Raw genomic sequence first — 55,049 nt, 5'->3', positions numbered from 1 at the left:
CGGAAGCGCGTGCGCCCCTTGTCGTCCATCGGAAATTCGCGCGCCGGCAGCAGGCGCACTTCCGGCACCGGGTAGATGGTGCGCTGGGTATCGACATCGAAGGTCTTGATGCTCTCGATCTCGTCGTCGAACAGGTCGAGCCGGTAAGGCACGGCCGAACCCATCGGGAAGAGGTCGATCAGGCCGCCGCGAATCGAATATTCGCCGGGCGAAACGACCTGCGTGACGTTGGCGTAGCCGGCCAGCGTGACCTGGCTGCGGAATTTCTCGGCATCGATGCGCTCGCCCTTCTTGAAGGCGAAGGTGTAGGCCGCCATGAACTCCGGCGGGGCCAGTCGGTAGACGGCGGTAGAGGCCGGCACCAGCAGGATGTCCAGCTCGCCCTGCATGGCCGCCCACAGCGTCGCCAGACGCTCGGAAACCAAGTCCTGGTGCGGCGAGAAGGTGTCGTAGGGCAGGGTTTCCCAGTCCGGCAACAGACGTACGCGCAGGTTCGCGCCGAACCAGGGGATTTCCTCGAGCAGGCGCTGGGCGTCGGCCGCATTGGCGGTAACGACGGCGAGCAGCTTGCCGCTGTGGCGAGCGGCGATTTCAGCGAGCGCCAGGGCGTCGGAAGAGCCCGCCAGTGACGGCAGGTCGATGCGGGCGCCGGGCTTGGGCAGGGCGGAAAAGGGGAGCAGGGGGGACGATGCGGACACTGCGAGGCGGATGGCGTTGCGGGGCTGGGATTATAGCCGCTTCGACCATGCCGGCCCGAGGGTGTTCCGGACTGGCCGTATCGGCCAGCATCGCGCGCAGCTCTCCGCCGGGAGTGCGCGCGAAGGGGGCGCTCAGCGGGCCGGAGTGCTCCAGACCTCCTTGCAGGTGGCGATCTCCTCGTCGCTCATCACCGGTTTGATCTGGCAACGCGCCTCCCAGGCCGCCTGGCGCTGCTGGCGTTCGAGCATGGCGAGTTCGCGGTTCTTCAGTGTTGCCGCGGCATCCTTACGCTTTTGCTCTTCCTCGGCGCGGAGGGCGGCCTGTTCGAGCAGTTGGCGCCGCTTTTCCTCGTCGGAGGCGATTTGCGCATTGCGGGCAGCAGCGTTTTCGGCATCCGCCTTGGCGCGGGCGGCTGCGCGTTCCTGGCGAATGCGTCGCTGGTTGGCGTCGTCTTCGGCACCAACCGGGGTGCCAGTAGCGCCATTGGCCGATGCGCTGCCCGATGGACTGTCGTCTGAGCGGTTGCGGGAGATCGAACTCCTGACCGCACCGCCGACATGGCTTTCGGCAGCGTGGCTATCATTGCCGTGAGGGTGTGACCCTGATGACGCGTGGGAGTGCGAAGAATGGGATCGCCCCTTGGCATCGGCGTCAAACGGAAGTGTGAGTGCAACGGTAACGATGGCCGGCAAAAGCCCCAGTTTTTTCATGTGGTTCCCCTTGTGTCGTGCTTTTTTGAGTTGGCGCATTTTATGCGAGAGCGGGAGACCGGTTGCGGGCATATTTCACATCTGGATATGGCTCGAAAGACTGGCCTGTGTGGCAAATTCGCTGTTCGACGGTTTGTGCAGGTGGAATAATGTTCCTCAAAATATTCATCAAGTACCTTGCTATAGGGAGGAATCATGTCCGCATTGCAGAGCAAGCTGTCGACTTCGCCGGAGGGCGAGTCGTTTTCCCTGCCAGAGCCGTCCGATTACACCGCCGAGTACGCGCGCGTCCAGGCGCTCGCTGAAGCTGCGCGGGCGGCCGGCCAGGAGGTCGTCGTCGTTATGGGCGTAGGCTTCGTCGGTGCCGTGATGGCGGCCATCGTGGCCGACTGCGAGGGGGCAGACGGCAAGCCGAGCAAGTTCGTGATCGGCTGCCAGCGTCCGTCGACGCGCTCATACTGGAAAATTCCGCTGCTCAATCGCGGCGTTTCGCCAGTCAAGGCCGAGGATCCGCAGGTCGATGTCCTGATTGGCCGTTGCGTGCGCGACAAAAAGACGCTGACGGCGACCTACAACAGCCAGGTGCTCGATCTTGCCGACTGCGTGGTGATCGATGTGCAGTGCGACTTCCTGAAGCAAGAGCTGGGCAACATGAAAACCGGCGAATGCGACATGGCTGCGCTGGAGGCGACCTTGAAAACGGTCGGCCAGCATATCCGGCCGGATTGCCTGGTGCTGATCGAGACGACCGTGGCGCCGGGAACGACGGAATTCGTTGCCTGGCCCATCCTGAAGAAGGCCTTTGCCAACCGTGGCATCGCGTCGGTTCCGTTGATGGCGCACTCGTACGAGCGGGTGATGCCGGGCCGGGACTACGTGGCGAGCATTCGCGATTTCTGGCGTGTCTGTGCGGGGTGCGACACGGCAGCCAGGACTCGGGTGGAGAAGTTCCTGCACGAGGTGCTCAATACCGAGAAGTTCCCGCTGACCGTGATGGATCGGCCGATCGAGTCGGAAACCGCCAAGATCGTCGAGAACAGCTACCGGGCGACCATCCTGGCCTACCTTCACGAGTGGTCCTTGTTCGCCGAGCGCAACGGGGTCGATCTGATCAAGGTGGTCGATGCGATCAAGATGCGACCGACGCACAGCAACATGATCTTCCCCGGCCCCGGTGTCGGCGGTTACTGCCTGCCGAAGGATGGCGGGCTGGGCTATTGGGCGTACAAGCATATCCTTGGTTTCGAGGACGGCGACAAGGTGTTCCGCATTACGCCGACGGCGGTCGATATCAACGACACGCGCGCGCTGCATGTCGCCGAACTGACTCGCGATGCATTGCGCAACATGGACCGCTACATTGCCGCCTCGCAGGTGCTGATCGCCGGCGCATCGTATCGCCAGGATGTCGGCGATACCCGTTACAGCGGTTCCGAACTGGTTGTCCGCAAGCTCACCGAAATGGGCGCCGAGATGCGGGCCCATGACCCTTATGTCGATCAATGGTGGGAATTTGCGGAGCAGGATGCTTACCCATCCTCAGGGTTGTCGTGGAAGCGCTTCTTCCGCAACCAGGACGAACTCTCGTCACTTACCGTCGAGCGCGACCTGGCGCAGGCGCTGAAGGGTGTCGATGCGCTGATACTGGCCGTGCCGCACGATGCCTACCGCCAGCTGACGCCCGAGCAGGTGGTGGCGTGGGCTGGCAAGCCGATTGCCGTGGTCGACTGTTTCGGCATGCTCGACGACGCGACGATTGCCCGTTACTTCGAGCTGGGCTGCGAGGTGAAGGGCCTGGGGCGCGGCCATATCCAGCGGATCAAGCAGGCTTGCCGCAGAGGCTGAGGGCCGGTCAAACGCAAAGATAAAGCCCCCGGAGACGGGGGCTTGTTGTCTGGCGGCAAGAAAAGCCGTTTCTGGCGACTACAGAATGCCCAGCACGTTTTCCGGCGGTCGGCCAATGGCGGCTTTCTCGCCATTGATCACGATGGGCCGCTCGATCAGGCGGGGATGGGCTGCCATCGCGGCAATCAGGGCATCCTGGTCCAGCGCCGGGTCGTCGAGGCCCAGTTCCGCGTATTCGGCCTCGTTCTTGCGCATCAGTTTGCGGGCGTCGTCAAACCCCAGGCGGGCGAGCAGGGTTTTCAGTTCCGCTGGCGAAGGGATTTGCTCAAGATAGGCGACCACGGTCGGCGCAATGCCTTTTTCCTGTAGCAACGACAAGGTCGCGCGGCTTTTCGAGCAGCGCGGATTGTGAAAGATGGTGACGGTCATGGATGGCCTCACATGCCGAGCGAATTGAGCAGGTCGTCGTGATCGTTGGAAGCGGGAACCGTCGTGGCCGCTTGCGGCTGGCCGTTGACCTGGGCGAGCAGTTCATCCGGATCGGGCGCCTCGCCGGCTTCGAAATCGTTCATCTTGATGAACTCGGTGCGGTCCATCGCCAGTTCGAGATAGAAAATATTGTTGCTGCCGGTATAGAAGGTCACGCGCCGCGATTCTGGTTTGTCCAGGTTGGTGTCGACGCTGAGCATGACCTGTTTGTTCAGGGCGAGCATCTTGGGCTGATTCTGGGTGATGTGCGTTTGCAGTTCGCGGGCGACCTTGCCGGTAAAGTCGCCGACGATCTGGTTCATCAGTTCTCCCATGACATTGCCGACTTCGTCCGAGGTGTGGGTGGTTGCCAGGCCTTCCTTGGCCATTCCCATATGCAGCATGTAGCTCGAGTACAACTCCATGGCCGCCGCCGCTGAAAAATTGATGACCACCAGGCCGGAAAAGCCGCCGTCGAAGAGCACGAAGCATCCGATGTCCGGCTTCAGGCAAGTCTTGGTAATGCGCTGAACCATGCCGGAGTAATGAATCTGGCTTTGCGTGGCGATCGAAAGAACCTTGGTGACCGAATTGCACAGGCTTCTGAGGATATCTTCGGTGCCGTAGACGATGGCGGTGTCGGGTGAGTTCATGGTTACGGATCAAGCCGGTAATTGGATAAATGGCATATATAGCACAGTTATCAGTCGTGATCGCGCGCGCTCATCGGAAAACTTCGGCGATCGCGGCCTGATTGGCATGCCATTGGACTTCAATGCCCGTGCCTTCTCCCGATTGTCGGGGAAGTGAATCGTCGATATTTGAAAGTGCTAGAATCGCCAGCGTCCCGCGATAAGCAATTTCTGCTCATCGGACTTGACCCCGTTGAGTGTTGGAAAAGGTAGAAAAATGGATACGAAATTGAACCAGGAGCGGCGCCAGAAGGCGCAGCGGCGCCTCTCGGATTTCGGGCCGCCAGAAGGCCTGACGGAGCGCCGGATCAATATCGAGCGACGTCTCTTCAATCTGGGTATCGGTAGCGCAGGCAACTGGGGTGTCGCATCGAACTCGGGTGGTTCGCGCGGCAACCCTGCCACCTGCTGATCGTTATCCGATCAGCGTTTTGCGACGCAGGCCTGCACGGCATCGGCTGCAGCCTCATCGCTGAGTCCGCTTTGTTCGGCAAAGTAGCCGCATAGCGGGCATTTGAAGCCGGGTGGGCAGTCATGCTCACGGGCACATTCGGTTTGCGTTACGTCGGTCAGCACCAGTTCGCGAACCGCCTCGCAGCGGGCGAGGGGTGAGTCGAAGTAGGACATATGGGTTTCCTCCCGTGTTGTATCTTGCTTATTCCAGCATAGTCGTCCGGTGGCGAATGTCCATTTCCGCCCGGACCGTGGCTAAGCGACGAGATACTCCGCGAACCACCTGCTGACTTCGGCCAGTGGACGATCGCCCGTTGCGAGTATGTGCAATTGGTGCGTACCACCCAGATGCGAAGCCGCACGCTGGTAGGCAGCCGATACTGGCGTGTCGTTGTGCTCGACAAGCATCAGCAAGGGGGCCGTCAGCAGTTCGAGTGCCTGCAGCCCGGCCCGGTCGATCATCCCCCCGTGGCAAACCAGCGCCCTGACCTGAATGTCGCGTTGCGCGGCGCAGCGAATGGCTGCCGGCGCCGTATCGCCGCGGGCGTGGATCCCCAGCGCCAGATCCTGCATGTCGCCGTCGTTACGTATCAGGTCGAGTACGTCGAGCAGTCGCTGGGCCAAACGTGGAACATTCTGTGTGGCATCGGCGAACTGCAATTCATGGGCGGTCAGCAAATCCATGCCCAATATGGCGAATCCACGAGCCGCCAGGCAGGCAAGCAGTGCGTCGTCTTCGGGAACGCGGTGCGAACGGGCGACCAGGATGAGACCCTTGGGGCTTTCCGGGAGATCGAGTTGGCCGTGGAGCGAGCCGTGCGGCGTGTGCAGGACGATATGGCGGATCATGGGGAGAGGCGGACGGGAATACGCCGAGGGCCGAAAGCATGGCCGTCGCGCCCAAGTGTTTGGGCAAAATGGCCGGCGATGGCGGTCTGGCAGTGTGGGCAATGGCCTTCGGCCGTCAGGTCGTAGCGGTGGATGGTGTACCAGTCGCGGACAATCAGGGCGGCTCGACAGTTTGGGCAAAATGTCGTGCCACCCTCGGGATCATGGACGTTGCCGGTGAACACGTAGTGCAGGCCGGCATCGAGGGCGATGCGCCGGGCCTGCGTCAGCGTCGAGGATGGCGTGGGCGGCAGGTCGTTCATCTTCCAGTCGGGGTGGAAGGCCGAAAAGTGCAGCGGTACGTCCGGTCCCAGTTCCCTGGCCACCCAGGCGGCCAGTTCGCCGATTTCGGCGGGGCTGTCGTTATGCCCGGGAATGAGCAAGGTGGTGATCTCCAGCCAGCAGTCGGTTTCATGGCGGATATAGGTCAGGGTGTCGAGGACAGGCTGCAGGTGGCCGACGCACAGCTTGTGGTAGAAGGCTTCCGTGAAGGCTTTGAGATCGACGTTGGCGGCATCCATCACGGCAAAGAATTCCCGCGCCGGTTGGCGATGGATGTAGCCGGCGGTGACGGCGACATTGCGGATGCCCTGTTCGCGGCAAGCCTGTGCCGTGTCGATGGCGTACTCGGCGAAGATGACCGGATCGTTGTAGGTGTAGGCGACAGCGTCGGCGCCATGGCGTTTGGCAGCGGCGGCAATGGTCTGCGGGCTGGCGCTGTCCATCAGGCGATCCATGTCTTTCGAACGGGAGATGTCCCAATTCTGGCAGAACCGGCAGGCGAGGTTGCAGCCGGCGGTGCCGAAAGAAAGAATAGCGCTACCCGGGTAAAAGTGATTCAGCGGTTTCTTTTCGATGGGGTCGATGCAGAACCCGGAGGATCGCCCGTAGGTGGTTAACTGCATTCGCCCATCGACCATCTGGCGGACGAAGCAGGCGCCGCGCTGGCCTTCGTGCAACTGGCAGTCGCGCAGACACAGGTCGCACTGGATTCGACCGTCGGGCAGGGCGTGCCACCAGCGCCCGGGGTGCAGCGTGGGGACTGCGTTCATGGTGGCGCCTCCTTCCATTTCGTCACGCCGTAGCGTTCGAGCCGGACGTCGGGGCCCCAGTAAGCGGCGGGCAAACCGGCCTTCTGCTTGAGGTGGGCCATGAACAGGGCCGGGGCGGGGAGTTGCTCCCAGACTTGGGGCAGGAAGGTCGCCCGGCGGCTGCCGCAAGAGAAAATGATGCCGTCCTCGCCCGGACGTAGTTGGGCCAGGGCGTCGGCTTCGTCGGTGAAGGGCAGCGCGATGGCAGGCGTCAGCAGCGAGACCTCGACGCGGGTAAGAGGCAATTCGGCAGCCACCAATGGCGGGAAACGGGGATCGCGAAAGGCAGCGGCCAGCGCGTTCTCCCGGACATCGACGCCAAGAGGGCGCCACGCTTCCAGGCTGCCGATACAGCCGCGCAATTGGCCTCGCTGGGTCAGGGTGACGAAGGTGGCTCCCGGTTCGTGCAAGGCAGGCAGATCGTCCGTCGGTCGCACGGCTTGGCCTAATTGGGAGGCAATCGCGTTGCGGGCCAGGATCAGCAGCGCGTGTCCGAGGTCAGGCATGGAAGTCGCCCTCCGCGAACGAGAATGCCGCGTAGCCGACCACGCGGTTGCGGTCCCCGGCGGTGTCGCCGGAATTGCACAGCGCGAGCAGGGTCGGTTTCAAACCGCGGCGGGCGGCGGCCAGTAGCAGGCCGTTGACCGGGTAGGCACCGCAGGCCTGTTCCGGGCGAATGCCGGTATCGAGTTGCAGGATGTGCTTGCAGGTGTTGCCGTCGACCTGGCGGGCCGTGGCGTAGGGCAGGAAGTGGGAGAGATCGGAGCTGACGACGATCAGGGTTTCCGGCCCTCCCCACAGGATATCCAGCACCTCAGCTACCGCCTCCGGGGCGGCATGCCCGACCGCCAGCGGGACCAGCGAGAAGTGCGGCAGGACGCGCTGCAGGAAGGGAAGATGCACTTCGAGCGAATGTTCGAGGGCATGCGCCTGTTCGCTGAACACGATCTGCGGCAGTTCGGCGATGTCGGCGATGGCCTGAAGGTCGAGCCGAATATTGCCCAGCGGTGTGGAAAAGGCCTCCGTTTCCGGGAGAGCAATACCCTGGACGGCAACCCGATGGGTCGGGCCGAGCAGGATCACGCGCCGGATATCCCCGGCCCATGGGGCCAGGGTGGTGTAGGCTTCGGCCGCCGTTGCCCCGGAATAGATGTAGCCGGCGTGCGGGGCGATCAGTGCCTTGGGGCGAATGGAGGCATCGTGGCTGGCCGCGGCGAGCAGCCGGTCCACGGCAAGCGTGAGCGTTGCCGGATCGCCGGGGTAAAAAGTGCCGGCAACGGCGGCGGGGCGTGTTTCGATCATGGCGTACTCCTCAGACGAGCAGCAATCCGGCGGCCATGCCACCCCCGATGGCGAGCAGGCCGGGCAAGGCGTGGCGGGCCAGCTTGCCGCCCCCGATGCTGACGACCAGGCCGATCTTGAAAACCAGGTTGGCCAGCAGTGCCAGCGCGACGGCGATCACGGCCTCGGCGCTGGCGATCTTTTCGAGGTTGAACATGCGCAGGGTGGATAGCACGCTGGCGTCGGCATCGGTTAGGCCGGAAACCAGGGCGACGATGTAAAGACCGCTGTTGCCGGCCCTGTCCTGTAACCAGGCGGAAGCCAGAAGAACAAGGGCGTAGAGCAGGCCGAAGGAAATGGCGGTTTTCAGTTCGGTCGGATTCTTCACTTCCGGCATCGGCAGGTTGTCTGCCGCGCTGAGAATCTTCCAGCCGTACAGTGCCATCGCCACGCCCGGCACGATGCCGCAGGCAAAGACCACGGCAATCGGCCCGGCCAGATGAGGGGCGACAACGCCGGCCACCAGCCAGAGACGGATCATGACCATGACGTTGGCGATCAGGATGACGATGGACGACATGCGGACGAGATCGTCGTGTTCGCGGGCATGGCGCGAGAACATCATGGTCGTTGCCGTGGACGACGCCAGGCCACCGAAGATGCCGAGCACGGCGGCGCCATGGCGGGCGCCGATGATGCGCAGCGCGAGGTAGCCGGCCAGCGCGAGGCCGGAAATCAGTACCACCATCCACCATATCTGGCGAGGGTTGATGGCGTTGTAGGGGCCGAAATCCTCGCTCGGCAGGATGGGCAGGATGACGAACGACAAGACAGCGAACTGGAGGATGGAATTGATGTCCTTCGGCGTCGTGCGCTGGCTGAGCTGTTTCAGCTCGGCCTTGAAGTAGAGCAGGATGGTGGTGGTGATGGCGAGCATGACCGCCAGTGCGGCGTAGCCCAGCCAGACGGCGGCGCCGAGGCCGTAGGTGATGACGATCGCTGCTTCGGACGTGAAGCCGCGATACTGCTCTTCCTGCTGCGACGAAAAATTGGAGGCGATCATCGCGCCGGCCACTACCAGCAGCCCGAACGCGAGCAGCCAGTGGCTGCCGGAGCGCTCGTCGAGCAAGGCGAACAGGCAACCGAGCATGGCCACCAGCGAAAAGGTGCGCAGGCCGGCCGCCGAGTCGGGGCGGCGCTCGCGTTCCATGCCGATGAGCAGGCCGATGCCTAGTGCGGTGGCGAAGGCCTTGACTGGCTCGACCAGTTCGGGGACGACGAAACTCATGCCATTCCTCTTTTTCGGGTGTTCTTCAGTAAAATTAAGCCATGCCACGCCATTACGCAATCGTTCCCGCTGCCGGCAGCGGTTCCCGCTTTGGTGCCGAGAAGCCCAAGCAATACCTCGACCTTCTCGGCCGCCCGCTTATCTTCCACACCCTGTCGGCCCTGGTGGCCTGCCCGGATATCGAGCGGGTGTGGGTCGTCCTCGCGCCGGATGACCCCTGGTGGCCGCGCTACGACTGGTCCGAACTGGGGGCCAAGCTGGAAACGGTGCGCTGCGGCGGGGCGACGCGTGCCGAAAGCGTGGCCAACGGGCTGCAGGCGGCGGCCATGGTCGCCGCCGACGACGACTGGGTTCTGGTGCATGATGCAGCGCGCCCCTGTCTGTCGGCATCCATGCTCGATACCTTGTTTGCCGACCTGGCCAGCGATCCTGTGGGCGGCATCCTCGCCGTGCCGGTCGCCGATACCGTGAAACGTGCGGATGCGGAGCAGCGCGTGGCGGCGACCGAGCCGCGGGATGGCTTGTGGCAAGCGCAGACGCCGCAGATGTTCCGCTACGGCTTGCTGGGCGAGGCGCTGGCGAAGTGCCGCGCGGTGACCGACGAGGCAGGCGCCATCGAAGCATTGGGTCTCAAGCCGAAACTGGTGCGCGGCGACACCACCAACCTGAAAGTCACCTATCCGGCCGATCTTGCCTTGGCCGCCATGATTCTGAGGGCACGTAAATGAATTTCCGCATCGGGCAGGGCTACGATGTCCATCAACTGGTTGCCGGCCGCAAGCTGATTCTCGGCGGCGTCGAGATTCCGCATGTCACCGGGCTGCTCGGTCATTCCGATGCCGATGCGCTGCTGCACGCCATTACCGATGCCTTGCTCGGCGCGGTGGCGCTGGGCGACATCGGACGTCACTTCCCCGACACCGATCCGCGCTACAAGGGGGCCGACAGCCGCGTGCTGCTGCGCGGCGCGGTGGCTTTGCTGGCCGCTAAAGGATGGCGGCCGGTGAACGTCGATGCGACGATCATCGCCCAACAACCCAAGCTGGCGCCGCACGCTCCGGCCATGGTGGCCAATGTCGCCGCCGACCTGGGCATTCCGCCCGATGCGGTGAATATCAAGGGCAAGACCAACGAACGCCTGGGTTATCTCGGGCGGGAGGAAGCGATCGAAGCCCAGGCGGTCGTCCTGGTCGAGCGTGTCGGCTGAACCACCCGGGAAAAACCAGGAGCGGCCGGTAACGGCCAGGGTCTTTTTCGCGTTGCACCCACCCGAGACCGTTGCAACGGCGCTTGCCGAAGTGGCACGGCGCACTGCGGAGCGACAAGGGGGGCGTCCCACGCGCGGCGACACGATACACCTGACATTGGCTTTTCTGGGCGACATTCCAGTCGCTGAGCTGCCCAGGCTCCAAGCCGTGGGCGACAGGGTTCGTGGTGCCCTTTTTTCGTTGCGGATCGACCGCTTGGACTACTGGCGGCACAAGCGCTTGCTATGGGCCGGACCTTCCGAGGTGCCACGGTGCTTGCGGGATTTGCACAAGCAACTGCTGGCGGCGCTTGCCGAATCGGGGTTTCGGGGCGACTTGAAGGGAGGCGAATTTACCCCGCATATCACGCTGGTGCGTCACGTGTCGTTGGAAAATCCTGATTTGACGGGGCTTGGCGGCGATCCGACGTGGCCGCTCGATTGGCCTTGTTCGAGCTTTGCCTTGCTTAGGTCGGAGTTGAGTTCGGCCGGGCCGAATTACACGCTTCTTCGAACGTTCACCCTGGCTTGAAAGGGGGGCGCCAGGCTTCCTCCGAAAAACTCGACACGAACCCTGCCGAAAGGCTAAAGTTTCTCCGCCGAATGTCGGTAATAGGCTGGTAGGCTGGTAGGCTGGCTGACAATAAATGCTATGTGCGGGTTCGGAGTCGTCGAGGATTCCGACCAAACAAGGGGGAGCTTTTTGGGGGTTGTCGGGCGTTCGGAAACCGTGGCTGCGTTGCGTGTCCTGATTGTCGAATCGGCAAGCAGGGACGGACAGCGTTTGCTGGATGCAATCCAGGGTGGCACGACGGTCATCGAAGGATGTCTCGTTGCCGATCCGGAAATCCTTGCTTCCAGGTTGCAAGCCGAGCAGTGGGATGCTTTCGTGTTGTCGTGCACCCTGCCGGAGTTGCCGGCGCTCGATGCCATGGCGCTGTTTCGTAAACAGGCGCCGGCGGTGCCCGTCATTCTTAGCATCGAGCGCGGCGCCATGGATTTTCCCTTCGAGTTGCTGGAGAACGGCGCGTGCGACTTCGTTTTCAAGAGCAATCCGTCGCGGCTGTTGGCGGTGATCGAACGCGAATGCGCAAAGAGCAGTCTGTCGCGGGCCGGGCAGGAGGATGTGGCCGGGACGATCGATTCCCTCCCTGCAAGCGAGGGAATTGCCCGCTTCCAGCAACTTTCCAGCAATCTTCCCGAGTGCTATTGGCTGGCGGATGCCGAGACCCGGGCGATCACCTTCATCAGTGCCGGCTACGAACACATCTGGGGCCAGCATGTCGACGCGCTATACGCAGATTACCGGGACTGCTTGACCTATGTCCACGAGGCGGATCGCGAGCGCGTTGCCGATGCCATGCAGGCCCATCGCGAGGGTGGGCTGGATATCCGGTTCCGTGTGCTGCGGCCGGGTGACGGGCTGCGCTGGCTGCATGCCCGCAATTTTCCGGTGCGCAGCGAGGGAGGGAAAGTACTGAGCGTCGGCGGGGTGGCGACGGATATTACCGGCCAACTTGCTTCCAAACTGAACTTATCCTATTACACGCATTTCGATGCACTAACCGCGCTACCCAACCAGTGGATGTTCTACGACCAGGTGCAGCGCATGATCGCCTTGTCCCGGCGTAGCGGCTTGCCGCTGAGCGTGATGGTGGTGGATGTTGACCGCTTTCACGAAGTGAACCAGGCCCTGGGGTATGCCGCCGGCAACGAGCTGCTGCGGCAGATGGCGGGGCGGCTGTCGGGCTCGCTGCGCGAATCGGATTACCTGTGCCGCCTGGGGGGCGACGTGTTCGGGATTCTGCTGCCCGAACTGGCCGATAGTCAGCAGGCCGGCATTGTCGCCCGGCGCATTATCGAAACGCTGATCATGCCGGTCCGGGTTGCCGGGCAGGACGTGTTCGCGACGGCGAGCATCGGCATCGGCTTCTACCCGCAGGATGGCCAAGAGGTTCATGAATTGCTGAGCAATGCCCAACTGGCCGGAGCGCAGGCGAAACAGCAGGGGCGCAACAGCTACCAGACGTATTCCTCGGGCATGCAGGATCACATGCGCGAACGCATGTTCCTCGAAATCGACCTGCGCAACGCCACGCTATGCGAAGAGTTCGTCCTCTATTTCCAGCCGAAGGTGAGCTGTGCCGATGGGCGCATGACGGGGGTCGAGGCCTTGTTGCGCTGGAAGCATCCACGTCGCGGTATCGTGTCGCCGGACCAGTTCATTCCCTTGCTCGAAGAGACCGGACTCATCGTTCAGGTCGGCCGCTGGGTACTGGAAGAAGCCTGCCGGCATGCCGTCGAATGGCAGCGGGCAGGGCTGAACATGCCCAGCGTTTCGGTGAATCTCTCGGCTCGCCAGTTGCAGTCGGAAACGCTGCTGGCCGACGTGGCGACGACGCTGGAGGAGACAGGGCTGCCGCCGTCCTGCCTCGATCTGGAAATCACCGAGAGCATGCTGATGCACAATGCCGAAACAGCCATTCGCACGCTGTCGGCATTGAAGAAGATGGGCGTCACCATTTCGCTGGACGATTTCGGTACTGGCTATTCCAGTCTTGCCTACCTGAAGCGTTTTCCGCTCGATGCGGTCAAGGTGGATCGCTCTTTCGTCCAGGATATCGCCGCCGATTCGGACGACGCTTCGATCACCCGGGCGGTGATCACCATGGCCCACCACCTCAAGCTCAAGGTGGTCGCGGAGGGGGTGGAAACACCCGAACAACTGGCCTTGCTGATATCGCACCAGTGCGACGTGATCCAGGGCTACTTTTTCTCCCGCCCCTTGCCGGCCGATCAAATGACCAGCGTGTTGCTGGCCGACCAGCGGTTGCCGAGCAATCACCTCAACACCGGTAGCCGCAAGCCGATGGCGCTATTCGTCGCGGTTACCGGGTTCGATGAAGTCATTTCATGGCTGGGTAGCGAAGGGCACCGCGTCTGCGCCGTCCCGGACGTAGCCGGTGCGACGCAGTGGTTGTCCGGAAATCTGGTCGATGTGCTGGTGTGCGGTGCGCCCCGCAAGGGTTTCGATTCGGCGGCACTGATTCGTCTGGCCGGCGAATTGCAGCCGCGCTGCGAGCGGATACTGCTCGCCGACAGCCGGCAATGGAGCCGCAAGTCGGTTGCCGAACTGAGCGGCTCCGGTTTGGTACACCGCCTCATCCATCTGCCAGTCGAGCCGGATGCTTTTCAGCGGATCGTTGATGAAGCACTGACCCGCCGGCATATTTCGGAGGAATATAGCCGCCTGTCGCACGAGGTCGAAGTGGTGGAGCGCCAATTGGTACAGGCCGAAGAGGATCGCCGCCGACTGTCCGACGAAAACATGGCACTCCAGGCACAGGAGCGACAGGGATATCGGGTATTGCAGGAGGTGCTGACAGCACTGCCGACTCCGGTGATCGGGGTCGATGTCGATGGTTGGGTGGCATTGCTCAACGAGGCAGCAATTCACCGTTTTGCTGAGCGCGGCATAGCTCCGGGCGTTGCGTTGTCAGGCGTTCTTCCTGAATTGAGCGAGGATCTCGCGGGGGGGCGTGTGTCGATTGACGGCATCGATTATTGTTGTACTTCCCAGCGCATTGGGATGGCATCTCAGGCAGAGGGCCGCCTCTTTCTGTTGACCGAGATCGGAAACAGAACATGAAGAGCAGGATTTCCACAGAAACCGCGCTTCCCGGCATGTCACTGAGCGAAGCGGTGCTGGACGATGCAGGGCGGGTGCTGGTGCCGGATGGTGCGGTATTGACCGAGTCCCTGATTCACAGCCTTTTGCGTCGGGGTGTCGCGGCATTGTGCGTGGACCAGGCAGTCGAGGAGGATCCGGCCGAGCGCGAAATCAGGCATGCCCGGATTGCCCGGTCGGTCGCGGTTTTCTTCCGCCAGGCGGGCGACGGGGCTGGGACAGTGGCGTTGCGGGAGGCGATATGTGCCTTTCGGATGGAGCGCGGAGCGTGAACCTGCTCACCCACGATGAAATTGTCTTGCAGCTCCGGCAATTGCCGGCGCTGCCCGCGGTGATCAATGAAGTCTTGGCATCATTCGGCAACGACGAGGCGGATATCGGCCGGATATGCCTGTTGGTTGCCCGCGACCAATCGCTGACGGCACGTTTGCTGCGAGTAGCCAATTCATCCTTCTATGGGCTGCAATGTCGCGTTGCGACGATCAACGAAGCCGTCGTCGTTCTTGGCTTCCGGGCCGTGCGCAGCATGTTGCTGACGCTGAGTGTGAACGGTGTTTTCGATAAACAGGATTGTCCCGGTTTCGAGCCCCGTGCCTATACGCGGCACTGCGTCGGGGTCGGGCTGGCGGCACGGGCTATCGCCGAAACGACCGGCCGCAATCCCGATCAGGCCTTCGCCGGCGGAGTCTTGCACGACATCGGGCAATTGGTTCTGGCCAGTATTTTCGGGGCGGCTTACGCCCTGGTGCTGGCCTATCGCAGGGAGCACGATTGCCCCCTCGCCGTGGCCGAGCGCGACATTCTCGGCACGGATCACGCCATTGTTGGCGGATTGTTGGCCGATGCCTGGAATTTCCCCGCCTCCTTGCGTTCGGCCATTGTCGAACATCATGCACCGTCCGCGGCCTCGGCAGATTCACTGGCCGATCTGATTCATGTTGCGGATGCCGTCGCACACGGCCTGGGGCTGGCGGGAGACGACTGCGACCTGGTGATGCCGGTCGATCCTACGGCGTGGCAAAGGCTCGGCCTGGACCGGGTCAAGCTGGCCAGTATCCTGCCGCGTGTGGTTGATGGCCTGGAAGAGGCCAGCCAGGCTTTCAGCGCCTGATCGGCAGCGACAGGCGGGCGAGCAGGCCGCCGCCCGGGTTGGGCAGGAGTGCCAGGTGTCCATCGTGCAGTCGGGCAACGCGCTCGACGATGGCAAGGCCGAGCCCGGTGCCGGTTGCGTTGCTGCGCGCTGCTTCCAGTCGGGTGAAGGGGCGTTTCAGGCGGTCGACTTCGCTGGCCGGCACGCCGGGGCCGTGGTCGGCGACTTCGATATGAATGTCTTGCGTATCGGCTGATAGATGGAGGCTGATCTCGCCGCCGGCATATTTGGCCGCGTTGTCGAGCAGGTTGGTGACAGCGCGGGCGACTGCCTTGGGGCGCAGCTTGACTTCCTCCAGCACCGGCAGGTCGGTACGAATATCCCGGCCGACATGACTCTGGCGGGCGGCAACGGACGCCAGTAGCGCCGGCAGGTCGGTGAGTGCCGGGGGCTCCCCGGATTCGGCGCGGGCGTAATCCATGAACTGGGAAATCACGCCTTCCATCTGCTCGATGTCCGATACCACGCCCTGGCGGGCATTTTCGTCCGATACGCTGAGCTCGGCCTCGAGCCGCAGGCGGGTCAGCGGGGTGCGCAAGTCGTGCGAGATGCCGGCGAGCACTTCGGAGCGCTCGCGCTCATTGCGCTGTAGATCGGCGGCCATGGTATTGAAGGCGGCGGCGAGGCGCTTCAGTTCATCGGCGCCATCTTCGGGCAGCGGTTCAGGTATTTGGCCTCGGCCGACCGTTTCGGCAGATCTGGCCATCGCCTTGAGCGGCCTGCTGATACGGGATGCGATGAGCCAGGCGACGCCGAGCGCAAGGGCTACGGCGAGCAGCCCCCAGGTCAGCCAATGCTGCGCGAATCTGCGGGCTGCCCGCTCGCGTGGCAGGACCAGCCAATACTCTTCTTCGTCGGCATCGTCCAGCCGGAAGCTGACCCAGAAGCCTGGAACGCCATCGACGCTGGCTGCGATCCGGGTGTGGTCGCCCAGACGGCGATGGATCTCTTTTTGCAGCAGGGTGAAAAAGCGTGAATCGGGCATGGCCTCAATCTGATCGCTGGGTTCGGCTGGCAGGAGGCGGATGCCTTCGCGGCTGGAAAACTCGGCAAACAGGCCAAAGCGGCGCTCGGGGGCGGCGGCGAATAGTGATGCCCGGATCAGGTTGACAGCGGAAGCCGCCAACTGGGCGGTTTCGCGGGCACGTGGCTCGGCATCCATGTAGCGGAACAGGCTGAGCCAGGCTGCCGTCGTGAGCAGGACCAGGATGGCGAGCAACAGAAAGGTACGCGCCAGCAGCGTACGGGGCATCGACTCAATCCCGAGGGGTGCCGTCCGGCACGAAGACGTAGCCGAAGCCCCAGACGGTCTGCAGGTAGCGCGGTTGCGCTGGATCGGTTTCGATCAGTTTGCGCAGGCGGGAAACCTGGACGTCGATGGCACGGTCGAAGGGCCCTTGTTCGCGGCCACGGGCCAGCGTCATCAGCTTGTCGCGCGACAGCGGCTGGCGCGGGTGCTGGAGCAGCACCTTGAGTACCGCGAATTCGCCCGTGGTCAGCGGCTGCAATTCATCGCCGCGCTTGAAGGTACGTGCGGCGAGATCAACCTCGATGTTGCTGAAGCGTATGGTTTCCGCCTCGCCTTCGGGGGCGCCGGGAGGCCTGTTGCCCTGGCGCCGCATGACGGCATGGATGCGGGCGAGCAGTTCGCGCGGGTTGAAGGGTTTGGGCAGGTAGTCATCGGCACCCATTTCGAGCCCGACGATGCGGTCGACCTCGTCGCCCTTGGCGGTCAGCATGATGATCGGCGTCTGGTCGCCCTGGCCGCGCAGGCGACGGCAGATCGACAGCCCATCCTCGCTTGGCATCATCAGATCAAGCACGATGAGGTGGAAATGTTCCCTGGCACGCAGTTTGTCCATCTGCTGCCCGTCGGCGGCAGCCTTGACCTCGAAACCCTGTTCGCCCAGGTAGCGCGTCAAGAGATCGCGCAGCCGGACATCGTCATCGACGACGAGAATGTGGTGGTGTTGTTCGCTCATGCTGGCAAGGATAAGGGCTGACGATGAATGAAGCGCATCAAATGGTAACAAGCTTTTGCAGCGCTTGGCCGGGAAACATATTCTTACATCTGGGCCGACTTGCCGTGCGTCTGCGGAGGGACAATGGTGCCGTCCCGTCATCCGGCCGCTACAATTCCTGTCATGAAACGTCTTCTCGCCTGTTCCGTACTCCTTCTGGGTCTGCTCGGCCCGGTTGGCGGCGCGTGGGCGCAGCAGGGGTATTGGCGCGATCTGCCGCCGGATGAAAGACGGCAGATGCGCCAGCAGATGCGCGAGCACTGGCAGCAGGAACGGGAGGTTCGCCGCGACGAACCATCGCCGCGCTGGCGCGACATCCCGCCGGAGGACCGGCGGCGTCTACGCGACGATATGCGCGAGCAACGTGGCCTTCAGGAACCTCATGACTTCCGTGGCGGTGGTGGTGGGCGGGGCTGGCGGCGCGACTGAATCGCTGAAGCGGCGAGGCTCCGGTAAAATGCCGATCCATGTTGATCCTTGCCCTTGAAACTTCCACCGAACTCGGTTCCTGCGCGCTGTGGCGCGATGGTGCGATTACCGAACGCCGTTGTCCGGAAAAGCGGCCGCATTCCGAAACCTTGTTGCCGCTCGTCCGCGATTTGCTGGCGGAGTCCGGTGTCCGGATCGGTGATCTCAATGCGATTGCTTTCGGCGTCGGTCCGGGGGCTTTCACCGGCTTGCGCGTGGCTTGCGGCGCCGCACAGGGGCTGGCGGTCGTCGCCGGCTTGTCGCTGATTCCGGTAACCAGCCTCGAGACGCTGGCGGCTAGCGCCGGTGCCGACCGTGTCCTGGCGCTGCTTGATGCGCGCATGGGCGAGGTGTATTCCGCTTGCTACGAGCGAGAGGAGGCGGGCCACGCCCTGCGTGGGGAGATTCGTGTTTCGGCTCCCGCCGACATCGTGCTGCCAGCCGATTCCGGCTGGCTGGCCTGCGGTAATGGACTGATGGCCTATCCGGAGCTGCTCGATCGCGTCCGCAAGGCCGGCCTTGCCATCGAGCCGGGCAGCTTGCCGACGGCGGCTACGGTGGCTGCCATTGCCGCCGGAAAGGCCGCGCGCGGCGAGGGGATTGATGCTGCCGAAGCGGCTCCGCTGTACGTTCGCGACAAGGTGGCGAAAACGGTGGCCGAGCGCATGCGGGAAGGCGGAAAGGCGTGAACGGCCTGGGGATTTTGGCGGAATTCTTTCCGATGAACGAACGCGACCTGGCTGCGGTGGCGGCACTGGAGGCCACGCTGCAGGTTTTTCCCTGGTCGCACGGCAATTTCGCCGATTCCCTGGCTAGCGGTTACAGCGTCTGGGTGCTGCGATTGGGTGGCGACCTGATCGGCTTTTCGGTTGTCATGTCGGTGATCGATGAAGCACATCTGCTCAATATAGGCGTTTGCAAGCGCTATCACGGTCAGGGCTACGGGGCGCGGCTGCTGCGCCATGCCATGGAGTGTGCACGCCTGGGCGGGGCGAGCAAGCTCTTTCTCGAGGTCAGGCCTTCCAACGATCGGGCCGTCGCGTTGTACCGGCATTTCGGATTTCGCCAGATCGGCACGCGCAAGGGCTATTATCCGGCCATAGTTGGTCGCGAGGATGCGCTGATTTTTGACAAGGAACTGGCGGCATGAGCTTGAACCGGGAACAGATGCTAGTCGAGATGGGGATTTCGCCGATCTGGGTATTGCGCGATGCGCCGGCAGTCGAATTTGACGTGGCGCATCAGATCCAGGAGGCAGCGCAACCTGTGCCATCGGCGGCAGCGGTTGCCGAAGCGGCTCCGCTCCCCGTTCAGCATGTCTATCAAAAGAGCGAACCGTCCTCGCCGGCCACGCTGGATGTTGGCGCGCTCGACTGGCCGGCGCTTGCCCGACAGGTTGCTGGGTGCCGTGCCTGTTCGTTGTGTGAACAGCGCAAGCAGGCCGTGCTCGGTGTTGGGGATACCAGTCCGGACTACCTGTTCATCGGTGAAGGGCCAGGTGCCGACGAGGACGCCAAGGGCGAACCGTTTGTCGGACAGGCCGGAAAGCTACTGGATAGTATGTTGGCAGCGCTCGACATCGCCCGGGGCAATCGTGTTTACATCGCCAACGCTGTCAAATGCCGCCCGCCCGGCAACCGGACGCCGGAGCCGGCCGAAATGGCAGCTTGCTGGCCTTATCTGGAGCGCCAGATTGCGCTGCTCAAGCCAAAAATCATCGTTTTGCTGGGCAAGGCGGCCGTGCATGCCGTTCTGCACGATGACAAATCGCTGGCTAGCTTGCGCGGCAGGCGTTTCGATCATGCCGGCATTCCGGTGGTGGTGACTTACCACCCCGCCTACCTGCTGCGCAATCTTCCCGACAAGGCCAAGGCCTGGGAGGATCTGCTCTTCGCGCGCCGTACCTTGCGCGAGCAGACGACACCGGAACTACCTTTTTAGTAAGCCAGCCGCACGCCCTGGCATGCGACAGGGCTGGTTAGTGGTGCGTCGTGTCGTCCAGGTGCCGGACGTCGTCCTGGATCGCCTGGTTGGCGATGTGGCGTTGGCGGATCATGTACATCAGGCCGCTGACGCAAAGCCCGAACAGGGTAACGACCCAGTAGATCGACACATCCATCTTGATCATCAGGTAATACAGTCCGGTCATGACCAGGATGGAAATGTTTTCATTGAAGTTCTGCACGGCGATCGAGTGTCCTGCACCCATCAGGATGTGTCCGCGATGCTGGAGCAGGGCATTCATCGGCACCACGAAGAATCCCGACAGGCCGCCGATGAGGATGAGCAAGGGTACGGCCAGCCAGATGCTGTCGACGAAATTCATGATCAGTACGATCAGGCCCATGGCGATACCGAGAGGAATGACACGGACCGACTTGCGCAAGGTGATGTACTTGGCGGCGATGATCGCGCCGGCCGCGACGCCGACAGCTACTACACCTTGCAGCATCGATGCCTTGGACAGCCCCAGATTGAGCGCGACCTCGGCCCATTTGATCACGATGAACTGTAGCGTGGCGCCGGCTCCCCAGAACAAGGTGGTAACCGCCAGGGAGATTTGACCGAGCTTGTCGCGCCAGAGCAGCGCAAGGCAGTGGTTGAACTCATGGATCAGGAACCAGGGGTTCTTCTTGAGCTGCTTGTGGTCGACACCCGTGTTCGGGACATAGAGATTGAACAGCGCGGCAAGTAGGTAAAGCAGCGCAATGACCGACAAGGCCATTTCGCCGACGGTGTCGACACCGGTGTCGAGGATCGGAAAGTCAAAGGAAAGCAAGTGCTGGGCGATGTCCGGACGAATCAGCATGCCGCCGATGAGGACGCCCAGGATGATGGCGCCGACGGTCAGGCCCTCGATCCAGCCGTTGGCGACGACGAGCAGGCGATGCGGCAGGTATTCGGTAAGAATCCCGTATTTGGCTGGCGAATAGCAGGCAGCCCCGAGGCCGACAATGGCATAGGCAACCAGCGGATGGGCGCCGAAAAACATCATGCTGCAACCGACGATCTTGATCGTGTTGCTAATGAACATGACGCGCCCCTTTGGCATCGAATCGGCAAAGGCGCCGACGAAGGCCGCCAGGACCACATAAGAAACCGTAAAGAATGTCTTGAGCAGCGGCTCGTATTCGGCTGGCGCCTGCATCTCGCGCAGGGCGGCGATGGCGGCGATGAGCAGGGCGTTGTCGGCCAGCGCTGAAAAAAACTGCGCTGCCATGATGATATAGAAGCCGAATGGCACGAAAGTCTTGTCTCTTATATAACTTTGGGCGAGGTTTATACCACGCTCAGGATTGGGCGCAAGGCTTGCGCGTTTTTGGGTCTTGTGCATGTCCTTGTCGCGCCGGAAAAAACACGCAGTCTGTGTCGTGGCGATGACGTACTGATGACGCGCCGGCATTTTTTCAATCATCAATATTTTCTTTAGGAAGCTATCCGGTCGCCCGGAACCTCTTTGGAATGTGATGAAATAGCGTCCGCACACTCTTCGGGAGAATCAATATGGCGGATCGGCGTTTGCAGGTTTTTCATGCCGTAGCCAAACACCTGAGTTTTACGCGGGCAGCCGACGCCTTGTTCATGACGCAACCGGCTGTCACCTTCCAGATCAAGCAACTGGAGGAGCAGTACAGCACGCGTCTCTTCGAACGTCGGCATGGCAGCATTTCGCTGACCCCGGCCGGGGAACTGGTGCTGTCGTATGCCGAGCGTATCCTGGCGTTGTCGGACGAGATGGATACACGCCTGTCCGAAATGACCGGGGAGATGCGCGGCCCGCTGCTGGTCGGTGCCAGCACGACTATCGCCGAATTCATGCTGCCGCGCGTACTGGGTGAATTCAATGCCTTGTATCCGCAGGTTCGTGCACGGCTCATCGTTGCCAATTCGGAAAGTATCGAGAACCGCGTCGCCGAGCATACGATCGATATCGGACTGATCGAAGCGCCGGCGAAAGTGACCGGACTGACCAGCCATATCTGCTGCGAGGACGAATTGCGCGTCATCTGCGCGCCGGATTACCCCCTCGCCGACATGTCATCGGTCACCCCCAAGGCGCTGACCGAGTACGAATTCATCTCGCGGGAGCCGGGGTCCGGTACGCGGGAAATTACCGATGCCTATTTCAGGGGCCATGGCATCGCTCCTGATAGCCTCAAGATGCAGATGGAACTGGGTAGCCCAGAGGCACTGAAGGGGGTGGTATCCACTGGTCTCGGCTACGCCATCGTATCGCGGGCGGTGGTTGAGAAAGAATTGCAGCTGGGCGAACTGGTGGCGATACCGCTGACACCGCCACTGACGCGCAGCCTTTACCTGGTCTTTCCGCAAGACCGCTTCCAGTCGCGCCTAAGCGCCACCTTTATCGAATTTGCCAAGAGCAAGCTGAAAGAACTGGCTTTATGAAGACTTCCCGCCCGATCAGGGCACGCATTACACCCGACGCAATCCTCAACAACTACCGACTGGCCAGGCAACAGGCACCGCACGCCCGAGCCTGGGCCGTCATCAAGGCCAATGCCTACGGCCACGGGCAATGGCGAGCTGTCGAAGCACTGCGCGGCGAGGCCGACGGCTTCGCCTTGCTTGAGTGCGAAAATGCCGTAGCGCTGCGCGAAGCCGGCATAACGCAGCCTATCCTCATGCTCGAGGGGATTTTCAGTGCGCGCGATGTGCGTTCGGTGGTCGAGCACCGCTTGACTTGCGTTATCCATTGCCTCGACCAACTTGAGTTGTTGGTCCGCAACGGACAGTTTTCGGCGCCCGTAGCGGTTTACCTGAAGCTGAACACCGGCATGAATCGTCTCGGTTTCACTGCAGCCACGCTGCCGCGAGCACTTGAAATCTTGCGCGAGCTGCCGGTCGACATCACGCTGATGACCCATTTCGCAGAAGCCGACGGCGAGCGTGGCGTTGCCTGGCAATTGGCCCGTTTTCGCGATATGGCCGGCGATTGGAAGGGCAAGGTCAGTCTTGGCAACTCGGCCGCTATCCTGGCGCACCCGGAGACGCATGGCGATTGGGTACGTCCCGGCATCATGCTCTACGGCGCCAGCCCCTTTGCCGACCGGAGTGCCGAGGCGTTTGGCCTGCAGCCCGCGATGGCGCTGGAAAGCGCCATCATCGGCGTGCAAGAGCTGGCCACCGGCGAGCGGGTCGGCTATGGCGGCACCTTTACAGCCGAGCGTCCGATGCGCATCGGGATCGTTGCCTGCGGTTACGCCGACGGCTACCCGCGCCATGCGCCGAGCGGTACGCCCATCGCCGTGATGGGAAGGCGGACAACGACCGTCGGGCGGGTATCGATGGACATGCTGGCCTGTGACCTGAGTGATATTCCGGAGGCGGGGATCGGTGCCCCGGTTACGCTGTGGGGGAATGGGATCGCCGGAGAGGTTCCGGCAGACGAAGTCGCTGCGGCGGCGGGAACCATTGCCTACGAACTGTTCTGCGCACTTGCCGCAAGGGTTCCGGTGGTATTGGCCGATTCGACGGCAAGTGAAAGGCGCTGAATGGCAAAGCTGAAAGCGATTTACACCTGCACCGAATGTGGCGCAGCCATTCCCAAGTGGCAGGGACAGTGTCCGGGGTGCAACGAATGGAATACGCTGGTCGAGACGGTGGCCGAGAAAGCGCCGAGCAACAGCCGCTTCGAGTCCCTGGCCCCGGCTGCCAGGCTGCAGAACCTGTCCGATATCGAGGCGCGGGAGGCGGAGCGTATTCCGACCGGCATCGGTGAGTTCGACCGGGCGCTGGGCGGTGGCCTGGTGGCTGGCGGCGTCGTGCTCATCGGTGGTGACCCAGGTATCGGCAAGAGTACCTTGCTTCTGCAGGCGCTGGCGCATCTTTCAGGGGAGCAAAAGGTGCTCTATGTCAGCGGCGAGGAGTCTGGAGAGCAGGTCGCGCTGAGAGCCCGCCGGCTGGGGCTCGATACCCGGCGCCTGCCTTTGATGGCAGAGATTAATCTGGAACGCATCCTGGCTGCCTTGCAGGCCGAAAAGCCGGTGGTGGCGGTGATCGACTCGATCCAGACACTGTGGTCGGAGCAACTGTCGAGCGCGCCGGGGTCGGTAGCCCAAGTGCGTGAGTGTGCTGCCCAATTGACGCGTCTGGCTAAGCAGGTCGGCATCACGGTCATTCTGGTCGGGCACGTGACGAAGGAGGGGGCGCTGGCCGGTCCGCGCGTGCTTGAGCACATCGTCGACACCGTGCTCTATTTCGAGGGCGACACCCATTCCAGTTTTCGCCTGGTACGCGCCTTCAAGAACCGCTTCGGGGCGGTGAACGAGTTAGGCGTCTTCGCCATGACAGAGAGCGGTTTGAAGGGCGTCAGCAATCCATCGGCGTTGTTCCTCTCGCAACACGCGCAGGATGTGCCGGGTTCCTGTGTGATGGTCACCCAGGAAGGCACGCGGCCGCTGTTGGTCGAGATCCAGGCCCTGGTCGACACCGCGCACGGCAATCCGCGTCGCCTGACCGTCGGGCTGGAGGCGCAGCGTCTTGCCATGTTACTGGCCGTCCTGCATCGTCATGCCGGTATCGTCTGTTTTGATCAGGACGTATTCGTCAATGCTGTGGGCGGCGTCAAGATCACCGAGCCGGCGGCCGACCTCGCCGTACTGCTGTCGATTGCGTCGTCGCTCAAGAACAAGCCTCTGCCCTCGAAACTCATCGTTTTCGGCGAGGTCGGCTTGGCCGGTGAAATCCGTCCAGCCCCCCGGGGCCAGGAGCGTCTCAAGGAAGCGGCAAAGCTCGGCTTCACTCGGGCCTTGATACCGGAGGCCAATCGCCCGAAACAGGCGATCGCCGGCATGGAGGTCATCGCTGTCCGGCGCGTCGAAGAGGCGGTGGCGCGAATACGCGAGATGGAATAAGCTTTCGGGATAATACTTTCGGCTTGTATGTTCAACCTGTCTCGCTATTTCTCGACGGTCAGTTTCATACTCATCGTGCTGGCTGCCGGTGTGCTGGGGCCGTTGTACCAGAAGCTTTCCATGCAGCAGATGAAGGATCTGGCACAGGGACGGAACGTTGCCATGGCGCAGGTTTTTCAGAACTCGCTGCATGAGCCGCTACTCACCTTGCTGGCCGAATCGACAGGGCGCGACGCGAGCGCGCTCGCCCAATCAGACAGCCCCGTTCACATTCGGGACAGTGCGCTGATCCTGATGCAAGGAACCTCGGTTATCAAGGTGAAAGTGTACAACCGGGTCGGAAACGTCATTTTTTCGACCAATTCCCGGCAGATTGGTGAAAACGGGCTGGCGACTCCGGGATTCAAGGCGGCGATCAATGGTTTGGTCCTGAGTGAACTGACGCATCAAAGCAAGCTCGACAGCTTTGAGGGAACACTGGCCGAAATTGACGTGCTGGCCAGTTACATTCCGATTCGTGGCAAGGATGGTTCGGTTGAGGGCGTGTTCGAGCTGTATCAGAACGTCACCCCTTTTGTCGAGGAACTGGAGCGCAATCTCTGGTGGGTGACGGCGGGCATCGTCTTGACCTTCGCGATCCTGTATCTGATGCAGTTTCTGGTGGTTCGTCGGGCACAGGGCATTCTGGAGGATCAGGAGGGGCGGATAAAGGCTGCACGCGATACCCTGGAGCTGCAGGTGGCTGCGCGCACAGAGGAGTTGAAGCGGACCAACGTACAGCTGGAGGGTGAGATTTCCGAGCGACGCCAGGCACAGAGCAAGCTGAATTATCTGGCCTATCACGACCCCCTGACGGGGCTGGCCAACCGCCGTTGCTTCATTGAGCGCCTCGAGGAGAGCTTGCGCGAAACAGCCCAGCGTGGCGAGCGGCTGGCGGTTCTGTTCATCGACCTTGACCAGTTCAAACAGGTTAACGATTCGCTGGGGCACGGGGTTGGCGACGAATTGCTGGTGGCTGTGGCCTCTCGCCTTGGCGAGCATGTCCGCCTGATCGATATGCTCGCCCGACTCGGCGGGGACGAGTTCATCTGCCTGATGGAGGCGGTGCGCGACGAGCGGGAGGTCAAGGTACTGGCTCAGGAGATCATCGATGCATTCGAGCAGCCATTCAAGCTGGGCGATCATGAGCTCTTCCTCACGGCATCGGTCGGCATCAGCCTTTTTCCGGGGGATGGCGACAGCGTGCTGGCGTTGATGCGCAATGCCGATACGGCCATGTATCGCGCCAAGTTCAGCGGGCGCGGAAACTATCATTTCTATACGCCGGACATGACCTTGCTGGCGCAGGAACGTATCCAGATGGAGAACCTGTTGCGGCGTGCGCTCGAACACGGCGAATTCAAGGTGCACTTGCAGCCGCAGGTAAATACCCGGAGCGGCGAACTGGTCGGTGCCGAGGCGCTGGTACGTTGGGAAAGCCCAGAACTGGGTTTGGTCATGCCCAGTCGTTTCATCCCGATTGCCGAGGATTCTGGGCTGATCGTCGGGCTGGGCAACTGGGTGCTGCGAGAGACGTGCCGGCAGTTCATGAACTGGCAAGAAAGCGGTTTTGAACTACCCCAAGTGTCGGTCAACCTGTCCGTCAAACAACTTGAGCGCCCCGAATTTATTGATGTTCTGGACAGGGTGCTGGCCGATACAGGCATGAATCCGCGTCATCTCAAGCTGGAACTGACCGAGTCGGTCGTCATGGCGGTTGGCGACTCTTTCGGCCTTCTGGAAAAGCTGCGCAGTCTTGGCATCAGTCTGGCGCTTGACGATTTCGGCACCGGTTATTCATCGCTCAGCTACCTGAAAATGCTGCCGATTCAGCAGCTCAAGATCGACCGCTCGTTCGTCGAAGGTATCGGTAGCAACGGCGGCGACGAGGCGATCATTCGAACGATCATGGAACTGGCGCGGAGCCTGGACTTCGAAGTGGTTGCCGAAGGCGTCGAAACCGAGGAGCAGGCGGCCTTCCTCGCCGAACTGGGCTGTCAGCAATTGCAAGGCTATCTGCATGGCCGGGCGGTGGCACCGGCCGAATTCCGTACGCGCTGGTCGAAGGCGAGATGATCGCCGCTTTTTCCTGGCGGCTGCTCGGCCGGGAATTGCGATCCGGCGAGTTGCGCTTGCTCTTTGCCGCGCTTGTCGTAGCGGTGGCCGCAGTGACGGCTGTCGGCTTCTTCGGCGACCGCGTGCGCCAAGGCTTGCAGCGCGAAGCGCAACAGATGATGGGAGGGGATTTGGTTGTTACATCCGATCACCCATTGCCGGAACGGTATCGCGACGAGGCTCGCCGCCATCGATTGCAGCTTGCTGAAACCCTTGTTTTTCCGAGCATGGTGATGGCAGGTGGGCAGGCCCAGTTGGCCGATATCAAGGCGGTTACCAGCAGCTATCCGCTGCGCGGTAGTCTGGGGCGCATTCTTCACGGCGAGGAGAGCAGCCGCGAAACGCGACAGGGCCCGGAGGCGGGTACGGTATGGCTCGACGAACGCTTGGCATCGGCTTTGGATGTCCGTGCCGGCGATCTACTCAGGTTAGGCAGTGCGACGCTGCCTGTCGCGGCTATCCTGACGCGGGAGCCGGATCGTGGTGTCAATTTTTTCAGCCTTGCGCCCCGCCTGATGATGCATCTGGATGATATCGGCACCACCGGGCTGGTCCAGTTCGGGGCGCGAATCCGCTACACGCTCATGCTGGCAGGTGACGAGCGCGATGTCGCGGCGTACCGGGAATGGCTGGATGGCCAGCTGGCGCGCGGCGAGCGCGTCGAGGATGCGGGCAATGCCCGCCCGGAGATACGCAGCATTCTCGATCGTTCGGAGCGCTTTCTCGGGCTCGCCACTTTGCTGACGGTGATCTTGTCTGCCGTGGCGGTAGCCTTGGCCGCGCGTCGCTACATGCAGCGGCATCTGGATGCCTGTGCGGTGATGCGCTGCCTGGGCATGATGCAGGCACGCCTGCTTGGTTTGCATGCCACGCTGTTTCTGTGGCTGTCGCTGCTCGCCGGTTTACTGGGCAGCGCGCTGGGCTTTGCCGCACATTTCATGCTGATGAAATGGCTGCACGATGTACTGGCGCTCGATTTGCCTGCTGCGGGGTGGTTGCCCCTGGTGGCCGGTTTTGGTGTTTCCGGCGTGTTGCTGTTCGGTTTTGCCCTGCCGCCATTGTTGCAACTGGCGCGCGTGCCGACCTTGCGCGTCTTGCGGCGCGAACTTGGAGCGCCGCGGGCATCGCTGCTGGGCGGTTATCTGTTCGGCCTCTTCCTGCTGGCGGCGCTGATCGTCTGGGTTGCCGGCAACCTTCGTCTCGGTCTCGTGGCCGTGGCCGGGTTTTCCGGGGCGCTGGTGGTTTTCTGGGCGATTGCCCGACTGTTCATCGCCATGGTCTCGCGCGGGCGGGGTGGCGCGGGCTTCGGCTGGCGACAGGGACTGGCCAGCCTGGGCCGACATGCCTCGTCCGCCGCGATCCAGGTCGTGGCCTTGTCGATTGGCTTGATGGCCATGCTCTTGCTCACCGTCATCCGGGGTGATCTGCTGGCGGCCTGGCAAGGATCGATGCCGGCCGATGCGCCGAATCGCTTCATCATCAATATCCAGCCAGAGCAGCGGGAGGCGCTGGCGAGCGAACTGCGGAGGTTCGGCATCGGGTCCGAACTGCTGCCCATGGTGCGTGCGCGACTCGTACGCATCGCTGGGCAAACGGTCAGTTCAGCCAGCTACCCGGACGATGAGCGCGCCCAGCGCTTGATCGAACGCGAGTTCAATCTTTCGTGGCGAGCCGACCTGCCGGACGGTAACCGGATCGTTGTCGGTGAATGGTTCCGGCCCGACGAGAACGGTCAGGGGCTGGCTTCGGTGGAGGAGGGGCTGGCCAAGACGCTCGGCATCCGGATGGGTGACGAACTGGTTTTTGTCGTCGCCGGCGTGGAAAAGACTTTGCGGGTCAGCAGCCTGCGCAAGCTTTCCTGGGATTCGATGCGCGTCAATTTCTTCGTTCTGGCGCCGCCGGGTGTCATTGAGGATGCGCCGGCCAGTTATATCACCAGCTTTCATTTGCCGCCGGAGCGCACGGCAGCCGCGGCGGATCTGGTCAAGCGCTTTCCCAATCTGACATTGATTGATGTCGATGCCGCGCTTCGCCAGCTGCAATCGGTGATCGGGCAAGTGGCGCGCGCCATCCAGTTTGTTTTTGTATTCGCCCTGTTGGCGGGCGGTATCGTGCTTTACGCAGCCATGCTCACAGCGTTTGACGAACGGCGCTACGAACTGGCCGTGATGCGTGCGCTGGGGGCGCAACGCCAACAGCTTGTCCAGGCGATGCGTGTCGAACTGGCCATCATCGGCGCGCTGGCCGGATTGTTTGCAGCAGTTGGGGCGATGGTGCTGGGGGCCGTTGTTGGCCGGCAGGCTTTCCAGCTCGACTTGGCGCCGAATTTATGGCTTCCGTGGATTTCAGCGGCGGGAGGGGCCGTTCTGACCATGGTGATCGGCTGGCAGGGATTTCGCAGGTTGTTGCGCACCCCGCCGCTCATGGCGCTGCGCCATGGTGCCTGAAAATCTCGTCAGACCCGTATCTCGCAGATGTTCAAATCGTTCTGCCTGGTGTAACGCATATCCTGGCTGAGGCCGCGAATCAGTGCGATGCCGAGGCCCCCAATCATGGTTTCCGAGGCCGTTTGCTCCGGTGAAAGAGTCATATCATAGGCAGGGGCGGCATCGGTGTAGCGCAGCACGATTCCCGAAGCTTGTCGGGCTATCCGGCAGCTCACCGATGTCTCGTCATTGCCGCCATGGCCGTGATTGATGGTGTTGGTGAATAGTTCCTCGACGATCAACTGCACGCGAAGTCCGATATCTTCGGCAATGCCGAGTTGTCGCGTCCCTTCGGCGAGCGCCCGCATGAGCCTGGGCAGCTCGGAGATGCGCGCGCAAACTGAAATATCCGTAGAATTGGCAGCCATTGAATTAACCGGAGGTAGGGCATGATTAGATCACATTGGGCAGTTGCCGGTGTGGTGGCTGTATCGATCCTTGCTTCTTCACCGTTGCGTGCGGAACAAGCCGGAATGGTCAAGGTCAGTAAGGGAGTTGTCAGCATCGAACGCGAGGGCAGGAAACTGGCTGCCACGGTGGGGACGCCCGTGCAGGTGGCGGACCGCGTCCGGACCGGCGAGGATGGTTCGGTCGGCATCACCTTGCGCGACAACACGCTGCTGTCCGCCGGCCCCAATTCGCTCATCGTCATCGACCGCTTTGCCTACGACAGCGTCACGCAAGACGGCAAGGTTTCGGTCGGTATCCGCAAGGGGACGCTGGCTGTCGCTTCCGGGCGGATCGCGAAGCGCACGCCGGAATCGGTCGATTTCCATACGCCGACTTCCATACTTGGGGTCCGGGGCACCGAGTTCGTAATCGAAGTGGCGGGGAATGGCGATGAATAAGGTACTCCTGCTCGGTATCGTTGCTGCCTTTCTGGGCGCTTGCGCCAGCGAGCGCGTCGTTCTGTTGCCATCCGGCGATGGGGCGCCCGGCGCGGTGGTCATTCGCGACAAGACTGGCGAGATTCGTCTCGATCAGCCCTACGCTGCAGCCAGGCGGACGCTAGACAGCCATCGGGTATATCAATCCTCACCGCAGGAAGTGGCGGAGCGCTATGGCCAGGCTCTGGCCGTTCAGCCACCACGCCCGAGCGCTTATGTTCTCTATTTCGAAACCGGGGGCGACTTGCTGACCGCTGAATCCCAGGGCGCGCTGAAAGTCATTCGCAAGGAAATTGCCGAACGGCCGGCCTCGGAAGTCCTGGTGATCGGGCATACCGACCGCGTTGGCAGCATGGATGGAAACGACAGGCTGTCGCTCAAGCGCGCCGAGCTGATCCGGGGCGTATTGATTGAGAGCGGCGTGGATGCGGGCAAGCTGGAAGCAATTGGTCGCGGGGAACGCGACCCCTTGGTGCCGACAGCCGATGAGGTGGATGAGCCGCGCAATCGACGCGTCGAGATCAACGTCCGTTAGTCTGAGCTACCGTTTGCGCCGTGCCAGCGCAAAAGCAGCAAAGTCAGGTCATCCACAGGCGGGTGGCCTGCCTCGAAATGCCGGACTGCGTCACGCAAGGCTGACGTGCAGTCTTGCACGGCCAGCGAGCGGAACGTCGCAATTGTGGCCCGCAGGCGATTGCTGCCGAACATTTCATTTCCGCTCATGGCCTCCGTGACGCCATCCGTGAACAGGCAGAGCAGATCGCCGGCCTGCAGCTGCATTCCGGCCGATTCGAAAGGGTAACTGCCGGCGGCACAGAGCGGGGGGCCGGCTATGGTACGGGTGTCGATGGCGTGCACTTCGCCGTTGCGAACGATCAACGGGGCATCGTGGCCGGCGCAGACATATTCGAGGTGTCCGGTATCGACGTCGAGAACGCCGATGAAGGCCGTCACGAAGAGGTATTCCGGGTTTTCGCGGTTGAGTTCGGCCTCGATGTCGCGGAAAGCCGATCCGAGCTTGTTGTGGCGACGGGTCAACGTTCCGGTCAGTGTTTTCGAGATAGCCATGAACAGGCTGGCTGGAACGCCCTTGCCGGACACATCGCCGACCGCAACGCAGAGCCGACGATCGTCGAGCATGAAGCAGTCGTAGTAATCGCCGCCGACGGCGCGCGCCGGTTCGAGCAGGGCGGCAACGGAGAAGCGCCGTTCATCCGGGAAAAGCGTGGCGGTATCCGGTAGTAGGCCCATCTGGATGCGTCTGGCAGCATCGAGTTCGCCGTTCATGCGCGCTGCTTCTTCCCGGCTATTTTGTAATTGCGCTTCGGCGGTGCGTCGCAGGCTATCCGCGGTGATCAGCGTGTTGCCAAGTAGCGATATGAATGGCGGGCAGAGCAGGAATAACAGCGAAGCGCCGTCGAACAGGTAGCGCGCGGTAAAAAAGGACAGATAGCCACCGGTCAGTATGGCGATAGATGCCAGCGCGAAGCTCAGAACGGCGTAGCGCGCCCTCAGGCGCGGTACGAAGGCGATGAGTGCCAGGCCGATGCACAGTAGCGTGGCCATCTCGGCCCATTGGATCCAGTACGGGCGTTGCAGGGCCTGGCTGGCGAGCAGGCTTTCGATCACTTGAGCGTGGATATCGACGCCGGGAAGGCTTTCGCCCAGCGGGGTGACGATGCGATCCTGCAGGCCGGTGCTGTTGAATCCGATGATCACGAAGCGCGAGCGGAAAAGTTCGGGGTCGTACGCTCCCGCCAGTACGTCGGCTGCCGACAGATAGTAATGGGCGCTGGAGCGTCCGAAATGGAGGAGCAGTTCGCCGCTGCGCAGCACTGGCAAGCGGTAATCTCCGATGCGGATCGCCTGCATGCCCTGCGGTCCATTTTCGGTTCGCACGCTGCCAACCTCTCCGAGGGCGACGCGGACCATTTCGAGCGGCAAGGAGAGGAAGGGTTGTTCATCAATGAAGGCCAGCGCTGGTACCCGCCGCAACACGCCGCGCTGGGTATCGGTTTGCTCCAGCTCAGGCGTGGCGTTGATCAAGCCTTCGCCGGCGGCCGCCGCCTCGATGATGGGGCGGCTGACAAGGGCGCTGACGAAGTGGGGCAGGAAAGCGTCGCGCCGCTTGTCGTGATCGAAAACAGGCAGGGGTTTGGCCGGTTGCCGCCCTCCCGGCAATGCCTGGCTCAGACCGGCAATAGCGAGGACCGTGGGGGTTCCTTCGATGGCGTGCGCCAGTTTCCGGTCGGGGTCCGGCAGTGCGGCCAGGGTGTCTGCGGCCATGCCCGGGATGTGCTTGGCCAGCACTTCCGGGCTGTAGCGGTCGCGCTCGGCGAAAACGACGTCGATGCCCAGTGCCAGCGGTTGTCCTGCCTGTATCTTGTTGACCAGGCCGGCGATCAGATCGCGCGACCAGGGCCACTGCCCCAGTTGGACGAGGCTCTGGCTGTCGATGCCGACAATGACCACGGGTTCGCTGTCGCGCTGCCGGGGCAGTAGTCGCTGGTAGTGATCGAATTGGGCCTCGCGGATGCCGAGCAGCGGCTGCATGTCGGGTTGCGTCAGCAAGCCGACGGCAAGGAGCAGCAGCAACAAGGGAAAGGCCCGGCCGCGTCCGGCACGGATCACGGCAAGGAGCATTTCCGGCAGCCGGTTCACAGCGCGACGCTGAGTCCGTCGTAGGCGGAAATGATTTCGAGCGGCTGGCGGCTGCCCCGGGTGATCTGCTCGAGGCGGCGGGTTTCAGCGACCAGCCGGGAGAGCTGCTTGTCGTCGTGCATCGGCTCGTGGTGGAAGAGCGCCAGGCGCTTGACCGCAGCGGCCTGGCAGAGCTCAACACCGACCACGTTGCTGGAGTGTCCCCAGTCGGCCTTGACCGAAACAGCTTCGGCGAGGGAGTACATGGCGTCGAAGATGACGAGGTCGGCCTTGGCGAAAAAGCGCACGAATTCGTCGTATTCGGCGGGGTTATCGAGCTTGTGTTCGGAGTCGGTCGAATACACGACGGTGCGATCAAGGCTTTCAAAGCGATAACCGTACGAGTCGCCGGCATGGTGCTGCAACTTCGGGGTGACGTTGATGCCGGCGACGTAGTGCGGTTTGTCCGGGGTCATCAGGTCGAATTCGATGCGCGCACCGGCCTGGGCGTAATCAACGGGGAAGTTGGGTTCCTGCATCTGCTGGCGAATCGCCGCTTCCAGATGCGGGTGGCAACCGTGGACCACGATCCGGTTTCCGGCGTAGTACATCGGCGCGAAGTACGGGAAACCCATCAGGTGATCCCAGTGCAGATGGGAGATGAAGATGTGGTAAGTCTGCGGGTTCGGTACACCGTACCTGGCGATCTTGGCTTGACCGAGCGCCCGGGCACCGCTGCCCATGTCGCAGATGAAGTGTGCGGGGCCGTCGCCGATGATTTCGACGCAGGATGAATTGCCGCCGAATGTTCCATTGATCGTGAAAGGCAGCTGGTCGACGAATTCGTCGAGTACCGCGCGGGTCTTGAAACTTTTGCCATTGGCGGCCATCAGTGCACCGACGATCTTGTCGCGAACGTCGCGGTGGGTCAGGGATACCGGCAGGGAGCCGCGCGTCCCCCAGAAAACGACCTGGTTCATGTGCCGATGACCTTACAGGCGGCATCGACCGATGCGTAGCAGGGAACGATCAGATTGAAGCGGCTGATCGCAAAGACCTCCTGAACCAGCGGCTGCAAGGCTGCAATCGCGAAGATGCCCTGCTGCGCCTTGGCGCGGCGCGAAGCCATCATCAATACACGTAATCCGGCGCTACTGATGTAGTCCACGGTCGTAAAAATCGAGAAGTAGCGCTGCCTGGCCTTTTGCGCAGCGAGCCATCAGGGGCTCCAGTGCCAGAGTGAACTCTTCGCTGGCAGTGTGGTCTATGCGGCCGCTGACGGAAACAATCAGGACGCCAGCCTGTTCGCGTGTGGGGAGATTCATGATCGCGCAAGGGTTCGGATACTGCGGAGCGGCGAGTATGCCATGCCCGTCGGCCCTCTCGGGTAAAATAGTGTATGAATTCGAATCAGCTTAGTTCCTCCTCGATATCGCGTCCGCTTTTCGGTTATCGCAAATTTTGGGCGCACCGCTTCGGGCCGGCGCCATTCCTGCCCATGTCGCGTGGCGAGATGGAGTCGTTGGGCTGGGACTCCTGCGACATCATCCTGGTTACTGGCGACGCCTACATCGATCATCCGAGCTTCGGCATGGCGCTGATCGGGCGCCTGCTCGAAGCGCAAGGTTTCCGCGTCGGCATCATCAGCCAGCCGGAGTGGAATTCGGCAGACGCCTTCCGAAAACTGGGCAAGCCCAACCTGTTCTATGGCGTCACCGCCGGCAACATGGATTCCATGGTCAATCGCTACACCTCCGACCGCAAGATCCGCTCCGACGACGCCTACACGCCGAACGCCGAGCCGAACAAGCGTCCAGACCGCGCCGTCACCGTGTACGCTCAACGCTGCCGCGAGGCCTTTCCCGGCACGCCGGTGATCATCGGCTCCATCGAGGCCAGCCTGCGCCGCATCGCGCATTACGACTACTGGTCGGACAAGGTGCGCCGCTCCGTGCTGCCCGACTCCAAGGCCGACCTGCTGGTGTTCGGCAATGCCGAGCGTGCCATTGTCGAAATTGCCCATCGCCTGGCCAAGGGAGAGAAAATTTCGGAGATTCGTGACCTGCGTGGCACCGCCTTCATGGTACCGCCCGGCTGGGTGCCCGGCGAGGACTGGGCGGTCATGGATTCGAGCGAAGTCGACACGCCGGGACCGCTGGTGCAACACAAGGACCCGTACGCGATGGAAGAGAGTCCGGCGAAATCGGACTGCGCCAGCGCGTCGACCGCCGGGAAGCCGACGGAGCAGACCATCCGCCTGATGCCGCGCGCCGAACGTCTGGCCGCGCGCCGCGATCTGCGCGCTCACACCGTTGTCCGCCTGCCGTCCTACGAACAGGTGCAGGATGATCCGGTGCTCTACGCCCATGCCTCGCGCACCTTCCATCTGGAGTCCAATCCGGGCAATGCGCGCGCGCTGGTGCAGGCGCATGGCGAGCGCGATGTCTGGCTGAATCCGCCGCCGTTCCCGCTGTCGACCGAAGAACTCGATGGCGTCTACGAGTCGCCCTATGCCCGCCGGCCGCATCCAAGCTACGGCGATGCCAAGATTCCGGCCTGGGAAATGATCCGCTTCTCGGTCAATATCATGCGCGGCTGCTTTGGCGGCTGTACCTTCTGCTCGATCACCGAACACGAGGGGCGCATCATGCAGAGCCGCTCGGAAGATTCGGTGATCCGCGAAATCGAGGAAATGCGTGACAAAACCCCAGGCTTTACCGGCGTGGTATCCGACCTCGGCGGCCCGACCGCCAACATGTATCACCTGAAATGCAAGGACGAGAAGATCGAATCGGCCTGCCGCCGCCTGTCCTGCGTCTATCCGGACATCTGCGAGAACATGCACACGGACCACGCGCCGCTGATCTCGCTGTATCGGCGGGCGCGCGCCGTGAAGGGCGTCAAGCGCATCACCATCGGCTCCGGGCTGCGCTATGACCTGGCGGTGCGTTCGCCGGAATACATCAAGGAACTGGTCCAGCATCACGTCGGCGGCTACCTGAAGATCGCGCCGGAGCACACCGAAGAGGGCGTGCTCTCCAAGATGATGAAGCCGGGCATCGGCACCTACGACCGCTTCAAGCAGCTTTTCGACCGCTTCTCGCGCGAAGCGGGCAAGGAGCAGTACCTGATCCCGTATTTCATTGCCGCGCACCCCGGCACGCAGGACGAGGACATGCTCAATCTGGCGCTCTGGCTGAAGAAGAACAACTTCCGTCTCGATCAGGTTCAGACCTTCCTGCCGACGCCGATGGCGCTTGCGACGACCATGTACCACACCGAAAAGAACCCGCTGAAAAAGCTGCAACGTGACGGCGGCGAGATTGTCGGCTCGGTACGCAACGGCGCCCAGCGCAAGCTGCACAAGGCGTTCCTGCGCTACCACGATCCGGAAAACTGGCCGCTCCTGCGCGAAGCGCTGAAAAAAATGGGCCGCATCGATCTGATCGGCAATGGCAAGAAGCAATTGGTGCCCGCCTGGCAACCCGCGGGTACGGGTCTCAAGGCTGCCGCCATGGTCGCCCGCGATGCGCGCGCTGCCGCGAAAACGCCGTCCAGCGGTGCATCGACCGGCAAGCATGTCGCGAACACGGGGCGTCCGGGTGAGCGCCGCCCGTCAGGCCCGCAACGATCGGGCAGCCGTCCGGCGGCAGCCGACCGGCGTTCCCCGGGCAGCTTCGGCAAACCGTCTGGCCAGCAGAATAAAAAACGCAAGCCCTGATTCACGGAGAGCATCATGGAAGAACAGCAAACGACCGTCACTACCTACGAAAAAATTGGCGGCGAACCGACCGTCGCCCGCCTATGCGACCGTTTTTATGAACGGATGGACGGCACGCCGCAGTTCAAGGAGCTGCGCGACATGCATCCGGCCGACCTCAAAGGGTCCCGCGACAAGCTCTACATGTTCCTGTCCGGCTGGTTCGGCGGCCCGGACCTTTTCGTCGAGCAATTCGGCCACCCACGCCTACGCGCCCGCCACATGCCCTTCGCCATCGGCGTCAAGGAGCGCGACCAGTGGGTCGCCTGCATGGTGCTGGCCATGGAAGATGTCGGCATCGAGGAAAACATCCGCAAGATACTGATCGGCAACTTTTTCAACACGGCCGATTTCATGCGCAACCGGGAAGGCTAGGCGCCGGCCCGGCTGGGCTGCTTACTGGGCCAGTTGCCAATGCGACCGGGCCACCGAGAGCAGGGCGACGACACTGGGGTCGTTCTCACGAGCCAGGCGGTAGGCAAGCGACAGCATGCAGTCGATACGTCCATGCGGCCAGAACGTGATCTCGCCGCGCTCGGCAGCTTCGAAGGCGAGGTCTTCACGGACCAGGCCCAGACCGAATCCGGAGCGTACCAAGTCGATGATTGAGGGGAGCTGATCGCAGTCCACTACCTCGTTGGGTGCGACGCCTTGCTGCGCGAACAGCTCCCGTAGCAGGCGTGCCACGTGGGAACGTCGTGGAGCCGCGATCCAGGGCAAGGCGGCGATTTCCTGCCAGCCTGCGCCGGCAACCTGGCCGGACAGCGAACGTGGAGCGACGATGCAGTAGGTGAGCGTGCGTAGCCGGAGCGAAGTCAGGTCCGGGTGTTCGATATTGCCGATGTAGAAACCGGCATCGAAACTGCCGTTTACGAGACCGTCGAGCACGTCGTCGGCGAGCATCAGCCGGGTTTTCAGCTGGATGAGCGGCAGCGTCGAGCGCAAGCTGCCGAGCAGGCCGTTCAGGCGCGTGAAATCGGTGTCGGCAATGCTCGCGATGGTCAGGTTTCCGGAAATTTCCCCCTTGATTTGACGCGCCTTGCTTGAAAAGCCTTCGAAGACGGTGAGAATGTGTTCAGCTTCGGTCAGCAGCAACTCGCCAGCCGGCGTCAGGGTGATCTTGCCCGGGGCGCGGTCGAACAGGGAAAGGCCGATTTCCTGTTCAATGGCCTTGATGTGCGCGGTTACCGCCGGCTGGGTGAGAAAAAGTTTTTCGGCCGCGCGCGTCAGGTGGCCGAGGCGGGCAACCATGACGAAGGAGCGCAGCTTGAGGATATCCATGGCGGTGCTCAGCCTATCGAGGATGCTGCAAAACCGATCGCCGGAAAGTCGCCGCCGGGATGGGGGTAGATGCGTGCCTGGCAGGGATCGAAGCCGGCCAGCACAGGCGTGCCGATGGGGATGGCCGGACAGCCGGTGAAGTGCGCCTGCTTGATGCAGAGAAGGATGCCGCCGACCTCGACGTGATAGCGAAGGCTTTCTCCCTGAAACTCGCTACTGTGGATATGGCCTTCGAGCCAGATATAACGGCCATCGCGAAAGCTGTCCACCGGTTGTATCTTGAGGGCGTGGGGCCGGATGCAGAGCAGGCTTTGCCCTTCTTCGCGGACAGGCCGGGCGCTTGTCCAGGCGTGGCTGCCGATGTGCGGCGAGTCGAAGCGCAGGCTGAACTCGTCCAGGCGCTGCAGGTGGCCGGGCAAGAAGTTGGTGACGCCGACAAAACGGGCCACGGCGACGGTGGCCGGAAAGTCATAGATGGCGGCCGGGGTGCCGACCTGTTGAATCAGGCCATCCGCCAGCATGGCCACACGGTCGGAAATGGATAGGGCGTCGTCCTGGTCATGCGTGACCAGTATGGTGGTAATCCCCAGCCGCCGTTGCAGGCGGCGCAAATCCTGCCGCATCTGCAAACGCAACTCCGGTTCAAGGTTTGAAAATGGGTCGTCGAGCAGCAGGACACTGGGCTCGATCACCAGGGCGCGGGCCAGCGCGACGCGCTGCTGCTGGCCGATCGAAAGCTGATCGGGGCGCGCATCGCGCTTGTGCTCGATTTCCAGTAGCTTGAGGATGGCTTCGACCCGCTGGCGTATCTCTGTCGCAGCCATGCGTGCCTCGTCCAGCGCGAAGGCTACGTTGGCGAAGACATCCATGTGTGGCCACAGCGCAAAATGCTGGAAAACCATGCCGACCGTTCGTATGGCAGGAAGGGTGTCTCCGATCGGGACGCCGTTGAGCAGCAGGCTGCCGGTCGAGGGACGATCGAGCCCGGCGAGCAGCCGGAGCAGGGTGCTCTTTCCCGATCCGGAGGGGCCCAGAATGGTAAAGAGTTCGCCGGCGGCAATGCTGAAATTGATATCGCGCAGGACCGGCTTGTCGTCATAGGCAAAAGCCAGTTGGCGCGCTTCAATGGTGACTGGATTCATGGGCAAAGCCGGTCGTTCGATGCGTTGGAAAAAGGGGAGGCGATAGCGTGCGATGCGATCCCTGGCGACGATGGAGGCGGTGAATAATGCCAAAGAGGATCAGGGCCAGCAGCGCGAACGAAATAATGGCCAGGGCCGAACCGACATTCATGCCGGAAGGAGATTGGATGTGGAGATAGATGCTGTAGGCCAGGGGAGCATTGTTTTCGTTTGGAACCAGCAATGCGGCCAGCGACAGATCCACCGCCGCCAGGCTGAAGCATAGGGTGAATGCGAGCAGAAGGCCGAAGCGCAACATGGGGAAAACAATGCGGCTGACGATCTTGGCTGGTGCGCAGCCTAGTGTGCGTGCGGCTTCGATGTAACTGGCGGGCACACTGTTCAACGCAAGGCTGCAAATATGCAGCGCGAAGGGGAGCCCGCGGATGGAAAAGGCCAACGTGAGCAGGAGACCCGTTGCATCCAGCGGAAGATTGCTCAGCGGCAACTGGATATCGCGGAACAAGGCCAGGTAGGCGATGCCCAGCGTCACGCCGGGAATGCAGAGCGTTCCGGCGACCAGCCAGCCGAGACGCTGTTTCCAGTGGGGCGGCGCCTTGGCAATGGCGTGAGCCAGCGGCAAGGCGACCAGGATATCAATGAGCGCGGCGAAGCCGCAGTAGATCAGCGTGTTGTACAGGCTGCTCATCTCGAAGCGGAATGCTTTCAGGTAATGGGTCAGCACGTAGGTTTCCGGCAGTGGGGTATGGCTCCAGACACCGGCCAGCGAGGACAGGATCAGCCCGGCATAGCAGCCGAGATAGACCACCCCCAGGAAAGTGATGAAGAATCGGCCGCGCATCGAGGCGCTTGTTGGCGGCGGCCTGTTGTCGTTGAAGGTGACAGGGAACAGGTTGACGTTCTGGCGAATGAAACCCAGCGAGGCAAACCAGGCCAGCCCGGAGGTGATGAAGAGGATCGCAGCAATGAGCGCCGCGAGCGGGTCCTGTGCGCCATAGACGGCAATGCGATGGTAGGCCTGCGGCGCCAGCATGTTGGTTATACCCAGTGCGAGCGGCGTGGCGAGGTCGTCGATCACCTTGAGAAAAGTCAGTGCCATCGCAAAGGCCAATCCGGGCAAGGCCAGCGGCACGAAAACTTGGCGGATCAATCTACGCCAGGACGTTCCCAGGCGCGCCATGGCATGAGCCTGGGGACTTGATGCGCGAGTGCTCAGGTGGAGCGCGATGAGAATGAACGGAAAATAGTGGAGTGCCTCGATCAGCGTCAGGCTGAGCAGACTGGCGTTCGCCCGAGAAATGCCGAGTAGGTTCTGCAGCATGGCTGGCAGGCCGCCATGGCCGCCGACGATGATATCTAGCGACGATGCCAGAACGAAGGCCGGCATGAACAATGGCAGGAAGCCGCACAATTCCATGAAGGGCGACGGGCGGATGTCGCTTTTCCAGAACAGGGCTGCGGCGGCGAGGGCGAGAGAACCGGCCAGACAGGCCGCTCCCGTTGCGACGATCAGGCTGTTTTGCAGGCTTTCCCAAGATACGGGATTGGCAAACAGTAGCGCGATGATGCCCCAGCCCATCGTGCCATCCGGGTTTTGTAGTGCTTTCAGGAACAGGAAACCGACAGGGAACAGGAAAAAAGCCAGCAGGTAGAGTGCAACGGCGAATTGCAGGCTGCGCAGCGCGTAGTGGCGCCAGTTTTGACGAGGGAAGAGCAGGGGATATCCGCAATTTGTCCGGTTCATGCGGCGACCTTGCTGTGCCCTGTCGATGTGTCGTCAATTTCCAATGCCGGGTACGGTTTTTTCCCCGCGACAGGGCCGGTAATGGCGCGATACGTGAAAGAACGGGTGCTCATGGTTTGATTGCAGGCTTTCACGGGCGAATGCGGCTCTGGGCCTGCTCGATCAAAAGGCGTGCTTCGGTGTAGCGAGTTTTTGCCAAGCGCCCCCATTCCGCTTCGTAGCTTGCCAGTCGCGCGATATCGACCGGCGTGTCGCTGATTTTTTGTAGCTCCGGAATGCGTTTTTCAGAAATCGGCGGGCTGAAAACCAGAGCCTGCGCTTTTTCGACAAGCGCTTCGGCGAGCGGATTGGGGTGCCGGGCCAGGGCTTGTTGCGTCTGCAGGAGGAGTCGGTTGAGGTCGACAAGTTCTTGGTGGCGGTAAGTGATCAATTGATCGAAGATCGCGCCAACAATCCGATAACGTGTTTCCGATACCTCCGGGTCATATTCGGCAATGGATTGGGCCAATACATCATCGATTTGCGAATAGGTTTCGGAGTCTTTCAAACTTGCATAGGAAGCGGGGCGTACCGGCAAGCGTCCGATTTCGGGGTGCAGGAGCAGGGCCTGGCCGGCAGCGGACAAGGTGAAGTCGATGAAGCGTTTGCCTCCCGATGGATTCCTGGCGCCCTTGATCAGGGCAATGTTGGCCACCGAAACGACCGTCGGCCTGGCGTAGGTGAATGCAACCGGATTGCCCGCATGGCGTGCGGACAGTCCCAGGAAGTCGACGACCAGGCCGGCACCGAATCGACCGTTGCTGACGGTACTCGGCACGCCGGCGCTGCGCTCGGAAATCAGGCCGCAATTGGCGGCAATGCGCAGGATCAGGGACCAGCCATCCTGCCAGCCTTTGTCCTGGAGAATGGCCTCGATCATCAAATGGGTGGTACTGGAACGCGATGGTGAAGACATGACCACATGCCCGAAATACGCTGCATGGGCGAGATCCTGCCAATTGCCTGGCGGTCGGATGCCGCGTGCTTTCAGGTAGCGCACATTCCACATCACGCCGTATCCGGACAAGGCTTGTCCTTTGAAGTAGCCGTTCTCGTCGTTGATGCGAAGATGCCCGATGTATTCGGGAATGCCGGGATCGTCGGCCTTGCCCAAGAACTCAAGCAAGTCGTGGCGGCGCAGCATCAGAAAAATGTCGGGCGCCGACCCCCAGAATACGTCCGGACGATTGCCCGGAGCGCGGTCGCGCAGAAACGAGGTGGTATGGGTTGCCGGAAAGTTGACGTACTGAATGCGCGTGCCGGGATATTGCGCCTCAATGGCACGTTTGTAGATCGCCAGAAAGTCCTTGGGTAGCGAGGAGGCGACCGTGATTACCTCGCCGTGGGCGCTGATTGCGCCCAATAGCGCGATGCCAAACGCCAGGCAGCGTAACAGGCGTCTGGTCATCGTGCTGTATGGACGGGTGATCCAGTGTGCTTGCATTATCCGGCCGGAGATTGACTGATTGCCCATTCTACCGGAGCACTCTGGCTTGCGAGCGGCTTATGCAGTTGCCAGGCCTGCCTGCATCTGCCCGACCCGCTTGATTTTCAGGAGGTTCGTTCCGCCGGCCGTATTGACCTGTTCGCCGCCGGTGAACACCACAATATCGTCTTTTTTCACGATGCCAGCGGCCAGGATGGCCTCTTCGCCAGCCTTGAGCAATTCATCGAGCGTACCCGGTGCCTGTGACATGAAAAGGGGGTGGACGCCACGGTACATGCACATCTTCGTGAGTACGCCGGATATGGCGGTGATGGCGTAGATCGGCATGCCGCAATTGAGGCGGCTCATCCACAGCGGTGTTGAGCCCGATTCGGTGAAGGCGGTAACGGCTTTCCCGTTCATATGGTGGGCGGTCCACACCGCTGCAATGGCGATGGATTCGTCGATCCGGGAAAACAGGCGGTTGAAGACATCGCGGTCCAGCGTTGCTTCGGCCGATTGCTCGGCAGCCAGACAAACGCGGGCCATCGTGGCGACCGTTTCCACCGGATAGCTGCCGGAGGCGGTTTCTGCCGAAAGCATGACCGCATCGGTACCATCAAGCACGGCATTGGCCACGTCGGAGACCTCGGCACGGGTCGGAACCGGCGCGTGGATCATCGATTCCATCATCTGTGTTGCGGTGATGACCAGCTTGTTTTTGGCCCGGGCGCTGGCAATCATGCGTTTTTGCAAGGCCGGTACCGCGGCATCGCCGACCTCAACCGCCAGGTCGCCCCGGGCCACCATCAGGCCATCGGATGCATCGATGATTTCCTCCAGCGCCGCGACGGCTTCGACGCGTTCGATCTTGGCGATGGTGAGCGCGTCTCCGCCTTGGGCCCGGATCAGCTGGCGGGCCATGTACATGTCCTCAGCCCCTCTGGGGAAGGAGACGGCAATATAGTCGACCTTCAGGGCGACTGCGGTACGAATGTCGGCGATGTCCTTGGCCGTGAGCGCCGGGGCGGAGAGCCCGCCACCTTGGCGGTTGATGCCTTTGTTGTTGGAAAGCACGCCGCCGTGCCGGACTACGGTGTGTATTTCGTTGCCCTGGATGAATTCGACATCCAGGATGATCCGCCCGTCGTCGAGCAGGAGAACCGCCCCCGCCTCGACATCGCCGGGCAGGTCCTTGTAGTCGAGTCCGACGCGGGTTTCGTCGCCCAGCACGCAATCGGCGTCGAGGATGAAACGGTCGCCCGGAGTCAGCTTGATGCTTCCCTGACTGAATTTTCCGATGCGAATCTTCGGTCCTTGCAGATCGGCAAGGATGGCGACCGGGCGTCCGAGTTTCGCCGTTGCCTGGCGCACGGTTTCGACGCGCTGTTGATGGTCTTCCGGCGTGCCGTGAGAAAAGTTGAGTCGAACGACATCAACGCCTGCTTGAATCATGCGCTCCAGCACTTCCGGCGTTGAGGAAGCAGGGCCGAGCGTGGCGACAATTTTGGTGTGACGAAGCATGGGGACCTCTAAAAAAACCCGGGCGTATCCAGGATGCGGATACGCCCGGGGCGTCGATAAATCAGGTACGGGCTTCTGCGGGAACGAGGGCGATGCCTTCCTCGTGTGCTTTGCCTGCTTTTTTCTTGGCTTCCAGTTCGAGCGAACCGAGGTGCGACAGGATGCCGAAGGTGATGGCGAGTACAGCACCGGTGAGCAGGGTATAGAAGCCTGCCGACCAGCCGTATAGGTTGACCAGCTTGCCGATCAGGGCGGTACCCATGGTCGTGCCGACGATGTAGCTCATGAAGCCGCGCATGCCGACCGCCGAGCCGACGGCAAAGGCGGGAACGACTTCCATGGTCACAACCGAGGCCAGGAATTGCGGCACGTAGATGAAGGCACCGATAGCACCGGCGGCGGCAGTAACCACGAGCAGGTCGTTGCTGCTCCAGTAGAAGAACAGGGCGCCGAGGATAATCGTCAGACAGCCGATGGCGACCGGCATGCGACGTCCCTTCAGGTACTTGTCCGTCAGGACGCCAGCCATCAACGTGGCCGGAATGGCGGCCCATTCGAAGATGGCGAAGGCCAGCCCCATTTGGCCCTTGGTAAAGCCCTTGACCTGAAGCAAGTAGATCGGTAGCCAGGTGATTACGCCGAAGCGGACGAGATAGACGAAGGCATCGAACATCGAGATGTACCACACGTGCTTGCTCTTCAGTGCGTACTGCACGAAGATTTGATACGGCGTCATGTTGTCCGGAGCATGGTTGGCCTTGGTCGACACCAGGGTGTCCTTCTGCTCATCCTTGAGAATTTTTTCCAGCGGCGGCATGCCTTCGTTGTATGGGGTACCCAGCCCGAATTTGAGCACGATGCACACAACCAACAGCGCCAGCACGGCAGGAACCACGTAGCTGGCAATTTGCCAGTGTTCAGAGCCAAATACGGCAAAGGCGCCTGCGGCAATCGGTGCGACCAGACCGCCGCCCAGATTGTGGGAAATGTTCCATACGGCGCCGGTGCGGCCACGTTGCATGCGCGGAAACCAATTCGCGATGGTAATGAAGGAGGGGCCGACACCCATGCCTTGGAACAGGCCATTGGCGATGATCAGGGCAACGAACATCCAGTAGGCCGTGCTGAAGCCCATCATGATGTTGACGATGCACGACAGGAAGAGGCCGAAGGCCATGTAGTACTTTGGATTGCATTTGTCGGCCAGGCTGCTCATCAGGCCCTTGCTGATACCGTAGGTGATGAGCATCGCGCTGGAAAGCAGGCCGATGTCGGTCTTGGTCAGTTCAAGCGCCTTCATCAGGTACGGCGTGGACAGCGTGAAATTGGATCGAACCAGGTAGTAGGCGACATACCCGATGAAAACGCCGAATAGTGCGCGCATGCGCATGGCGTAGTAGCGTGCTTCGACGTCATCCGGGGCTACTGTTGTGGTCCCGGGTTTTGATAGCAGGAAATTAAGCATGAAACGCTCCTCACATAGTGTCAAAAAGGTACCGCGGCAGTTTTTTGGACACTTATTAGCCTGTCGCGGAGTTCCGGTTGTGACTCTAGGCAGGGGCGTGGAGGTGGGCAAATCATGATTTATGATGTCCCCGATAACGCAATCTTGCGAGGAGCCGAGGCTCTCCGCCGGGGCGCTTTACGGCCTCCGCTGTTCGGCAAGGGGACAGCCCTTTTCAGGCGGAAGGCAGCTGTTTTTTCCTGGCATTTTTCCGTTGGCACGTTTGTGCGGCCCGGTGTTTTTTTTCGTAGCGGATGCTGCGCCGCAGCACCGGGTGGTAGAATCACGCCTTTGATTTTTTTGGCCAATTACTAAACCCATGTCCGTTCGCCCCATCCGCAACATCGCCATCATCGCCCACGTTGACCATGGCAAGACCACGCTGGTCGACCAGCTTCTCCGCCAGTCCGGTACTTTTGCCGCCCACCAGCAATTGGTCGAGTGCGTCATGGATTCCAACGATCTGGAAAAGGAACGTGGCATCACGATTCTGTCGAAAAACACGGCAGTCGAGTACGAAGGCATTCACATCAACATCGTCGACACCCCGGGCCACGCGGACTTCGGCGGTGAAGTCGAACGCGTGCTGGGCATGGTCGATGGCGTGGTACTGCTGGTCGACGCTGCCGAAGGCCCGATGCCGCAAACCCGCTTCGTGACCAAGAAGGCGCTGGCTCAAGGCCTGCGTCCGATCGTGCTGGTTAACAAGGTCGATCGCGATGGTGCTGATCCGGACAATGCCGTCAACCTGACCTTCGACCTGTTCGACAAGCTGGGTGCGACCGACGAGCAGCTCGATTTCCCCATCGTTTACGCATCCGGCCTGAACGGCTGGTCGGCCATGGAGCTCGATCATCCGCGCGAGAACATGAAGCCGCTGTTCGATACCATCCTGCGTCATGTTCCGGCGCCGGATGCCGATGTCGATGCCCCGCTGCAGCTGCAGATTTCTGCGCTCGATTACTCTTCCTACGTCGGCCGCATCGGCGTCGGCAAGATCATCCGCGGCCGCGTCAAGACCGGCCAGAACGTCATGGTCATGTTCGGCACCGACGAAGAGGCCGCCGAACATGATCGTTCCCCGATCAAGGCCAAAATCGGCCAGGTGTTCGGCTACAAGGGCCTGAACAAGGTTGAGATGGAAGAAGGCCAAGCAGGCGACATCGTCCAGATCACCGGCATCGAAGATCTCGTGCTCGGTTGCACGGTGACCGATCCCGATCAGCCGGAAGCCTTGCCGTTGCTGAAGATCGATGAGCCGACCCTGTCCATGCAGTTCATGGTCAACACCAGCCCGTTGGCCGGTACCGAAGGCAAGTTCGTCACCAGCCGTCAGATCCGCGACCGCCTGCACAAGGAATTGCTGACCAATATGGCGCTACGCGTACATGACACCCCGAATGGCGATGTGTTCGACGTGGCTGGCCGTGGTGAACTGCACCTCGGCATCCTGCTCGAGAACATGCGCCGCGAAGGCTACGAACTGGCCGTGGGTCGTCCGCGCGTCGTCAAGAAGATCATCGATGGCGTCGAGTGCGAACCGTACGAGCAGCTGACGGTCGACGTCGAAGAGGACACGCAGGGCGGCGTCATGGAAAGCCTCGGCATGCGCAAGGGCGAAATGATCGACATGGTGCCGGACGGCCGTGGTCGTGTCCGTATTGAATACCGCATCCCGGCACGTGGCCTGATCGGTTTCCAGGGCGAATTCATGAACCTGACCCGCGGTAATGGCCTGATGAGCCACGTTTTCGACGACTACGCCCCGGTCAAGGAAGGCGCTGTCGCCGAGCGCCGCAACGGCGTGCTGATTTCCCAGGACAACGGCGAAGCCGTTGCCTACGCCTTGTGGAAGCTGCAGGATCGCGGCCGCATGTTCGTCAGCCCGGGTGAGAAGCTGTACGAAGGCATGATCATCGGCATCCACAGTCGCGAGAATGACCTGGTCGTGAACCCGATCAAGGGCAAGCAACTGACCAACGTGCGCGCTTCCGGCACCGACGAAGCCGTCCGTCTGGTGCCGCCGGTTCAGCTCAGCCTGGAGTCGGCTGTCGAATTCATCGACGAAGACGAACTGGTCGAGCTGACGCCGAAGTCCATTCGCCTGCGCAAGCGTTTCCTGACGGAAATCGAACGTAAGCGAGCCCAGCGCGGCCTGTAATTGCCATAAGTCGAATCACGGCACAGGCAAAAGGCGACCCAATGGGTCGCCTTTTTTATGGTCTGTCGCCGTATCCTGCGATTGGAGGGGGGGCGCCGGATTTTGTTGCTCGTCGCGACTCCGAAGAGCTTGTCTGGGGTTCTGCAGGAGATTGTGTGCGGGGGCTAGGTCGACTAATGTGGTGGTCCCACCTAGGGGGGCGAGTCTCTGTACGTCGAACCAACTAACCGCCTGTCATCGACATGAAGCGAACGACATGAGGGGCATCCATCTGTTGTGTGAAGTCGTGGCCAAAAGGCTTGATGCCCATGCTATCGATGATCATCTGGCGTACTGCGTCATCATTGCCGGCACGCAGTACAGGGAGAAGATTGCTGGCATCGTTCTGTCCAAGGCATGGGTAGAGTTCCCCCTTGGCGGTGATCCGTACCCGATTGCAGGTATCGCAGAAATTGTGGCTATGCGGCGAAATGAAACCAATGCGGGATTCACTGCCGGGGATGCGCCAGTAGCGCGCCGGCCCGCCAGAGCTTTCGGTCGAGGGAATCAGTTCAAAGTGTTCGCTCAGTTGGGCGCGTGTTTCCTCGGAGGTAATGAAGGTGTTGTTTCGTCCGTTGATGGCCCCAAGCGGCATTTCTTCGATGAAGGACAGGTCCAGTTGATTGGCGACGGCAAAACGGACAAGGTCGACAAACTCGTCATCGTTCACGCCGCGCATCATCACGGTGTTGAGCTTTGTGCGTGTGAAGCCGGCCTGGCGCGCCGCCTCGATTCCGCTCAGTACCTTTCCCAGGTCGCCAATGCGGGTGATTTTTTTGAAGCGGTCTGGACGCAGGGTGTCCAGGCTGATATTGATGCGTTTCACCTTTGCAGCGCGCAGAGGGGCTGCAAAGCGGTCGAGTTGCGATCCGTTCGTCGTCAGAACTAGGTTGTCCAGCCCCGGGAGTGCTCCCAGGCGCTCAATCAGCCACATGATGTCCTTGCGAACCAAAGGCTCGCCACCGGTTATGCGCAGTTTATTGACGCCAAGACCGACAAAAACCGAGGCGACACGCAAACACTCTTCAAGGCTCATCACCTCGTCGCGAGGAAGAAAGGTCATCTCCTCGGCCATGCAGTAGGTACAGCGGAAATCGCAACGGTCCGTGATCGACAAGCGTACGTAGGTAATACGCCGGCCGTATTTGTCAAGGAGCGTACCTTCATTGTGTGTCGCAGGCGCTGCAATGACCGGCGAGAAATCTGCCAATCCGGCTGGGGTGCTTTCTGGTCTGAGTGTTTCGTTGTGCATGGCGAACGTTGGCTTGGCTTGGTGGCCCTCGCTCAGCGGGGGAGGGGTCTGGACGCCGATTATCGGTGCGAGACATCCACTAAACAAGTAGAGAGATCAAAATCCGAAAAGTTCGGATGGCTGCTTGCTATCTGGTATGGATCGCCGTTGGTAGCGGGGTTTGGCTACTAAGAAGCGCTAACAAAATGATCCCGGCGTTGTTGTGCTTCCTTGCTGTACGCGTTGTACTGTCTGCGTCGGCACGCTTGGCCAGGAACGCTGCGCTTCATTTTGTTACCGCTTCTTAGCCAGACACTTTTTGCAGCAAAGCACTCAGTTGGGGGTAGTAAATGAGCCGGCTGACTTCCAGGCGACGGGATATCTTGATTGAGTCGTAGATGTCGCGTGCAGCTAAAGACTGCTCGATCAGGGTCGGAAAGGTATCCTTGCCGTCGAGCATCGAAAAAATATGAAAAAGCAGCATTCCGCAGTTCTTGTAGTGAGCAGGGTCCAGGCGGGTATGCAGTGCGCCGGCATCGCAGGCATCCAGATATCCGGCAGCGGTGCTGGCTGTTTTGGCTAGTGCGGACAGGGCTGATTGGTCAAATGTGTAAGTCATTTCGCACTCCCGGAGTGCATGCCTATGAACGACTCACAAGCTACAACCCTGAAGGCAGGTTGTCAGCGAATTATTTCACGCCTTGTGTGACCGATATTCGTTTTGAGCGACTCGGAAGGTGAAGATCGCGTGAGCCTAGAAATGAAAAAAGCCATCCAAACGGATGGCTTTTTTCATTTTTCTTTTGGCTCGCCGACTCGGACAGTTCTAAGAACTGGAAACTTGAGTTCGTCATCCGGTAGTGCACACCCGAGATGATGAAAGTGGGCAATGGGAAATAATTTCAATACTCTGGCCAGCAATTAGCTAGCAACTTCAATGGCCTATGCCGGATTCTCTACCGCAGCATCAACTGAAAGCGCATTCAGTGCGTCAGTTCGCTGCAATCCAATACCTAGAACAGGAACAATCGCGGCCGGATTGAGATCGGAACCGCCAGGTGTCTGGCTTATGTTTGTGGCGGCCATTCCAAAACTAACTGAGAGCATCCAGATACCTTCGTGAATTCCCTGAGCTTTCAGAAGTGCTGTAGCAACTTCCTTGTGGGAAAAAGCGAGTTGCGTTGTTTCAGCCATGCGCTACCTCCGTAAATTTTTTGGGCAATCCAAGCCCAAGAACTTGTGCAGCAGTTGTTGCTTTTTCAAGCAGAGGCGTATCAATCACTTTTCGCCCTGCAAATGCAGTTGATTCCGTTACAAACTGGACATTCAGCTGCCTAAAATCGACCTTGGCAAAGGTTGCCGAATGGAGCAATTGCTCTAATTTCGATGACAACTGTTTTCCACCAACGTAATGCGCAAGTGCCGTAACAATAAATTGATTTAAGCTACACCCTTCCAATTCAGCAAGTGCTGCTGCCTGTTTATGTAATGTCCGCGGCATACGCAAAGCCAGTTTGCCACTGCATCCATCAAAATCAATAGGCTCTCTAATGTGTTGCCCATTGGCTACAGCAACTTCAATCCAAGATTGAGCGGCACGCTCAAGATTGCCAAGCGCTTCGTCTGCCGAATCTCCTTCAGCGACACAACCTGGAAACTCCATAATTGAGGCCACGTAACCTCCAGCTTCATCAGGAGCAAGCTGACGAACGTAGCCCTTGTGAAGAATTTCCAAAGCTGATTTATTCGTCGTGGTCATTTTCATCGTCCATCTCCAAAAAATGAACCTCCCAGTTAGAAACATCGTCTAGAAGCATGTCAATGATATTTTTTGCAGTCCCGGTTTTCATATCTTTAGCGCCGTGGGAAGGAATGGATAACGGCGGGCTCAATTGAGGATCGTGTTCACGAATGTATGTTGGCTCTTTTCCACGAGTATCTCGAACACGGCCCAATTTAAGAGCAATCGCAACGAGATCGTCCGACTTCCGTCCTTGCGGGGACCGGCGCATTTGGATCAGTTCCGCCTTTAACTTTGCTAAAGATTTAGGAGTCACAGTATCACATATAGTATCAATTGGTCGCAACTACAAGTCCCCGTCCAAGTAACACGGGGGGCTATAGATACATGGAAAAGAAAGCAGTCTATCCCGTCATGGCTGCAGGGGCAATTCGAACAGCATAGAGATGGGGCGTGCGCGCCGTGCGTGGCACGGACGCGACGCCGCGCCCCGCGCGGCGCGCACGTCCCATACGATTTGTTTGACATGCTCACCTGAAGCGATGTAAATTGAACGAATGTTAATCGACATTCGTTCAACACATGAAGACTTCACACCTCCATGATCTCTGGGCTGGCCCTGACAACACACGGCTGACCAAGCAACAGTTTTCGTTCCGCCTGCCGGTTCATGTCGCAGCCAAATTAGCGGCCCTCTGTGATTTGTATCCCACAAAGAACCGCACCCAGATCGTTGCCGACCTGCTTACCGCAGCTATCGATGATCTTGAGCAGCATTTACCGCAAGGTGCCGGAGAGGCTATCGACAAGGCAGACACATGGTTTGCCGAACAGATTGGCTGTAGCGTTGGGGAAACCATTTACAAACTGGGCGGACCTCGCGGACAGTTCCGTGATGCGGCAAACGCCTACTATCGAGACATGGAGGTAGAGCTTGGCAACGAAAACCCAGAGCCGCTCTACACGACCTCGTGCATTACCGAGTCTGACCTGAAGAAGAAATAAGCAACAATGGGCTTCGCATCCATTCTCTCCGGCCACGACACCATCGAATGCGCGTATTACCTCGCGCCGCTTCCTGAGTGTTCGCTCAACTATGAGCAACTGGCCGTCGAAAAAGAAAACCTCCGCCAAGCCAAAGTCCGCCGCCCCTTGGCGATCAAGCTCGGCAACGAGGAATTTCTGCTGGCAGCAAACGGCACCAAAAGTGGCTATCCCTTCCTGATCGAGAACGACTGTTTCAGCATCCAGTTCGGCGAGTTCAACAAACCCAATTTCTTCGTCACTTTCCGCAGCTTCGCCTTGTGGCAATTCGGGGCGCTCGCCTTGCATCGGCGTTTCCTCGCTTGGGCGGCCTCGGTGGGATTCTCGACCTTTCAACCCGAACGCCTGTCGCGGGTCGATTTCACCTTCGATTACCAGATCGACGCGATTGATTTCGATGAGGACAGCTTTGTTACCTCATCCACCAAAGACAAGCAGTTCCGCAAGAACCGGAAAGTGCAGACCTTCGGTTTCGGTGAAGGCGATGTCGTGCTGCGGCTCTATAACAAGGTCGATGAGATCACCGAGAAAAGCACCAAAACGTGGTTCTTCGATCTGTGGGGCTGTGCCGAGAATGTTTGGCGCATCGAGTGGCAGATTCGTAAAACATGGCTGCGCACCTTCGGCATTCAAACCTTTGCCAATCTGACCGAACGCCAGGGCGATCTGCTGCGCGTGCTGGTCAATAACCACACCTCGTTACGCATCCCGACCGACGACAGCAACCGCTCCCGCTGGCCGATTCATCCGCTATGGGCTGACCTACAAAGCCGGGTCGCCGAGATGGACGGTTTGGGCATCGTCAAGGAACTCGATCCGCTGGCCTTGCTGGAAGAACGTGAAACCCGCATGGCGATCAGCATCTACGGCTATCTCAAGCGACTCGGCGCGATTCAGGGCATCAAGCGCAAAACCGCCGAAATCGGCTTCGAGGAAAGCCTCGCCTTTCTGCAGAAGAAGCTCACACGGACTCACGATGAATTCGTGTGGGACAACGATGTGCGCCGCCGTTACGACGAAATGAGGCTCGGGCAATGGTAGCGCCGCTTACCGAAGCCATCATGAAGCTGGTCATGTCCCGCATCGGGCGCATTCTCGATGCCGCTGCCGTGGGAATGCCGACACCGAACCAGCATCAGGCGTATCGAAAGATCGTTCTCAATGAATTTGGAAACCAAGGCTTCCTACCGGAATTGGATGCCTTGTTGCAGCACTATGGGCAGGACAGGAACGGGCAGGCCAAGACCGCAGGAAAGGAGGTGCAACGATGAGTGCGCGAACAATCCACGATCTACCGGGTTCGGTCCGACGACTTCGTACCCCCTAAACCGTCACAAGAGGAAATCGCTTTGATTGCTTCGGTATTCGATGAACTGCTGCTGTTGGTGCAGCGGTTGGACGATAGCGAGGACGATTGAGCAACCAGAGAGCCGCATTCGGCATGCAGACCAAAAAAAGCGGGCGGGATGGCCTGTCAAGGCTGGTTCCACCACCGCAGGCTGCCTTGATAGGCCATCCTGCTCGCTTATAACCCTGCAGGCCGGGTGTGGCGGTGTATCCACGGAGAAAGATCATGGCAGTTGCCCTTTATGCTCGGGTATCTACGGTAAAGCAGGCCGAGAAGGATTTATCCATTCCCGACCAGATACGGCAGATGCAGGACTGGTGCGCGGCACAAGGCTATGTCGTCGCTGAAACCTACATCGAACCCGGTGCATCGGCCACCGATGACCGTCGCCCCGTCTTCCAGCAGATGATCGCCGAGGCCACCCAAAAGCCATCGCCCTTTGAAGCCATCATCGTGCACAGCCTGTCGCGTTTCTTCCGCGATGCTTTGGAGTTCGCCCTCTATGAACGTGACCTGAAAAAGGTCGGGGTTCGACTGATCTCGATCACCCAGCAAACCAGCGATGATCCCTCCGGCGAGATGGCCCGCAAAATCTTCTCGATCTTCGACGAGTACCAGAGCAAGGAAAACGGCAAGCACACCCTACGCGCCATGAAGGAGAACGCCCGCCAAGGCTACTGGAACGGCTCGCGGCCTCCCTTTGGTTACAAGACCGTCGAAGCGGAAAAGTTCGGCAACAAGGGCAAGCGCAAACAACGACTGGCGATTGATCCCGCTGAATCGGGGTTGGTGAAGCGTATCTTTGAGTTGTACCTCAACGGCAAAGGCGATGGCCCGATGGGAGCCAAACAGATTGCCAGCTACTTGAACGAATCCGGACGCAAACATCGGGCATCAGCCTGGACACGAAGCCGGGTACATGAAGTCCTGTCGAATCGCACCTATATGGGCGAGTTTTATTTCAACCGGATGGAGGACAAAACCAAACGGGCCAAGCCGGAATCAGAATGGATTCTGCTCAAGGTTGATCCGATCATCGAGGCGGAACAGTTCTATGCGGTGCAACAACGCAAAGCCTCTCGCAGCTTTGACAAAGTGGCACCGAGCATCATTGGTTCCGATACCTTGCTCACTGGCCTGATCAAATGCGGCTGCTGCCATTCAGGCATGACGACGGCCACCGGCAAAGGTGGGCGCTATCGCTATTACAAGTGCAATACGCGCATTGCCAAGCACATCAACCACTGCAGTAATCCGGCTGTGTCGATGCCGAAGATGGATGCCGCGGTGCTGGATGTGCTGGCTGACAAGCTCTTTACGCCAGAGCGGGTGAAAGACATTCTCGGCCAACTGCAGAAGCAATTGAAAACCGCCAGGGCAAACGAAGCCGATGAGATCAAAGTTCTGCGGGACGAACTCAAGGAACTCGAACAGCGCAGCGAACGGCTATTCGAAGCGGTTGAGAAAGGTGTTCTGCCGCTCGATGCTCATCTGCAACAGCGTAGCCATCGGATTCAGGCGAGAAGGCAGGAAGTGCTAACGCAGATGGCAGGCTACAAGCGCCGCCAGCAAATGCCGACGATCAAGCCGAAACAGATTGATCTGTTCTGCCAAGCCTTGCGCATGAAGCTGAAAGAAGGAAAACCGGGATTTGCCAAACAGTATCTGCGCTACTTCGTCAGCGAGATTCGCGTGACCGGCAATCAGGTGGTGATGACTGGCAGTAATGCAGCTTTGGCTGCGGCCATCGCAGAAACAAAAAAGGGCACCTCTTGCGAAGTGCCCAAATCTGTATTCGGTTGGCTCCCCGACCTGGGCTCGAACCAGGGACCTACGGATTAACAGTCCGGCGCTCTACCGACTGAGCTATCGGGGAACAGAGGTGCGCATTATAGGAGTAGAATCACCTTCGGTCAAGCCGTTTGCGCCTTTTTGAACAACAATAATATACGGATATGAACACAAATCTAATCTACGCAAAAACACCGGCTGGTGACGAAGCGGTCCGGCAGAGTACACGCGTTGTCCAACGAAA

General features: G+C 60.8%; 56 protein-coding genes and 1 tRNA gene (1 of these 57 only partly in view). 27 read left to right on the top strand and 30 right to left on the bottom strand.

The genetic code is table 11. The annotated features are described in order from the left end of the window. On the bottom strand, positions 1 to 698 hold the beginning of the coding sequence (mfd, locus tag AB6Q56_RS07255; RefSeq protein WP_434516406.1) for a transcription-repair coupling factor. It extends 2,755 nt beyond the left edge of the window; 698 of the gene's 3,453 nt are visible here — the first part of the coding sequence; the start codon lies at positions 696 to 698; its stop codon lies beyond the left edge, outside the window. 132 nt (positions 699 to 830) lie between these two features. Next, positions 831 to 1,409: a hypothetical protein gene (locus AB6Q56_RS07250; RefSeq protein WP_434516405.1), complete on the bottom strand. Its 579-nt coding sequence runs from the start codon at positions 1,407 to 1,409 to the stop codon at positions 831 to 833. A 195-nt stretch (positions 1,410 to 1,604) separates the two neighbouring features. On the opposite strand from AB6Q56_RS07250, the gene AB6Q56_RS07245 reads away from it, so the two are divergent. After that, entirely contained in the window at positions 1,605 to 3,254 is a 1,650-nt protein-coding gene (locus tag AB6Q56_RS07245; RefSeq protein ID WP_434516404.1) for a nucleotide sugar dehydrogenase, read from the top strand. Between the two features lie 78 nt (positions 3,255 to 3,332). Here AB6Q56_RS07245 and arsC read toward each other — a convergent pair whose 3' ends face one another. Next, entirely contained in the window at positions 3,333 to 3,683 is a 351-nt protein-coding gene (gene arsC, locus AB6Q56_RS07240; RefSeq protein ID WP_434516403.1) for an arsenate reductase (glutaredoxin), read from the bottom strand. Between the two features lie 8 nt (positions 3,684 to 3,691). Next, positions 3,692 to 4,375 carry a DUF3334 family protein gene (locus AB6Q56_RS07235; RefSeq protein ID WP_434516402.1) on the bottom strand — a complete coding sequence of 228 codons (684 nt, stop codon included), beginning with the start codon at positions 4,373 to 4,375 and terminating at the stop codon, positions 3,692 to 3,694. 256 nt (positions 4,376 to 4,631) lie between these two features. Here AB6Q56_RS07235 and AB6Q56_RS07230 point away from each other — a divergent pair, with 256 nt between their 5' ends. Continuing rightward, positions 4,632 to 4,826: a hypothetical protein gene (locus AB6Q56_RS07230; protein ID WP_434516401.1), complete on the top strand. Its 195-nt coding sequence runs from the start codon at positions 4,632 to 4,634 to the stop codon at positions 4,824 to 4,826. An 11-nt stretch (positions 4,827 to 4,837) separates the two neighbouring features. Here AB6Q56_RS07230 and AB6Q56_RS07225 read toward each other — a convergent pair whose 3' ends face one another. The 6 genes from AB6Q56_RS07225 to AB6Q56_RS07200 form a co-directional block, all read right to left on the bottom strand. Then, positions 4,838 to 5,041, bottom strand: a complete 204-nt coding sequence (locus AB6Q56_RS07225; RefSeq protein ID WP_434516400.1) for a hypothetical protein — start codon at positions 5,039 to 5,041, stop codon at positions 4,838 to 4,840. Positions 5,042 to 5,122: 81 nt separating this feature from the next. After that, positions 5,123 to 5,716 carry a hypothetical protein gene (locus AB6Q56_RS07220; RefSeq protein ID WP_434516399.1) on the bottom strand — a complete coding sequence of 198 codons (594 nt, stop codon included), beginning with the start codon at positions 5,714 to 5,716 and terminating at the stop codon, positions 5,123 to 5,125. Beyond that, positions 5,713 to 6,807 (bottom strand): AmmeMemoRadiSam system radical SAM enzyme, encoded by a 1,095-nt coding sequence (gene amrS / locus AB6Q56_RS07215; protein WP_434516398.1) that lies wholly within the window; start codon positions 6,805 to 6,807, stop codon positions 5,713 to 5,715. Before amrS ends, AB6Q56_RS07220 begins: the two co-directional genes overlap by 4 nt. Further along, entirely contained in the window at positions 6,804 to 7,352 is a 549-nt protein-coding gene (gene amrA / locus AB6Q56_RS07210) for an AmmeMemoRadiSam system protein A (protein ID WP_434516397.1), read from the bottom strand. The genes amrS and amrA overlap by 4 nt, the downstream gene beginning before the upstream one ends. Beyond that, entirely contained in the window at positions 7,345 to 8,148 is an 804-nt protein-coding gene (gene amrB / locus AB6Q56_RS07205) for an AmmeMemoRadiSam system protein B (RefSeq protein WP_434516396.1), read from the bottom strand. Before amrB ends, amrA begins: the two co-directional genes overlap by 8 nt. A gap of 10 nt (positions 8,149 to 8,158) precedes the next feature. Continuing rightward, entirely contained in the window at positions 8,159 to 9,415 is a 1,257-nt protein-coding gene (locus tag AB6Q56_RS07200) for an MgtC/SapB family protein (RefSeq protein WP_434516395.1), read from the bottom strand. Between the two features lie 41 nt (positions 9,416 to 9,456). Between AB6Q56_RS07200 and ispD the strand changes: the two genes are divergently transcribed. The 6 genes from ispD to AB6Q56_RS07170 all read left to right on the top strand — a co-directional run bounded on the left by ispD (position 9,457) and on the right by AB6Q56_RS07170 (position 15,460). Then, on the top strand, positions 9,457 to 10,143 hold the full coding sequence (gene ispD, locus AB6Q56_RS07195; RefSeq protein WP_434516394.1) for a 2-C-methyl-D-erythritol 4-phosphate cytidylyltransferase: 687 nt from the start codon (positions 9,457 to 9,459) through the stop codon (positions 10,141 to 10,143). Continuing rightward, on the top strand, positions 10,140 to 10,622 hold the full coding sequence (ispF, locus tag AB6Q56_RS07190) for a 2-C-methyl-D-erythritol 2,4-cyclodiphosphate synthase (protein ID WP_434516393.1): 483 nt from the start codon (positions 10,140 to 10,142) through the stop codon (positions 10,620 to 10,622). The genes ispD and ispF overlap by 4 nt, the downstream gene beginning before the upstream one ends. After that, positions 10,612 to 11,193, top strand: coding sequence for an RNA 2',3'-cyclic phosphodiesterase (gene thpR / locus AB6Q56_RS07185; protein WP_434516392.1), 582 nt, complete (start codon positions 10,612 to 10,614; stop codon positions 11,191 to 11,193). The genes ispF and thpR overlap by 11 nt, the downstream gene beginning before the upstream one ends. A gap of 198 nt (positions 11,194 to 11,391) precedes the next feature. Beyond that, on the top strand, positions 11,392 to 14,310 hold the full coding sequence (locus AB6Q56_RS07180; protein WP_434516391.1) for an EAL domain-containing protein: 2,919 nt from the start codon (positions 11,392 to 11,394) through the stop codon (positions 14,308 to 14,310). Further along, positions 14,307 to 14,621, top strand: a complete 315-nt coding sequence (locus tag AB6Q56_RS07175; protein ID WP_434516390.1) for a hypothetical protein — start codon at positions 14,307 to 14,309, stop codon at positions 14,619 to 14,621. Before AB6Q56_RS07180 ends, AB6Q56_RS07175 begins: the two co-directional genes overlap by 4 nt. Beyond that, on the top strand, positions 14,618 to 15,460 hold the full coding sequence (locus tag AB6Q56_RS07170) for an HDOD domain-containing protein (protein WP_434516389.1): 843 nt from the start codon (positions 14,618 to 14,620) through the stop codon (positions 15,458 to 15,460). The genes AB6Q56_RS07175 and AB6Q56_RS07170 overlap by 4 nt, the downstream gene beginning before the upstream one ends. On the opposite strand, the gene AB6Q56_RS07165 is transcribed toward AB6Q56_RS07170, so the two are convergent. Further along, a complete protein-coding gene (locus AB6Q56_RS07165) occupies positions 15,450 to 16,751 on the bottom strand; it encodes an ATP-binding protein (protein WP_434516388.1) in 1,302 nt (433 codons plus the stop codon). The genes AB6Q56_RS07170 and AB6Q56_RS07165 overlap by 11 nt on opposite strands. A 4-nt stretch (positions 16,752 to 16,755) precedes the next feature. Beyond that, positions 16,756 to 17,481 (bottom strand): osmolarity response regulator transcription factor OmpR, encoded by a 726-nt coding sequence (ompR, locus tag AB6Q56_RS07160; RefSeq protein WP_434516387.1) that lies wholly within the window; start codon positions 17,479 to 17,481, stop codon positions 16,756 to 16,758. Between the two features lie 162 nt (positions 17,482 to 17,643). Between ompR and AB6Q56_RS07155 the strand changes: the two genes are divergently transcribed. The 4 genes from AB6Q56_RS07155 to AB6Q56_RS07140 are packed head-to-tail and all read left to right on the top strand — an operon-like array spanning position 17,644 to position 19,929. Next, complete coding sequence (locus AB6Q56_RS07155) at positions 17,644 to 17,949, top strand: hypothetical protein (protein WP_434516386.1); 306 nt, start codon at positions 17,644 to 17,646, stop codon at positions 17,947 to 17,949. A gap of 38 nt (positions 17,950 to 17,987) precedes the next feature. After that, entirely contained in the window at positions 17,988 to 18,677 is a 690-nt protein-coding gene (gene tsaB, locus AB6Q56_RS07150) for a tRNA (adenosine(37)-N6)-threonylcarbamoyltransferase complex dimerization subunit type 1 TsaB (protein ID WP_434516385.1), read from the top strand. A gap of 32 nt (positions 18,678 to 18,709) precedes the next feature. Continuing rightward, positions 18,710 to 19,138: a ribosomal protein S18-alanine N-acetyltransferase gene (rimI, locus tag AB6Q56_RS07145; RefSeq protein WP_434516384.1), complete on the top strand. Its 429-nt coding sequence runs from the start codon at positions 18,710 to 18,712 to the stop codon at positions 19,136 to 19,138. Next, on the top strand, positions 19,135 to 19,929 hold the full coding sequence (locus AB6Q56_RS07140) for a uracil-DNA glycosylase (protein ID WP_434516383.1): 795 nt from the start codon (positions 19,135 to 19,137) through the stop codon (positions 19,927 to 19,929). Before rimI ends, AB6Q56_RS07140 begins: the two co-directional genes overlap by 4 nt. Positions 19,930 to 19,966: 37 nt before the next feature. On the opposite strand, the gene lplT is transcribed toward AB6Q56_RS07140, so the two are convergent. Further along, on the bottom strand, positions 19,967 to 21,232 hold the full coding sequence (gene lplT / locus AB6Q56_RS07135; RefSeq protein WP_434517140.1) for a lysophospholipid transporter LplT: 1,266 nt from the start codon (positions 21,230 to 21,232) through the stop codon (positions 19,967 to 19,969). A gap of 260 nt (positions 21,233 to 21,492) precedes the next feature. Here lplT and AB6Q56_RS07130 point away from each other — a divergent pair, with 260 nt between their 5' ends. From AB6Q56_RS07130 to AB6Q56_RS07110, 5 genes are read left to right on the top strand one after another with little or no spacing between them, the layout of a single operon-like run. Then, positions 21,493 to 22,395: a LysR family transcriptional regulator gene (locus tag AB6Q56_RS07130; RefSeq protein ID WP_434516382.1), complete on the top strand. Its 903-nt coding sequence runs from the start codon at positions 21,493 to 21,495 to the stop codon at positions 22,393 to 22,395. After that, positions 22,392 to 23,501 (top strand): alanine racemase, encoded by a 1,110-nt coding sequence (gene alr, locus AB6Q56_RS07125; RefSeq protein ID WP_434516381.1) that lies wholly within the window; start codon positions 22,392 to 22,394, stop codon positions 23,499 to 23,501. Before AB6Q56_RS07130 ends, alr begins: the two co-directional genes overlap by 4 nt. Continuing rightward, complete coding sequence (gene radA / locus AB6Q56_RS07120) at positions 23,502 to 24,863, top strand: DNA repair protein RadA (RefSeq protein WP_434516380.1); 1,362 nt, start codon at positions 23,502 to 23,504, stop codon at positions 24,861 to 24,863. Between the two features lie 27 nt (positions 24,864 to 24,890). Then, positions 24,891 to 26,978, top strand: coding sequence for a putative bifunctional diguanylate cyclase/phosphodiesterase (locus AB6Q56_RS07115; protein WP_434516379.1), 2,088 nt, complete (start codon positions 24,891 to 24,893; stop codon positions 26,976 to 26,978). After that, entirely contained in the window at positions 26,975 to 29,464 is a 2,490-nt protein-coding gene (locus tag AB6Q56_RS07110) for an ABC transporter permease (RefSeq protein ID WP_434516378.1), read from the top strand. Before AB6Q56_RS07115 ends, AB6Q56_RS07110 begins: the two co-directional genes overlap by 4 nt. 8 nt (positions 29,465 to 29,472) lie before the next feature. On the opposite strand, the gene AB6Q56_RS07105 is transcribed toward AB6Q56_RS07110, so the two are convergent. Then, positions 29,473 to 29,871, bottom strand: coding sequence for an ATP-binding protein (locus AB6Q56_RS07105; RefSeq protein ID WP_434516377.1), 399 nt, complete (start codon positions 29,869 to 29,871; stop codon positions 29,473 to 29,475). Between the two features lie 21 nt (positions 29,872 to 29,892). Between AB6Q56_RS07105 and AB6Q56_RS07100 the strand changes: the two genes are divergently transcribed. Both AB6Q56_RS07100 and AB6Q56_RS07095 read left to right on the top strand, forming a co-directional pair. Continuing rightward, on the top strand, positions 29,893 to 30,351 hold the full coding sequence (locus AB6Q56_RS07100; protein ID WP_434516376.1) for a FecR family protein: 459 nt from the start codon (positions 29,893 to 29,895) through the stop codon (positions 30,349 to 30,351). Next, a complete protein-coding gene (locus AB6Q56_RS07095) occupies positions 30,344 to 30,925 on the top strand; it encodes an OmpA family protein (protein ID WP_434516375.1) in 582 nt (193 codons plus the stop codon). Before AB6Q56_RS07100 ends, AB6Q56_RS07095 begins: the two co-directional genes overlap by 8 nt. On the opposite strand, the gene AB6Q56_RS07090 is transcribed toward AB6Q56_RS07095, so the two are convergent. The 4 genes from AB6Q56_RS07090 to AB6Q56_RS07075 are packed head-to-tail and all read right to left on the bottom strand — an operon-like array spanning position 30,922 to position 34,355. Continuing rightward, on the bottom strand, positions 30,922 to 33,051 hold the full coding sequence (locus tag AB6Q56_RS07090; protein ID WP_434516374.1) for a CHASE2 domain-containing protein: 2,130 nt from the start codon (positions 33,049 to 33,051) through the stop codon (positions 30,922 to 30,924). The genes AB6Q56_RS07095 and AB6Q56_RS07090 overlap by 4 nt on opposite strands. Continuing rightward, entirely contained in the window at positions 33,048 to 34,010 is a 963-nt protein-coding gene (locus AB6Q56_RS07085) for an MBL fold metallo-hydrolase (protein WP_434516373.1), read from the bottom strand. The genes AB6Q56_RS07090 and AB6Q56_RS07085 overlap by 4 nt, the downstream gene beginning before the upstream one ends. Then, the gene (locus AB6Q56_RS07080; protein WP_434516372.1) at positions 34,007 to 34,198 is read right to left on the bottom strand and encodes an STAS domain-containing protein; all 192 of its coding nucleotides are present in this window, start codon (positions 34,196 to 34,198) and stop codon (positions 34,007 to 34,009) included. Before AB6Q56_RS07080 ends, AB6Q56_RS07085 begins: the two co-directional genes overlap by 4 nt. Then, the gene (locus tag AB6Q56_RS07075; protein WP_434516371.1) at positions 34,182 to 34,355 is read right to left on the bottom strand and encodes a hypothetical protein; all 174 of its coding nucleotides are present in this window, start codon (positions 34,353 to 34,355) and stop codon (positions 34,182 to 34,184) included. Before AB6Q56_RS07075 ends, AB6Q56_RS07080 begins: the two co-directional genes overlap by 17 nt. A gap of 173 nt (positions 34,356 to 34,528) precedes the next feature. On the opposite strand from AB6Q56_RS07075, the gene AB6Q56_RS07070 reads away from it, so the two are divergent. Both AB6Q56_RS07070 and AB6Q56_RS07065 read left to right on the top strand, forming a co-directional pair. Further along, positions 34,529 to 36,751, top strand: a complete 2,223-nt coding sequence (locus AB6Q56_RS07070) for a YgiQ family radical SAM protein (protein WP_434516370.1) — start codon at positions 34,529 to 34,531, stop codon at positions 36,749 to 36,751. Between the two features lie 15 nt (positions 36,752 to 36,766). Then, on the top strand, positions 36,767 to 37,165 hold the full coding sequence (locus AB6Q56_RS07065) for a group II truncated hemoglobin (RefSeq protein WP_434516369.1): 399 nt from the start codon (positions 36,767 to 36,769) through the stop codon (positions 37,163 to 37,165). A gap of 21 nt (positions 37,166 to 37,186) precedes the next feature. Here AB6Q56_RS07065 and AB6Q56_RS07060 read toward each other — a convergent pair whose 3' ends face one another. From AB6Q56_RS07060 to AB6Q56_RS07035, 6 genes are all read right to left on the bottom strand, one after another. Continuing rightward, positions 37,187 to 38,071, bottom strand: a complete 885-nt coding sequence (locus AB6Q56_RS07060) for a LysR family transcriptional regulator (RefSeq protein WP_434516368.1) — start codon at positions 38,069 to 38,071, stop codon at positions 37,187 to 37,189. Between the two features lie 8 nt (positions 38,072 to 38,079). Then, positions 38,080 to 39,213, bottom strand: a complete 1,134-nt coding sequence (locus AB6Q56_RS07055; RefSeq protein WP_434516367.1) for an ABC transporter ATP-binding protein — start codon at positions 39,211 to 39,213, stop codon at positions 38,080 to 38,082. Further along, positions 39,194 to 40,957, bottom strand: coding sequence for an ABC transporter permease (locus AB6Q56_RS07050; protein ID WP_434516366.1), 1,764 nt, complete (start codon positions 40,955 to 40,957; stop codon positions 39,194 to 39,196). The genes AB6Q56_RS07055 and AB6Q56_RS07050 overlap by 20 nt, the downstream gene beginning before the upstream one ends. Before the next feature lie 130 nt (positions 40,958 to 41,087). Beyond that, on the bottom strand, positions 41,088 to 42,404 hold the full coding sequence (locus AB6Q56_RS07045) for an ABC transporter substrate-binding protein (protein ID WP_434516365.1): 1,317 nt from the start codon (positions 42,402 to 42,404) through the stop codon (positions 41,088 to 41,090). Between the two features lie 96 nt (positions 42,405 to 42,500). Then, complete coding sequence (gene pyk / locus AB6Q56_RS07040) at positions 42,501 to 43,946, bottom strand: pyruvate kinase (RefSeq protein ID WP_434516364.1); 1,446 nt, start codon at positions 43,944 to 43,946, stop codon at positions 42,501 to 42,503. A 61-nt stretch (positions 43,947 to 44,007) separates the two neighbouring features. Continuing rightward, the gene (locus tag AB6Q56_RS07035) at positions 44,008 to 45,411 is read right to left on the bottom strand and encodes an MFS transporter (RefSeq protein WP_434516363.1); all 1,404 of its coding nucleotides are present in this window, start codon (positions 45,409 to 45,411) and stop codon (positions 44,008 to 44,010) included. Positions 45,412 to 45,769: 358 nt separating this feature from the next. Here AB6Q56_RS07035 and typA point away from each other — a divergent pair, with 358 nt between their 5' ends. Next, positions 45,770 to 47,611, top strand: a complete 1,842-nt coding sequence (gene typA / locus AB6Q56_RS07030) for a translational GTPase TypA (RefSeq protein ID WP_434516362.1) — start codon at positions 45,770 to 45,772, stop codon at positions 47,609 to 47,611. 223 nt (positions 47,612 to 47,834) lie between these two features. Here typA and moaA read toward each other — a convergent pair whose 3' ends face one another. The 5 genes from moaA to AB6Q56_RS07005 form a co-directional block, all read right to left on the bottom strand. Further along, complete coding sequence (gene moaA, locus AB6Q56_RS07025; RefSeq protein ID WP_434516361.1) at positions 47,835 to 48,902, bottom strand: GTP 3',8-cyclase MoaA; 1,068 nt, start codon at positions 48,900 to 48,902, stop codon at positions 47,835 to 47,837. Between the two features lie 283 nt (positions 48,903 to 49,185). After that, positions 49,186 to 49,500, bottom strand: a complete 315-nt coding sequence (locus AB6Q56_RS07020) for a hypothetical protein (RefSeq protein WP_434516360.1) — start codon at positions 49,498 to 49,500, stop codon at positions 49,186 to 49,188. Between the two features lie 323 nt (positions 49,501 to 49,823). Then, the gene (locus tag AB6Q56_RS07015) at positions 49,824 to 50,075 is read right to left on the bottom strand and encodes a hypothetical protein (protein ID WP_434516359.1); all 252 of its coding nucleotides are present in this window, start codon (positions 50,073 to 50,075) and stop codon (positions 49,824 to 49,826) included. Further along, complete coding sequence (locus tag AB6Q56_RS07010; protein ID WP_434516358.1) at positions 50,068 to 50,646, bottom strand: toxin-antitoxin system HicB family antitoxin; 579 nt, start codon at positions 50,644 to 50,646, stop codon at positions 50,068 to 50,070. Before AB6Q56_RS07010 ends, AB6Q56_RS07015 begins: the two co-directional genes overlap by 8 nt. Continuing rightward, positions 50,624 to 50,893, bottom strand: coding sequence for a type II toxin-antitoxin system HicA family toxin (locus AB6Q56_RS07005; protein WP_434516357.1), 270 nt, complete (start codon positions 50,891 to 50,893; stop codon positions 50,624 to 50,626). Before AB6Q56_RS07005 ends, AB6Q56_RS07010 begins: the two co-directional genes overlap by 23 nt. A gap of 311 nt (positions 50,894 to 51,204) precedes the next feature. On the opposite strand from AB6Q56_RS07005, the gene AB6Q56_RS07000 reads away from it, so the two are divergent. The 5 genes from AB6Q56_RS07000 (at position 51,205) to AB6Q56_RS06980 (ending at position 54,856) form a co-directional block, all read left to right on the top strand. Beyond that, on the top strand, positions 51,205 to 51,627 hold the full coding sequence (locus AB6Q56_RS07000) for a hypothetical protein (RefSeq protein WP_434516356.1): 423 nt from the start codon (positions 51,205 to 51,207) through the stop codon (positions 51,625 to 51,627). A gap of 6 nt (positions 51,628 to 51,633) precedes the next feature. Next, complete coding sequence (locus AB6Q56_RS06995; RefSeq protein ID WP_434516355.1) at positions 51,634 to 52,707, top strand: hypothetical protein; 1,074 nt, start codon at positions 51,634 to 51,636, stop codon at positions 52,705 to 52,707. A gap of 20 nt (positions 52,708 to 52,727) precedes the next feature. Next, the gene (locus AB6Q56_RS06990; RefSeq protein WP_434516354.1) at positions 52,728 to 52,937 is read left to right on the top strand and encodes a hypothetical protein; all 210 of its coding nucleotides are present in this window, start codon (positions 52,728 to 52,730) and stop codon (positions 52,935 to 52,937) included. Next, positions 52,938 to 53,084, top strand: a complete 147-nt coding sequence (locus tag AB6Q56_RS06985) for a hypothetical protein (RefSeq protein WP_434516353.1) — start codon at positions 52,938 to 52,940, stop codon at positions 53,082 to 53,084. A gap of 155 nt (positions 53,085 to 53,239) precedes the next feature. Next, positions 53,240 to 54,856, top strand: a complete 1,617-nt coding sequence (locus AB6Q56_RS06980; protein WP_434517139.1) for a recombinase family protein — start codon at positions 53,240 to 53,242, stop codon at positions 54,854 to 54,856. On the opposite strand, the gene AB6Q56_RS06975 is transcribed toward AB6Q56_RS06980, so the two are convergent. After that, positions 54,815 to 54,890: transfer RNA gene (locus tag AB6Q56_RS06975), tRNA-Asn, on the bottom strand. The two genes, AB6Q56_RS06980 and AB6Q56_RS06975, sit on opposite strands and share 42 nt — an antisense overlap. Positions 54,891 to 55,049: the final 159 nt, after the last annotated feature.

The sequence above is a fragment of the Dechloromonas sp. ARDL1 genome (assembly GCF_051122455.1).
In the GTDB taxonomy this organism is placed as follows: domain Bacteria; phylum Pseudomonadota; class Gammaproteobacteria; order Burkholderiales; family Rhodocyclaceae; genus Azonexus.
This window is presented reverse-complemented; position numbering and strand designations above follow the sequence as displayed.

What these genes read in the sequence shown, in the direction of transcription:
- moaA (WP_434516361.1), bottom strand. Translation starts at nt 48,902, where the DNA reads ATGCACAACGAAACACTCAGACCAGAAAGCACCCCAGCCGGATTGGCA.
- amrB (WP_434516396.1), bottom strand. Translation starts at nt 8,148, where the DNA reads ATGATCGAAACACGCCCCGCCGCCGTTGCCGGCACTTTTTACCCCGGC.
- rimI (WP_434516384.1), top strand. Translation starts at nt 18,710, where the DNA reads ATGAACGAACGCGACCTGGCTGCGGTGGCGGCACTGGAGGCCACGCTG.
- AB6Q56_RS06980 (WP_434517139.1), top strand. Translation starts at nt 53,240, where the DNA reads ATGGCAGTTGCCCTTTATGCTCGGGTATCTACGGTAAAGCAGGCCGAG.
- AB6Q56_RS07095 (WP_434516375.1), top strand. Translation starts at nt 30,344, where the DNA reads ATGAATAAGGTACTCCTGCTCGGTATCGTTGCTGCCTTTCTGGGCGCT.
- AB6Q56_RS07035 (WP_434516363.1), bottom strand. Translation starts at nt 45,411, where the DNA reads ATGCTTAATTTCCTGCTATCAAAACCCGGGACCACAACAGTAGCCCCG.
- AB6Q56_RS07070 (WP_434516370.1), top strand. Translation starts at nt 34,529, where the DNA reads ATGTCGCGTGGCGAGATGGAGTCGTTGGGCTGGGACTCCTGCGACATC.
- AB6Q56_RS07060 (WP_434516368.1), bottom strand. Translation starts at nt 38,071, where the DNA reads ATGGATATCCTCAAGCTGCGCTCCTTCGTCATGGTTGCCCGCCTCGGC.
- ispF (WP_434516393.1), top strand. Translation starts at nt 10,140, where the DNA reads ATGAATTTCCGCATCGGGCAGGGCTACGATGTCCATCAACTGGTTGCC.
- AB6Q56_RS07250 (WP_434516405.1), bottom strand. Translation starts at nt 1,409, where the DNA reads ATGAAAAAACTGGGGCTTTTGCCGGCCATCGTTACCGTTGCACTCACA.
- AB6Q56_RS06990 (WP_434516354.1), top strand. Translation starts at nt 52,728, where the DNA reads ATGAAGCTGGTCATGTCCCGCATCGGGCGCATTCTCGATGCCGCTGCC.
- AB6Q56_RS07010 (WP_434516358.1), bottom strand. Translation starts at nt 50,646, where the DNA reads ATGAAAATGACCACGACGAATAAATCAGCTTTGGAAATTCTTCACAAG.
- AB6Q56_RS07020 (WP_434516360.1), bottom strand. Translation starts at nt 49,500, where the DNA reads ATGACTTACACATTTGACCAATCAGCCCTGTCCGCACTAGCCAAAACA.
- AB6Q56_RS07005 (WP_434516357.1), bottom strand. Translation starts at nt 50,893, where the DNA reads ATGCGCCGGTCCCCGCAAGGACGGAAGTCGGACGATCTCGTTGCGATT.
- alr (WP_434516381.1), top strand. Translation starts at nt 22,392, where the DNA reads ATGAAGACTTCCCGCCCGATCAGGGCACGCATTACACCCGACGCAATC.
- AB6Q56_RS07130 (WP_434516382.1), top strand. Translation starts at nt 21,493, where the DNA reads ATGGCGGATCGGCGTTTGCAGGTTTTTCATGCCGTAGCCAAACACCTG.
- typA (WP_434516362.1), top strand. Translation starts at nt 45,770, where the DNA reads ATGTCCGTTCGCCCCATCCGCAACATCGCCATCATCGCCCACGTTGAC.
- amrS (WP_434516398.1), bottom strand. Translation starts at nt 6,807, where the DNA reads ATGAACGCAGTCCCCACGCTGCACCCCGGGCGCTGGTGGCACGCCCTG.
- AB6Q56_RS07050 (WP_434516366.1), bottom strand. Translation starts at nt 40,957, where the DNA reads ATGAACCGGACAAATTGCGGATATCCCCTGCTCTTCCCTCGTCAAAAC.
- AB6Q56_RS07230 (WP_434516401.1), top strand. Translation starts at nt 4,632, where the DNA reads ATGGATACGAAATTGAACCAGGAGCGGCGCCAGAAGGCGCAGCGGCGC.
- AB6Q56_RS07055 (WP_434516367.1), bottom strand. Translation starts at nt 39,213, where the DNA reads ATGAATCCAGTCACCATTGAAGCGCGCCAACTGGCTTTTGCCTATGAC.
- AB6Q56_RS07015 (WP_434516359.1), bottom strand. Translation starts at nt 50,075, where the DNA reads ATGGCTGAAACAACGCAACTCGCTTTTTCCCACAAGGAAGTTGCTACA.
- AB6Q56_RS07200 (WP_434516395.1), bottom strand. Translation starts at nt 9,415, where the DNA reads ATGAGTTTCGTCGTCCCCGAACTGGTCGAGCCAGTCAAGGCCTTCGCC.
- radA (WP_434516380.1), top strand. Translation starts at nt 23,502, where the DNA reads ATGGCAAAGCTGAAAGCGATTTACACCTGCACCGAATGTGGCGCAGCC.
- pyk (WP_434516364.1), bottom strand. Translation starts at nt 43,946, where the DNA reads ATGCTTCGTCACACCAAAATTGTCGCCACGCTCGGCCCTGCTTCCTCA.
- ompR (WP_434516387.1), bottom strand. Translation starts at nt 17,481, where the DNA reads ATGAGCGAACAACACCACCACATTCTCGTCGTCGATGACGATGTCCGG.
- AB6Q56_RS07235 (WP_434516402.1), bottom strand. Translation starts at nt 4,375, where the DNA reads ATGAACTCACCCGACACCGCCATCGTCTACGGCACCGAAGATATCCTC.
- AB6Q56_RS07110 (WP_434516378.1), top strand. Translation starts at nt 26,975, where the DNA reads ATGATCGCCGCTTTTTCCTGGCGGCTGCTCGGCCGGGAATTGCGATCC.
- amrA (WP_434516397.1), bottom strand. Translation starts at nt 7,352, where the DNA reads ATGCCTGACCTCGGACACGCGCTGCTGATCCTGGCCCGCAACGCGATT.
- tsaB (WP_434516385.1), top strand. Translation starts at nt 17,988, where the DNA reads ATGTTGATCCTTGCCCTTGAAACTTCCACCGAACTCGGTTCCTGCGCG.
- AB6Q56_RS07045 (WP_434516365.1), bottom strand. Translation starts at nt 42,404, where the DNA reads ATGACCAGACGCCTGTTACGCTGCCTGGCGTTTGGCATCGCGCTATTG.
- AB6Q56_RS07225 (WP_434516400.1), bottom strand. Translation starts at nt 5,041, where the DNA reads ATGTCCTACTTCGACTCACCCCTCGCCCGCTGCGAGGCGGTTCGCGAA.
- AB6Q56_RS07105 (WP_434516377.1), bottom strand. Translation starts at nt 29,871, where the DNA reads ATGGCTGCCAATTCTACGGATATTTCAGTTTGCGCGCGCATCTCCGAG.
- AB6Q56_RS07155 (WP_434516386.1), top strand. Translation starts at nt 17,644, where the DNA reads ATGAAACGTCTTCTCGCCTGTTCCGTACTCCTTCTGGGTCTGCTCGGC.
- AB6Q56_RS07085 (WP_434516373.1), bottom strand. Translation starts at nt 34,010, where the DNA reads ATGAACCAGGTCGTTTTCTGGGGGACGCGCGGCTCCCTGCCGGTATCC.
- AB6Q56_RS07065 (WP_434516369.1), top strand. Translation starts at nt 36,767, where the DNA reads ATGGAAGAACAGCAAACGACCGTCACTACCTACGAAAAAATTGGCGGC.
- AB6Q56_RS07165 (WP_434516388.1), bottom strand. Translation starts at nt 16,751, where the DNA reads ATGCCCCGTACGCTGCTGGCGCGTACCTTTCTGTTGCTCGCCATCCTG.
- AB6Q56_RS07140 (WP_434516383.1), top strand. Translation starts at nt 19,135, where the DNA reads ATGAGCTTGAACCGGGAACAGATGCTAGTCGAGATGGGGATTTCGCCG.
- AB6Q56_RS07115 (WP_434516379.1), top strand. Translation starts at nt 24,891, where the DNA reads ATGTTCAACCTGTCTCGCTATTTCTCGACGGTCAGTTTCATACTCATC.
- arsC (WP_434516403.1), bottom strand. Translation starts at nt 3,683, where the DNA reads ATGACCGTCACCATCTTTCACAATCCGCGCTGCTCGAAAAGCCGCGCG.
- AB6Q56_RS06995 (WP_434516355.1), top strand. Translation starts at nt 51,634, where the DNA reads ATGGGCTTCGCATCCATTCTCTCCGGCCACGACACCATCGAATGCGCG.
- ispD (WP_434516394.1), top strand. Translation starts at nt 9,457, where the DNA reads ATGCCACGCCATTACGCAATCGTTCCCGCTGCCGGCAGCGGTTCCCGC.
- AB6Q56_RS07175 (WP_434516390.1), top strand. Translation starts at nt 14,307, where the DNA reads ATGAAGAGCAGGATTTCCACAGAAACCGCGCTTCCCGGCATGTCACTG.
- AB6Q56_RS07245 (WP_434516404.1), top strand. Translation starts at nt 1,605, where the DNA reads ATGTCCGCATTGCAGAGCAAGCTGTCGACTTCGCCGGAGGGCGAGTCG.
- AB6Q56_RS07000 (WP_434516356.1), top strand. Translation starts at nt 51,205, where the DNA reads ATGAAGACTTCACACCTCCATGATCTCTGGGCTGGCCCTGACAACACA.
- AB6Q56_RS07100 (WP_434516376.1), top strand. Translation starts at nt 29,893, where the DNA reads ATGATTAGATCACATTGGGCAGTTGCCGGTGTGGTGGCTGTATCGATC.
- AB6Q56_RS07075 (WP_434516371.1), bottom strand. Translation starts at nt 34,355, where the DNA reads ATGAATCTCCCCACACGCGAACAGGCTGGCGTCCTGATTGTTTCCGTC.
- AB6Q56_RS07220 (WP_434516399.1), bottom strand. Translation starts at nt 5,716, where the DNA reads ATGATCCGCCATATCGTCCTGCACACGCCGCACGGCTCGCTCCACGGC.